The 57671-nt window shown below is 36.9% G+C and carries 55 protein-coding genes and 1 other annotated feature (1 of these 56 running past the window's edge); of the genes, 42 read left to right on the top strand and 13 right to left on the bottom strand.

From position 1 onward, the window contains the following. A protein-coding gene (locus tag UGRO018_RS10495) for a DNA topoisomerase (protein WP_416326438.1) crosses the window boundary here: on the top strand, positions 1–1238 show its 3' portion. Its footprint begins 904 nt before the window's first position; the window shows 1238 of its 2142 coding nt (coding positions 905–2142); the start codon falls outside the window, past its left edge; its stop codon occupies positions 1236–1238. Positions 1239–1294: 56 nt separating this feature from the next. Here the strand turns inward: UGRO018_RS10495 and UGRO018_RS10490 are convergent, their stop codons facing one another. Next, complete coding sequence (locus UGRO018_RS10490; RefSeq protein WP_416326437.1) at positions 1295–1456, bottom strand: hypothetical protein; 162 nt, start codon at positions 1454–1456, stop codon at positions 1295–1297. A gap of 107 nt (positions 1457–1563) precedes the next feature. Here UGRO018_RS10490 and UGRO018_RS10485 point away from each other — a divergent pair, with 107 nt between their 5' ends. The 10 genes from UGRO018_RS10485 (at position 1564) to UGRO018_RS10440 (ending at position 13224) form a co-directional block, all read left to right on the top strand. Beyond that, positions 1564–2325 (top strand): HAD-IIB family hydrolase, encoded by a 762-nt coding sequence (locus tag UGRO018_RS10485; RefSeq protein WP_416326436.1) that lies wholly within the window; start codon positions 1564–1566, stop codon positions 2323–2325. Between the two features lie 93 nt (positions 2326–2418). Then, positions 2419–3789, top strand: a complete 1371-nt coding sequence (cdaA, locus tag UGRO018_RS10480; RefSeq protein WP_416326435.1) for a diadenylate cyclase CdaA — start codon at positions 2419–2421, stop codon at positions 3787–3789. Positions 3790–3791: 2 nt separating this feature from the next. After that, positions 3792–5183 (top strand): CdaR family protein, encoded by a 1392-nt coding sequence (locus UGRO018_RS10475; RefSeq protein ID WP_416326434.1) that lies wholly within the window; start codon positions 3792–3794, stop codon positions 5181–5183. Between the two features lie 22 nt (positions 5184–5205). Further along, complete coding sequence (gene glmM / locus UGRO018_RS10470) at positions 5206–6540, top strand: phosphoglucosamine mutase (RefSeq protein ID WP_416326433.1); 1335 nt, start codon at positions 5206–5208, stop codon at positions 6538–6540. Between the two features lie 189 nt (positions 6541–6729). Continuing rightward, positions 6730–7389, top strand: coding sequence for a response regulator transcription factor (locus UGRO018_RS10465; protein WP_416326432.1), 660 nt, complete (start codon positions 6730–6732; stop codon positions 7387–7389). A 1-nt stretch (position 7390) separates the two neighbouring features. After that, a complete protein-coding gene (locus tag UGRO018_RS10460) occupies positions 7391–8758 on the top strand; it encodes a HAMP domain-containing sensor histidine kinase (protein ID WP_416326431.1) in 1368 nt (455 codons plus the stop codon). A 96-nt stretch (positions 8759–8854) separates the two neighbouring features. Next, a complete protein-coding gene (locus UGRO018_RS10455; protein ID WP_416326430.1) occupies positions 8855–9652 on the top strand; it encodes a class I SAM-dependent methyltransferase in 798 nt (265 codons plus the stop codon). 101 nt (positions 9653–9753) lie between these two features. Next, positions 9754–10461, top strand: a complete 708-nt coding sequence (locus tag UGRO018_RS10450) for an alpha/beta fold hydrolase (RefSeq protein ID WP_416326429.1) — start codon at positions 9754–9756, stop codon at positions 10459–10461. After that, positions 10454–12019, top strand: coding sequence for a UDP-N-acetylmuramoyl-tripeptide--D-alanyl-D-alanine ligase (locus UGRO018_RS10445; RefSeq protein ID WP_416326428.1), 1566 nt, complete (start codon positions 10454–10456; stop codon positions 12017–12019). Before UGRO018_RS10450 ends, UGRO018_RS10445 begins: the two co-directional genes overlap by 8 nt. Positions 12020–12072: 53 nt before the next feature. Further along, positions 12073–13224, top strand: coding sequence for a D-alanine--D-alanine ligase family protein (locus UGRO018_RS10440; RefSeq protein ID WP_416326427.1), 1152 nt, complete (start codon positions 12073–12075; stop codon positions 13222–13224). A gap of 10 nt (positions 13225–13234) precedes the next feature. On the opposite strand, the gene UGRO018_RS10435 is transcribed toward UGRO018_RS10440, so the two are convergent. After that, positions 13235–14089, bottom strand: coding sequence for an AraC family transcriptional regulator (locus tag UGRO018_RS10435; RefSeq protein ID WP_416326426.1), 855 nt, complete (start codon positions 14087–14089; stop codon positions 13235–13237). Positions 14090–14338: 249 nt separating this feature from the next. Here UGRO018_RS10435 and gnpA (UGRO018_RS10430) point away from each other — a divergent pair, with 249 nt between their 5' ends. Further along, positions 14339–16495, top strand: a complete 2157-nt coding sequence (gnpA, locus tag UGRO018_RS10430) for a 1,3-beta-galactosyl-N-acetylhexosamine phosphorylase (protein WP_416326425.1) — start codon at positions 14339–14341, stop codon at positions 16493–16495. A gap of 39 nt (positions 16496–16534) precedes the next feature. Here the strand turns inward: gnpA (UGRO018_RS10430) and UGRO018_RS10425 are convergent, their stop codons facing one another. Beyond that, positions 16535–17989 (bottom strand): arylsulfatase, encoded by a 1455-nt coding sequence (locus UGRO018_RS10425; protein WP_416326424.1) that lies wholly within the window; start codon positions 17987–17989, stop codon positions 16535–16537. 302 nt (positions 17990–18291) lie between these two features. Between UGRO018_RS10425 and UGRO018_RS10420 the strand changes: the two genes are divergently transcribed. The 6 genes from UGRO018_RS10420 (at position 18292) to UGRO018_RS10395 (ending at position 24932) form a co-directional block, all read left to right on the top strand. Continuing rightward, positions 18292–19650, top strand: coding sequence for a carbohydrate ABC transporter substrate-binding protein (locus UGRO018_RS10420; RefSeq protein WP_416326423.1), 1359 nt, complete (start codon positions 18292–18294; stop codon positions 19648–19650). Between the two features lie 73 nt (positions 19651–19723). Then, entirely contained in the window at positions 19724–20605 is an 882-nt protein-coding gene (locus tag UGRO018_RS10415; protein WP_416326422.1) for a carbohydrate ABC transporter permease, read from the top strand. Positions 20606–20617: 12 nt separating this feature from the next. Further along, positions 20618–21484: a carbohydrate ABC transporter permease gene (locus UGRO018_RS10410; RefSeq protein ID WP_416326421.1), complete on the top strand. Its 867-nt coding sequence runs from the start codon at positions 20618–20620 to the stop codon at positions 21482–21484. Between the two features lie 10 nt (positions 21485–21494). Beyond that, positions 21495–23669: a 1,3-beta-galactosyl-N-acetylhexosamine phosphorylase gene (gene gnpA, locus UGRO018_RS10405; protein ID WP_416326420.1), complete on the top strand. Its 2175-nt coding sequence runs from the start codon at positions 21495–21497 to the stop codon at positions 23667–23669. Then, positions 23659–23829 (top strand): DUF6903 family protein, encoded by a 171-nt coding sequence (locus UGRO018_RS10400; protein ID WP_416326419.1) that lies wholly within the window; start codon positions 23659–23661, stop codon positions 23827–23829. The genes gnpA (UGRO018_RS10405) and UGRO018_RS10400 overlap by 11 nt, the downstream gene beginning before the upstream one ends. Before the next feature lie 11 nt (positions 23830–23840). Further along, positions 23841–24932: an ABC transporter ATP-binding protein gene (locus UGRO018_RS10395; protein ID WP_416326418.1), complete on the top strand. Its 1092-nt coding sequence runs from the start codon at positions 23841–23843 to the stop codon at positions 24930–24932. A 141-nt stretch (positions 24933–25073) separates the two neighbouring features. On the opposite strand, the gene UGRO018_RS10390 is transcribed toward UGRO018_RS10395, so the two are convergent. Further along, positions 25074–25865, bottom strand: coding sequence for a MerR family transcriptional regulator (locus UGRO018_RS10390; protein ID WP_416326417.1), 792 nt, complete (start codon positions 25863–25865; stop codon positions 25074–25076). A gap of 60 nt (positions 25866–25925) precedes the next feature. Here UGRO018_RS10390 and UGRO018_RS10385 point away from each other — a divergent pair, with 60 nt between their 5' ends. After that, positions 25926–27263, top strand: a complete 1338-nt coding sequence (locus tag UGRO018_RS10385) for an MATE family efflux transporter (RefSeq protein WP_416326416.1) — start codon at positions 25926–25928, stop codon at positions 27261–27263. 9 nt (positions 27264–27272) lie between these two features. Here UGRO018_RS10385 and UGRO018_RS10380 read toward each other — a convergent pair whose 3' ends face one another. Both UGRO018_RS10380 and UGRO018_RS10375 read right to left on the bottom strand, forming a co-directional pair. Next, entirely contained in the window at positions 27273–27767 is a 495-nt protein-coding gene (locus UGRO018_RS10380) for an HD domain-containing protein (RefSeq protein ID WP_416326415.1), read from the bottom strand. Between the two features lie 99 nt (positions 27768–27866). Continuing rightward, positions 27867–28070, bottom strand: a complete 204-nt coding sequence (locus tag UGRO018_RS10375) for a cold-shock protein (RefSeq protein WP_416326414.1) — start codon at positions 28068–28070, stop codon at positions 27867–27869. 298 nt (positions 28071–28368) lie between these two features. On the opposite strand from UGRO018_RS10375, the gene UGRO018_RS10370 reads away from it, so the two are divergent. Next, positions 28369–29814, top strand: a complete 1446-nt coding sequence (locus UGRO018_RS10370) for a leucine-rich repeat domain-containing protein (protein ID WP_416326413.1) — start codon at positions 28369–28371, stop codon at positions 29812–29814. A gap of 21 nt (positions 29815–29835) precedes the next feature. On the opposite strand, the gene pepF is transcribed toward UGRO018_RS10370, so the two are convergent. Both pepF and UGRO018_RS10360 read right to left on the bottom strand, forming a co-directional pair. After that, positions 29836–31602 carry an oligoendopeptidase F gene (pepF, locus tag UGRO018_RS10365; RefSeq protein WP_416326412.1) on the bottom strand — a complete coding sequence of 589 codons (1767 nt, stop codon included), beginning with the start codon at positions 31600–31602 and terminating at the stop codon, positions 29836–29838. Next, positions 31599–34385 carry a bacterial Ig-like domain-containing protein gene (locus tag UGRO018_RS10360; protein WP_416326411.1) on the bottom strand — a complete coding sequence of 929 codons (2787 nt, stop codon included), beginning with the start codon at positions 34383–34385 and terminating at the stop codon, positions 31599–31601. Before UGRO018_RS10360 ends, pepF begins: the two co-directional genes overlap by 4 nt. A gap of 186 nt (positions 34386–34571) precedes the next feature. On the opposite strand from UGRO018_RS10360, the gene UGRO018_RS10355 reads away from it, so the two are divergent. After that, complete coding sequence (locus tag UGRO018_RS10355) at positions 34572–35018, top strand: DUF2383 domain-containing protein (RefSeq protein WP_416326410.1); 447 nt, start codon at positions 34572–34574, stop codon at positions 35016–35018. Between the two features lie 69 nt (positions 35019–35087). Beyond that, positions 35088–36296, top strand: a complete 1209-nt coding sequence (gene pepT, locus UGRO018_RS10350; RefSeq protein WP_416326409.1) for a peptidase T — start codon at positions 35088–35090, stop codon at positions 36294–36296. Positions 36297–36331: 35 nt separating this feature from the next. On the opposite strand, the gene UGRO018_RS10345 is transcribed toward pepT, so the two are convergent. Further along, positions 36332–36982, bottom strand: coding sequence for a pentapeptide repeat-containing protein (locus tag UGRO018_RS10345; protein WP_416326408.1), 651 nt, complete (start codon positions 36980–36982; stop codon positions 36332–36334). A gap of 137 nt (positions 36983–37119) precedes the next feature. On the opposite strand from UGRO018_RS10345, the gene UGRO018_RS10340 reads away from it, so the two are divergent. The 17 genes from UGRO018_RS10340 (at position 37120) to hisE (ending at position 50411) form a co-directional block, all read left to right on the top strand. Beyond that, complete coding sequence (locus UGRO018_RS10340; protein WP_416326407.1) at positions 37120–37347, top strand: Smr/MutS family protein; 228 nt, start codon at positions 37120–37122, stop codon at positions 37345–37347. A 13-nt stretch (positions 37348–37360) separates the two neighbouring features. Beyond that, on the top strand, positions 37361–39505 hold the full coding sequence (locus UGRO018_RS10335) for a Tex family protein (protein ID WP_416326406.1): 2145 nt from the start codon (positions 37361–37363) through the stop codon (positions 39503–39505). A gap of 142 nt (positions 39506–39647) precedes the next feature. Next, positions 39648–40475, top strand: coding sequence for a transketolase (locus UGRO018_RS10330; protein WP_416326405.1), 828 nt, complete (start codon positions 39648–39650; stop codon positions 40473–40475). Then, entirely contained in the window at positions 40475–41401 is a 927-nt protein-coding gene (locus UGRO018_RS10325) for a transketolase family protein (RefSeq protein ID WP_416326404.1), read from the top strand. Before UGRO018_RS10330 ends, UGRO018_RS10325 begins: the two co-directional genes overlap by 1 nt. Before the next feature lie 193 nt (positions 41402–41594). Then, positions 41595–41945 carry a helix-turn-helix domain-containing protein gene (locus UGRO018_RS10320; protein WP_416326403.1) on the top strand — a complete coding sequence of 117 codons (351 nt, stop codon included), beginning with the start codon at positions 41595–41597 and terminating at the stop codon, positions 41943–41945. 112 nt (positions 41946–42057) lie between these two features. Beyond that, entirely contained in the window at positions 42058–42195 is a 138-nt protein-coding gene (locus tag UGRO018_RS10315) for a hypothetical protein (protein WP_416326402.1), read from the top strand. A 68-nt stretch (positions 42196–42263) separates the two neighbouring features. Then, positions 42264–42677: a DUF3795 domain-containing protein gene (locus tag UGRO018_RS10310; RefSeq protein ID WP_416326401.1), complete on the top strand. Its 414-nt coding sequence runs from the start codon at positions 42264–42266 to the stop codon at positions 42675–42677. 80 nt (positions 42678–42757) lie between these two features. Beyond that, positions 42758–42998, top strand: a binding site (T-box leader). A gap of 35 nt (positions 42999–43033) precedes the next feature. After that, complete coding sequence (hisZ, locus tag UGRO018_RS10305) at positions 43034–44158, top strand: ATP phosphoribosyltransferase regulatory subunit (RefSeq protein WP_416326400.1); 1125 nt, start codon at positions 43034–43036, stop codon at positions 44156–44158. After that, on the top strand, positions 44155–44793 hold the full coding sequence (gene hisG / locus UGRO018_RS10300) for an ATP phosphoribosyltransferase (RefSeq protein ID WP_416326399.1): 639 nt from the start codon (positions 44155–44157) through the stop codon (positions 44791–44793). Before hisZ ends, hisG begins: the two co-directional genes overlap by 4 nt. After that, positions 44787–46070: a histidinol dehydrogenase gene (gene hisD / locus UGRO018_RS10295; protein WP_416326398.1), complete on the top strand. Its 1284-nt coding sequence runs from the start codon at positions 44787–44789 to the stop codon at positions 46068–46070. The genes hisG and hisD overlap by 7 nt, the downstream gene beginning before the upstream one ends. Beyond that, positions 46067–47107 (top strand): histidinol-phosphate transaminase, encoded by a 1041-nt coding sequence (gene hisC, locus UGRO018_RS10290; RefSeq protein WP_416326397.1) that lies wholly within the window; start codon positions 46067–46069, stop codon positions 47105–47107. Before hisD ends, hisC begins: the two co-directional genes overlap by 4 nt. Then, a complete protein-coding gene (hisB, locus tag UGRO018_RS10285; RefSeq protein ID WP_416326396.1) occupies positions 47095–47676 on the top strand; it encodes an imidazoleglycerol-phosphate dehydratase HisB in 582 nt (193 codons plus the stop codon). Before hisC ends, hisB begins: the two co-directional genes overlap by 13 nt. Beyond that, positions 47673–48284 (top strand): imidazole glycerol phosphate synthase subunit HisH, encoded by a 612-nt coding sequence (gene hisH / locus UGRO018_RS10280; protein ID WP_416326395.1) that lies wholly within the window; start codon positions 47673–47675, stop codon positions 48282–48284. The genes hisB and hisH overlap by 4 nt, the downstream gene beginning before the upstream one ends. Beyond that, positions 48285–49004: a 1-(5-phosphoribosyl)-5-[(5-phosphoribosylamino)methylideneamino]imidazole-4-carboxamide isomerase gene (gene hisA, locus UGRO018_RS10275; RefSeq protein WP_416326394.1), complete on the top strand. Its 720-nt coding sequence runs from the start codon at positions 48285–48287 to the stop codon at positions 49002–49004. 2 nt (positions 49005–49006) lie between these two features. Further along, positions 49007–49768 (top strand): imidazole glycerol phosphate synthase subunit HisF, encoded by a 762-nt coding sequence (gene hisF, locus UGRO018_RS10270; RefSeq protein ID WP_416326393.1) that lies wholly within the window; start codon positions 49007–49009, stop codon positions 49766–49768. Continuing rightward, positions 49765–50091 (top strand): phosphoribosyl-AMP cyclohydrolase, encoded by a 327-nt coding sequence (hisI, locus tag UGRO018_RS10265; protein WP_416326392.1) that lies wholly within the window; start codon positions 49765–49767, stop codon positions 50089–50091. Before hisF ends, hisI begins: the two co-directional genes overlap by 4 nt. Continuing rightward, the gene (gene hisE, locus UGRO018_RS10260) at positions 50088–50411 is read left to right on the top strand and encodes a phosphoribosyl-ATP diphosphatase (protein WP_416326391.1); all 324 of its coding nucleotides are present in this window, start codon (positions 50088–50090) and stop codon (positions 50409–50411) included. Before hisI ends, hisE begins: the two co-directional genes overlap by 4 nt. A 43-nt stretch (positions 50412–50454) precedes the next feature. Here hisE and UGRO018_RS10255 read toward each other — a convergent pair whose 3' ends face one another. Then, positions 50455–50955: a nitroreductase family protein gene (locus UGRO018_RS10255; protein WP_416326390.1), complete on the bottom strand. Its 501-nt coding sequence runs from the start codon at positions 50953–50955 to the stop codon at positions 50455–50457. Between the two features lie 174 nt (positions 50956–51129). Between UGRO018_RS10255 and UGRO018_RS10250 the strand changes: the two genes are divergently transcribed. Then, positions 51130–51750: a DUF308 domain-containing protein gene (locus tag UGRO018_RS10250; protein ID WP_416326389.1), complete on the top strand. Its 621-nt coding sequence runs from the start codon at positions 51130–51132 to the stop codon at positions 51748–51750. A gap of 55 nt (positions 51751–51805) precedes the next feature. On the opposite strand, the gene UGRO018_RS10245 is transcribed toward UGRO018_RS10250, so the two are convergent. The 3 genes from UGRO018_RS10245 to UGRO018_RS10235 form a co-directional block, all read right to left on the bottom strand. Further along, complete coding sequence (locus UGRO018_RS10245) at positions 51806–52750, bottom strand: magnesium transporter CorA family protein (protein ID WP_416326388.1); 945 nt, start codon at positions 52748–52750, stop codon at positions 51806–51808. 173 nt (positions 52751–52923) lie between these two features. Further along, positions 52924–54441 (bottom strand): GGDEF domain-containing protein, encoded by a 1518-nt coding sequence (locus UGRO018_RS10240; RefSeq protein WP_416326387.1) that lies wholly within the window; start codon positions 54439–54441, stop codon positions 52924–52926. 74 nt (positions 54442–54515) lie between these two features. Beyond that, positions 54516–55055 (bottom strand): DJ-1 family glyoxalase III, encoded by a 540-nt coding sequence (locus tag UGRO018_RS10235; protein WP_416326386.1) that lies wholly within the window; start codon positions 55053–55055, stop codon positions 54516–54518. 140 nt (positions 55056–55195) lie between these two features. Here UGRO018_RS10235 and UGRO018_RS10230 point away from each other — a divergent pair, with 140 nt between their 5' ends. Together UGRO018_RS10230 and UGRO018_RS10225 are read left to right on the top strand one after the other, a co-directional pair. Next, entirely contained in the window at positions 55196–56539 is a 1344-nt protein-coding gene (locus UGRO018_RS10230) for an alanine/glycine:cation symporter family protein (RefSeq protein ID WP_416326385.1), read from the top strand. Next, positions 56540–57671 (top strand): glycerate kinase family protein (locus tag UGRO018_RS10225; protein WP_416326384.1); only part of this gene is annotated, 1132 nt, incomplete at its 3' end.

The following is a 57671-nucleotide window of genomic DNA, read 5'->3' as shown; positions in this document are numbered from 1 at the left end:
AAACAGATGCAATCACACAGACCTTACGTGATAAATATCAAGCAATTACTTATAATCGAAGTGATTCTCAATATTTAAAGGAAGAGCATTTTCAAGAGGCTGATAAAGTATTGCCTCATGTCATGCAAAAGCTAAATGAAACATATCCTGTAGATTATCAGATTCATTCCGAATGCTTTAATGATAAATTTGTTACAGCACATCATGCGATCATACCGACCATGTCAGATTTTCGTATAGAGGCATTGTTGCCTGATGAACGTAAAGTATATGAGGAAATATGTCATCGTTATCTGATGCAGTTTTTGCCACCAATCAAAAAACGTCAAGTAAGTGCTGTCATACCTTGTTCGTATGGGGATCTTAAAGCGACGAGCACCTTTGTATTAGAAGAAGGATATAAGCAATATTTCAAGCAAGAAAAGGAAGAAACAGAGGATCAGGATGCCGGTAAATTTGATCTTCCTAAGGGAGAGTATCCGATTACCTTGCATGATGCCAATGTGTTAGAAAAACAAACCAATCCTCCAAAGCGCTATACACAAGCATCTTTGATCAAAGATATGACGAGCATCGCCAAATATGTGGAAGATAAAGAAATTAAGGAAATCTTGAAGAAAAAGGATAAAGATAAAAAAGGGGAGAATGGTTCCATCGGAACCAGTGCAACAAGGAGTCAGATCGTAGAAACATTGATCAAACGTGGCTATGTGGAAATGAAAGGAAAAAATATCATTTCTACACAGCTTGGAAAAGATTTTTATCATCTATTGCCTGAGGAAATAAAAAAAGCTGATCTGACTGCTAAGTGGTGGGTGATACAAGAGGATATCAAGGAAGGAAATGCTGATGTATCTACCTTGGTACAAAGTGTATTAGATGCGTTTACGCCTCATTTAAAAGAAAATCTGTCTAATTTAAAGGCAGGAGGTGAGGTGCCGATCGATGATGATCGAGAAGCTATTGGAGTATGTCCTGTTTGTGGTAATAAAATCGTAGAACATAGCAAAGGCTTTGGTTGTGTGAATTATCGTAATGGGTGTAAGTTTGCGATTTGGAAGGATGATCGTTTTTTTAAGGATATCGGTAAAGAAGTCAGTAAGCCGATGGCTGAAAAATTATTAAAGGATAAATATTGTTTGGTCAAACTGATCCAACAGGATACAGAAATTGTGAAGATCTTACAAATGGGTGTAAGAAATGGTAGAGCAATCTATCGTCTTTTAGATAAAAAATAAAAAACCCTGCAGCACCATCATTGATAAGCAGGATTTTTTATTTTCTCTAAATTGGACTACTGTTCTTCGTAGTAGCAGCCTTCTTCTTGAGAAGGAGGGAAACGTCTGCCCTCTTCGACGTCAATGTCGTTATACATTTCTTTGCCGTCTGCGTCATAACAAGCATATTTACCAGTTTTTTCGCAGTTCATTCCTGGGCGGTATTTTTTACGTGCCATTTCTAACACCTCCTGACTCTAGTATGGGACAGGGAATAAAAAGTTATACATTTTCTTGTAATTTGTTTGAAAGTTGGTAAAATGAATGTAGTTGGAGGGTTTATGGTATGAAAGTATTGGCAAGTGATTATGATGGTACCTTGCGTACCTCAAAAACAGTGGATCGTAAAGATATAGAAGCGATTCATGCATTTCGTAAAGCAGGAAATATGTTTGGACTGGTAACAGGTAGAAGTATGGAGTCTATAAAAAAGGAAATAGAACTAAATCAATTTGAATTTGATTTTATCATAGCGAACAATGGCGGTGTTGTCTATGATGGAAAGCTAGAAAAGCTTCAATGTCTTTATATGGATTTCAATCGAGCTTTGGATATCATTGCTTATATCAAAACGTTGGATTGTGTTTCCTTTGTGATCAATGATGGATATCATCGTTATAAAGTTCGTGTAGATGAAAATCAAATCGATCATAAATATGGGGATATGCAAGAAGTCACCAATGAGGAAGAGGTATTGGATCGTGGTAAGATCGCACAGTTGGTCATTTCTTTGAATGATCAGATGTTAGCCCATGAAATTAGCACCTACATCAATTCTCAGTTTAAGGGGTATGTGGTTGCTTATCCAAATGTCAATTGCGTAGATATCGTGCCTGAAGGTGTTTCCAAGGCAGAGGGTCTTTATGTGATCGAAAGCTATTATGATCTTCAACATGATGATATTTATGCGATAGGGGATTCTTTTAATGATATTCCTATGCTAGAGGAATTTCATGGGTTGGCAGTAGCACATGCCCAACAAGATATCCTTGATGTAGCACAAAGTGTCTATCCGGATATTGCATCAGCAATTCAAGATTTTATGTGACATGTCTTTCATCAGCATGTCTTTTTGTATTGAAAAACTATAGGTATATAGCTACTGTTTATGGTATAATAATCTAGCGAGAGGAGTGTTTTTATGTTCAAGTATCTGACACTTAGCAACTTATTAACGATCCTGAAACAGCTGGTGGATATTGGCTGTGTGTGGATATTGCTTTATTATCTTTTAAAAATTGTGAAAAATAATTCTAGGACCATTCAGATTTTTAAGGGGATTTTGGTTATTGTTATTGTACAATGGCTGGCATCTTTCCTTGGTCTTCATACCATAGAAACCATAACTGGGGCAATCATGAACTGGGGTATCATTGCGATCATTATCATATTCCAACCGGAAATTCGAAATATATTGGAAAAGATAGGAAAGACGAATGTATTCTCCCGAATCTCAACATTAACATATAATGAAAGAGAAAACTTGGTGGAGGAGCTGGTAAAGGCTTGTACGGAAATGTCTAAGACAAAGACCGGAGCATTGATTTCTTTGGAACAAGGACATTCTTTAAGTGATTATATCAAAACCGGAACACCAATGAATTCTGTTGTTTCCAGTGAATTGTTGTGTTCAATATTTCAATATGGGACACCACTTCATGATGGTGCTGTCATCATACAGGGAGTAAAAATTGCTTGTGCGGCTGCTTATTTCCCACCGACGACAAGAGAGCTTCCTACAAGCTATGGTGCAAGACATCGAGCTGCTGTGGGAATCAGTGAAATAACGGACTCTGTGACCATCATCGTGAGTGAGGAAACAGGAAACATTTCAGTTGCACAGGGTGGAAAACTATCTGTCATATCTCCAAGTCATTTGCATGAATTCTTGATGATGATCGTTTGTCAAAAACAACCGGGCAAGGAAAAAGAAGATAAGCTAGATCTGGAGAAGGAAGCATTAAAAGAATCCATGGAAGCAAACAATGGTAAAAAGCCGGGTGTATTCTCCCATTATTTCAAAGGGAAAAAGCGTGCGAACAAAACCAAGGATATACAAGAGAATAAGTATTCCAAAACAAAGAAAGATGATCCTGTGGATGTCTTGCAAAGTGATGATGTCATTGTAGATAATGAAATCGAAAAGCTTGGCATTGAGGATCTGATGCAGACGCAAGAGGATGCACCTCTTGATCAATTATTCGAAACCATCGTTGTGGATGCTTTGAAGGATGATGATAAAAAAGAGGATAAACAAGTAGATACCAAGGAAGTTCAGGCAATAAGTGAGGAACCAAAAGAAATTGTGGAAGAAAAGCCTAAGAAACGTGGACGTCCAAAAAAGAAAAAAGAAGAACCTTCCAAAACAGAGGAAGAAAAGCCAAAGAAAAAGACCCGAAAAAAGAAACATACTGAAGAAATCATGGATGATGTGATTCAAGCCGAAGAAATCATCTATGATGATGAACGTGTGGAATCTTCCCCAAAAGATTCAAATGAAGGGAGGAAATAAGCATGGCTAAGAAAAAGAAAAAAACACAGCTAAGCTCAGAAGGAAAAACAGAGCTTGCGAAGGCGATTGCGGAAAAAAGTCAGAATTTTGCGAAAACGTATGCCAATGTAGAGAATCAGATAGCAAGATTTTTTCGTTGGTTAAGCGGTTGGTTGGATAAACTGTTATTCAATCAAAAGCATGGTAAGCTTGTAGCTCTTGTGCTTGCAATGTTCTTTTATATCGCAATGTCCGGTGGACAGGCTTTATTGGAAACGGATAAGATCAATAAAGATTTAGGTGATAATTTTCATGTAGAAGCAAGAACAAGTTCTCAATTATTTGAGGTAAGCGGTCTTCCTGAGAATGTTCAAGTGTCTGCAGTCGGTGATATCAGTGATATCAAAAATTTAAAGCAACAGCAAAATATCAAGGTAATCGCTGATTTGACCGGATTAACCGAAGGAACACATAATGTGACCCTTGAGGTAGAGAATGCGCCAAATAGAGTGGAAATCAAATTAAATCCTTCTACAGCTGTTGTTACCATAAAGAAAACCAGTATTCGACGTTTCTCACCCGGATATGATTTTGTGAATAAAAGCTCTATGGACAATACGTATGATTTAAGTGAACAGGTCTTAGAGAAAGGTGAAGTATTTGTTCGTGCTAGCAAGGATACTTTAGATAAGATTGCTTATGTAAAAGCATTGATCGTGGTGGATAAAGATACCACAGAGGATTTTGAACAAACTGCAAAGATTTTTGCATATGATGCCAACGGAGATAAAATAGAGAATGTGAATATCATGCCTAGTACGGTGAAGGCAAGTGTAAAAGTAACCAAACCTAGTAAGGATGTCAAAATAGAACTTGTTCCTACAGGTATCGTGCCAAATGATAAAGCGATTGAATCTTATACATTGGATCATGATACGGTAACTCTGTTTGGTAAGCAGGAGATCTTAGATATGATCGATTCCTTGCCGATTACAATACCGGCTAGTACATTGACTTCTAATCGAGAAATCAATATGCCGGTGCCATTGATGAATGGTGTTTCTAAAACAAGCTTTAGTGTAGTCAATATCAATATTAAGTTGGCAGATGCGAAAGAAAAGACAGTCAAGGATGTACCGATTACAGTGAAGAATGGTATTGACGGATTAACTTATAAAGTAGTTGCAGATGATACTTCGAATGCAACAAGTGAGGTAACCGTTAAGGGTGCTCAAAAGGTAATTGATGAAATTGGTAAAGATGATATCAGCATTTATGTTGATGTCAGCAAGATCGAGCAAGAAGGCACCTATAAGGATATCTCGTTGACAGTGGAAGGAAAGAATAAGCTGGCAACCTATGAATTGAAGCATGCAACGGTAACCGTTCAGGTTAGCGGTACTGCAAATAAATAGAGGAAAGGAATAGAATACACATATGGGAAAATATTTTGGTACAGATGGCGCAAGAGGACGTGCAAATGAAACATTAACATTAGCGATGGCAGTTAAAATCGGCCAGTATCTAGGATGGTATTATGGAAAAGAACGCCATGCGAAGATTTTGATCGGAAAGGATACTCGATTAAGTAGTGACATGTTTGAAATGGGATTGGCAGCCGGTGCAACGAGCACTGGAGCTGTTGTCTATCTATTAGGCGTTTGTCCTACACCAAGCGTATCTTATTTGATACAAAAGGAACAATTCGATTGTGGAATCATGGTAAGTGCAAGTCACAATCCATTCCATGATAATGGAATTAAGTTATTTAATGGTGATGGATGTAAAATGAATCCTGAAATTGAAGTACAAGTGGAAGCTTATATTGACGGAGAAGCTGAAATCGATATCGCAAAAGATGAAAAGATCGGTCATGTCATTGCTTGGGATGAAGGTTTAGAGCTTTATGAATCTTGGCTGAAATCTGTTGTAGATATCGATTTGAATGGAATGAACATCGCTTTGGATCTGGCAAATGGAAGTGCTACAAGTTGTGCAGCAGAAACACTTTCCGCATTGGGAGCAACCGTAGAGGTCATTCATTCCTCTCCAAATGGTATCAATATCAATACCAAATGCGGTTCTACGCATCCGGAAGAATTACAGCGTATGATGAGAGAAGGGGATTACCATGTTGGGTTTGCTTTTGATGGTGATGCCGATCGTTTGATTGCCGTAGATGAGGATGGAAATCTGATCGATGGAGATCATATCATGTACATTTGTGGTTGTTTCATGCATGATCAAGGCATTCTTCATGAAGATGTCGTTGTTACGACCGTAATGAGTAATCTTGGATTATATCATGCATTGACTGCAAAAGGAATCAAATTCGAACAAACTGCTGTCGGAGATAAATATGTCTTTGAATGTATGAAGGAGCATGATTACTCCATCGGTGGGGAGCAAAGCGGTCATATCATCTTCAATGAACATGAAAATACCGGAGATGGATTGATGACAGCCTTAAAGCTTTTGGAAATCATGGTAGCAACTAAGAAATCTTTAAAAGAGTTGAGTGAGGATCTATTTATCTATCCTCAGCTATTGATCAATACACCGGTACAAGATAAGCATAAGGCAATGGAAGATGCTGAATTAAAAGCAGCGATTGATTGCGTTGCAGATGAACTTGGTGATGAAGGAAGAATCTTAGTAAGACCAAGTGGTACAGAGCCATTGGTACGTGTCATGGTAGAAGCAAAGACAGATGAGCTATGTGAAACATACGTAAACCGTATCATTGATTTCATTCGTGAAAAGGGACTTTAGTAAATATAAGGCAGATAAAGGAAACATTTCATTTTATCTGCCTTTTCTTTGATTTAGCACCAGAATCATTACAATTATGTGAGAAGCATGGGTAAAGCAAAGGAAATTTCAGAAAAAACAACAGGATGTGGAAAAGTCCTTTTTTTTTCACATAATTTAGTCTAAAATAGTAAGTAAGAGGTGATTTCTGTGAAAAAAGTAATTTGTGTTGTAGAAGATGAAAAGGCAATCAATGATCTGGTAGCCCAATATTTGAAAAAGGAAGGCTATGAGGTAAGAAGTTATTATACATATGAAGAAGCAAGTGCACATGTGAGTGACGATGATGTGCATCTTTGGATCTTAGATATCATGTTAGATGATAAGAGTGGTTTTGACTTGATCGAAGAAATTCGATTACAAGGAAAAGATATTCCGGTTATCTTCATGTCAGCGAGAGATAAAGAATTTGATCGTATCATTGGTTTGGAAAAGGGTAGTGATGATTATATTACAAAACCGTTTTCGCCAAAAGAAATGGTGCTTCGTGTCAACAATGTAATGAAGCGAGTGTATAAGGAAGAAAATAATCGTATCATGGTAGACGGTTATGAATTAGATGAAGAACAACGTAAGGTGTTCGATCATGGAAATGAAATTGATTTGACCACAAAAGAGTTTGATTTATTAATGTTGTTTATCAAAAATAAAGGAATGGCATTTAATCGAGATAAAATCTTAACCAGTGTATGGGAAGAAAACTATTTCGGAAGTGATCGTGTCGTGGATGATACCCTACGTCGTTTACGTAAAAAACTACCGAATCTGAACATTCATACCATCTACGGCTTCGGCTACAGGTTAGGATGATATGAGAAGGTTTAATGAATTCATAAAACAGTTATCTTTAACTCAGCAGCTGTTTGCGTTAATTTTTTGTTTTGTTACATTCTTTGCGTTGTTTTTCTTCGTATATTTAAATGGTAATGTAGATAAGGTGTTCCGTGATATGGTCTTTGATACAGTGAAAACCAGTCAAGAGGCTAGTGCGGAATCAAGGGAAGTCATCAATGGTAAGATTCTATATCCTGAATTTAATGATGTAAAAACAACAATGCTAATTTATAGTGATGATAAACAAGCCTTTTATTATACATCAGATATCGGAGCCAGTGTAGATGAGTGGGCACAGATTCAAAAAAACATCATGATCATGGAAAAGAATAAGGAAGCAAGTATCATGGGGTTTTATCCCAAAGCATCGACATCCTATGATTCCTATTATTACATCAGTAAGGTAGATGATGATACTTATCTGGTATCAAGACGTGTAGATAAAAGTGTAGATAAATATAAAGACGCTTTGGTTAATAGTGTCATTTATATTACTGTGATCGTGGTAGGGTTCTTCTTCATCATTCTAATGATGTGGGTGATTACCTTGATTCATCCTTTAAATCAGATTAGAAATTATATCGAAAAGGTCAAACAAGGGAAAGATGCAGAATTGCATATGAACCGTAAGGATGAGATCGGAGAGCTTGCGGAAGCGTTGATCAGTATGCGAGAGGAATTGAGAAAGCAAGAAAAAACGAAAGAAGATATGATCCATAACATCTCACATGACCTGAAAACGCCAATTGCGACGATCAAGTCTTATGGAGAAAGTATCAAGGATGGTATTTATCCTTATGATACTCTGGAAAAAAGTGTGGATGTGATCATTGAAAATGCAGATCGTTTAGAAAGCAAGGTTCATTCTTTATTGTTTATGAATCGTGTAGAATATTTGATTTCTCAGGATGTTGAAGGAATTTCTTCAGATATGAAGGAAATTGTAGAGAAGGTCGTTCAAGCTAATAAAGTCATTAAGCCGGAAATTGAATTTGTGACTGATCTTGGAGAGGTTTGGTTTGATGGGCTTGCCGAACCATGGCGTGTTGCCGTAGAAAATATCGTGGAAAATGCGCTTCGTTACGCCAAAACAAAAATTGAAATCCATTTAAATGAAGAGGATGGATTGACCATTGCCAATGATGGACCTTGTATGGATGAGGATCGCATTAAGGTGTTATTTAAGCCATATGAGAAGGGCCAGGGTGGAAAATTCGGCTTAGGTTTATCGATCGTTGCTAAGGTCGTAGCGGCCAATCATTATGAGGTTTGCGGAGAAAATACCGCAGAAGGAGTCATCTTCCGTATCACCAAACCTATACAACAAACGAAAAAAGGTCGTTAAAAAGCAGACATCATTGTCTGTTTTTTTCAATGACAATATCATTTTTATATGATAAAATAACGAAAATAATAAAAGAAAAGAGAGGATGGTACTATTATGATAAAGAAACCACATATTGATCATGGCATAGGTTTTGATTGGGATAAGGCTTCTGTGGATTACGCAAAATATAGAGATATTTATCCTGATGAATTTTATCAGAAATTGATAGATCTTCATTTATGTGATAAGGATATGCATGTATTGGATATCGGTACGGGAACAGGAGTATTACCAAGAAATCTCTATGATACAAAAGCAAAGTTTATTGGCATTGATAACGCTAGCCAACAAATTGCATATGCGAAAGAATTGGCAAAAAAAGCAGGGATGGATATTCCGTTTTTCTGTATGCCTGCAGAAAAAATAGATTCCTTACATCATTCTTTTGATACGGTTTTAGCATGTCAATGTTTCACTTATTTTGATCATGATATCTTGGCTAAGATACTTTCTGAAGTATTAAATGAGAATGGTAGATTTGCAATCTTGTATATGGCATGGCTTCCTTTTGAGGATAAGATTGCGGGAATGAGCGAAGACTTGATTTTATCCTATCATCCTCAATGGACAGGCTGTAAGGAAGTTCGTCATGCAATTGAGATACCCCAAGTCTATGATCATTATTTTGAAAAGGAACACGAAGAAGTATTTGATTTGAGGGTTCCTTTTACGAAAGATCGTTGGAATGGCAGAATCAAATCCTGTCGAGGAGTAGATGCTTCCTTAAGTGAAGTAGATATCATACGTTTTGATGAAGAGCATAGAGCTATGCTGGATGCGATCGCACCGGAAAACTTCGATGTGCTTCATTATGTGGCAATTACTGTCTTGAAAAAGAAAACCAAATTCTAATAAGAAAATGTAAGCAGCAGCTCTAAAATAGACTGACTGCTTATTTTAGGTCTAAAAAAGGAAGATCCTGTCATATAGTAGTAAAGACAGGAGGGAATCAAATGGCAGTATATCATAATCAAATCATCAACTGTACCTTTTCAGGTGAAGGTCAAGGCATGATCCTTCTGCATGGGTGGGGTCAAAATGCTTATATGATGAAATTTATACAAGATCATTTCGCAAAACACTATCGTGTCATGAATCTGGATCTACCGGGTTTTGGAGAAAGCGAAGAACCATCACATGCTTGGACCTTACAAGAATATGCGGATTGTGTCCATACTTTGGCAAGTGATGCCGGTATACAAAAACCGATCCTTATTGCGCATTCTTTTGGCGCTCGTATCGCTTTTCGCTATGTACTAAGCTATCCGGTAGAAAAGATGATCTTAACCGGAGCGGCAGGTATACGTAAGCACTATACTTGGGATTATTATGTTAGGGTATATACGTATAAGCTTTTGAAAAAGATGAAGTTGAAGGCAAATCTAGGTAGTAGTGATTATCAAAGTGCTTCACCCATCATGCGTGGAGTGCTGGTACAAGCAGTCAATGAGGATATCAGTGATCAATTACATCTCATTGATGTTGAAACCTTATTGGTTTGGGGAGAAAAGGATACGCAAACACCATTATGGATGGGAAAAATGATGGAAAAGGAAATGAAGAATGCTGCATTAGTCGTTTTGGAAAAGGAGGATCACTTTGCGTATTTTCATCAAAGCTTTCGTTTCTTACGCATTGTGGATGCATTTTTAGATGCGTGAAATAGGTATTGATTGGTTCATTCTTCTTTGTTATTCCTTTGTCATGATAAAATACAGTACGATGATCTTGCAACAGAACCATTATCATATGGATCGTTATATCCACTGGTTAAAGATGAATTGGTTTCAGAAAAAAACGGTCGTGATTACCCTTCTTTTATGTTTGATGTATGTTACTTTGATATTAGATAAGGCATATCAAAAGGAAGTTATCCTTTTGGCAATGGCAGTGGTAGCTTATTTAGCTTATAAATTAGATAGAGAAATCCATTATCGATTGCCATTAAAGTTGACCCATAGAGTCAAACGCTTATTGCTGGTCCGTATCCTTTTGTATTTGATATTCGCCTGCATCATGTGTCGATTATCAGAAACGTTGTGGGTTTATCTAACACCTTGGTTTTTCTGGTTACCTTTTTTTGAATTGATCCTTAGTATGTTGCTTATATCACCGTTAGAAGAGATGATTCAACGCTACTATGTAGAAGATGCAAAGGAAATTTTGAAAAAAAGAAATGATCTTACCATCATTGGTATCACTGGAAGTTATGGAAAAACATCGGTAAAAACGATCTTATATACATTGTTATCGGATGAATTCGATACCTTGATGACACCGAAGAGCTTTAATAATAAAATGGGAATTACATTAACGATACGTAATTCGCTCAAGGGTCTTCATCAACTGTTTTTATGTGAAATGGGCGCAGATCATGTAGGAGAAATTCTTTCCCTTATGCATTTTGTTAAACCACAGATCGGTATCGTGACGGCCATTGGTCCACAACATTTATCGACCTTTCATTCCATGGATAACATAGTGAGAGAAAAGATGTATATGATCGAAGAATTACCGGCTGGTGGAATCGGCTTTTTGAATGCAGATAATTCCTATATTCGATCTCATCCTTTGGCTTGTTCGTGTCGTATGGTATGGTTTGGTAAGGATCCGATATCAGATTATCGTATTGTGAATATTCAGCCCAACGCAACAGGTACCAACTTCACGATACAATATAAAGAGCATCATTATGATTTCACTACTTGTTTACTAGGTGAACATAATGTCTATAATTTATGTGCCGCAATTGCTGTAACTCATGAACTTGGTGTATCGTTTGAGGTATTAAAGCAACGGATTCTTTTGGTGCCTTTTATCAAGCATCGTTTACAAATCGTTTCAACACAACCGTATACCTTGATCGATGATGCCTATAATGCAAACCCACAAGGTGCTCATTATGCATGTCAAGTTTTAAAACAAATGAAGGAACGTACCATTATCGTAACACCGGGAATGATTGAGCTTGGTGCCATTGAGGATCAAGCAAACAAAGATTTTGGTAAAGAAATGGCAGAGTGTGTGGATGATGTCATATTGGTTGGGATCAAGCAAACAAAGAAAATTAAGGAAGGGTTACTCGAACAAGGATTTGAGGAATCACATCTCTTTGTCTGCAAGGATTTTACCACTGCTTTGGATACATTGAAGCACATTGTCAAAAATGGAGATGTCGTATTGTTGGAAAACGATCTTCCTGATGCCTTTTCTCATTAACCAAAATGATCCTAGGCGCATATACTAACCTTGAGAGTGGAAAGGAAGGTCATATGAAACTAAACGTTGTAGTTGCATTTGGAGGAGAGTCTGTAGAACATGAAATCAGCATTCTATCAGCAATGCAAGTTATGGGGGCATTGGATCAGGATAAATATGAAATTATCCCCTTATATATTGCAAAGGATGGAAGAATGTATAGTGATGATTGTTTGAAAGACTTGGCAGTTTATCAAGATCTAGACGAACTGCAAGCAACATTTTCAGAGGTATCGATGATTCGTAGAGAAGAACGAATGTATTTGATACCATCTCATCATCATTTTTTTCGCAGAGAAATAGAATTTGATATGGTTTTTCCGGTATTACATGGCACTTATGGTGAGGACGGATGTTTTCAAGGATATTGTAAGACACTACGTGTTCCTTTTGTAGGAAGTGATGTACTTGCTGCCGGCATCGGTCAGGATAAGGTTATTATGAAACAGCTTTTACAGGAAGAGGGAATTCCTATCACACCTTGGTTTCAAGTGACTCTATATCAGAAACTTGATGAAGCATTTTTTGCGAAAGCCAAACGACTAGGATATCCATTGATCATTAAGCCTGCCAACCTTGGAAGTAGCGTTGGTATACAAACAGCTGAAGATGATACCCAACTTCATAAAGCCTTGATTGAGGCGTTCCAATATGATCATAAGGTGGTCGTAGAAAAGCTATTGACGCATATGAAAGAAATCAATTGTTCTGTACTTGGAGATGAGGAATCTTCCATTACCAGTGAATTAGAGGAAGTCAATAAAACAGATGCAATTCTTTCTTATCAAAACAAATATCAAGCCAGCAATGGAGCCAAAGGGATGGCATCGACTTCACGTATCTTACCGGCACCTGTGGATGATGAAACAAAGGAAGAAATCAAACGTTATGCGAAAATGACCTTTGATATCCTTCAGGCAAGAGGCGTTTCTAGAATTGACTTTTTAATCGATGAGGATACCAATGATATTTATGTGAATGAGATCAATACCATTCCAGGATCGCTATCCTTTTATTTATGGGAAGCCAGTGGCATCAGTTTTTCTTCCTTATGTGATCGATTGATTGGTCTTGCCAGAAAAAATGCCAGAAGAGAAAGTAAGCAGATCCACAGTTATGCAACCAATATTCTAAAGGAAACAGATAGTTTTAAATTAAACAAATAAAAAGAACCTGTTAAGAAGCAGGTTCTTTGTCTTCACGCATTTTGCGATATTCATTTGGCGACATATTAGTCGCTTTTTTAAATACTTGGGAGAAATAGGATTGCGAAGAAAAACCAGAGCAGTCCGCAATCTGCGCAATGGAATAATTGGTTGTTTCCAATAGCTCCTTAGCTGATTCGATTCGTTTACTAATGAGATAACTGATGGGTGAAACACCTTTATATTGTTTAAAGGCATGAACCAAATAATATTTATTCATATAGCTTTTTTCACTCAGAAGTTCCAATGTGATTTCTTCAGTAAAATGATGATTGATATATTGTTCGATAAACCTACATTCTTTTGTGATCTTTTGACTTGGAGCAACGATCATATTAGCTTTTGTTCTTCTTACCATGTTGATGATCAAAACCTCAAGTAGATTTTGACATACGATTTCATAATCCTCATCTTCTCGTTCCATCTCTTGAAGCAAAGTTTTCAGATAAAATAAGATCTCATGCTTATAATCATAATAATTATGCACACTGAAATCATCCATTTCTCCTTGTTTTCCCATCGTGGTAAACTGTAATCCTTCGATACCTAGTACGATATATTCTAAAGGTTCCTCATTTTTACTCATCTCTGTATGCATGACGTTAGGATTGACGATGATCAAATCATCTTCTTTGATATCAAAGGTTTGATCATTTGCCAAAAAACTTCCTTTCCCACGAAGTACATAAAATAACTCCGTACAATGATGTGCATGTGGTGTACTATGCCAATCTTTTTCATATAAAGAAGTCGATATATATAAAAGATGGAAATTCATTTTTTCTAATTCGTGTCGTTCTCTAAATTGATAGCGCTTTATGCTCATTGATATCACCTAAACTCATTATAACGAATTCATCTCTGAGATACAAGTATATTGTTAAAAAATAAAAGTTGGCAATATTTATAAAAATTGCGGTATTTTCTTTCTGAAAGTTGAAGTTTATCATTCTTTATCCTAATATTTTTTAGAAATCTTGCCAAAATAGCGGATTTTCTAGGATAAAACAAATTTGACAACGCTTTCACTTTTTCATAAAATGATGACATAAGGAAGGAAATAGGAGGAAAAAAGATGACGAAAGGAAGAGTCACCATACCAACAGATGTGGATGTCATTGAGGATACTTTAAGAATTATCGATACATGGGGGGCTGATGCAATCAGAGATTGTGATGGTACCAATATGCCAAAAGAATTTAGCGATTTGGATATCAAGCAATATGCTACCTATTATACAACACGAAAGGATAATGCTTGGGCAATGGCACATCCATCTCAGATCCAACAAATGTATCTGATGAGTGATCCAACTACCGCAAGAGAAAAGACCTTACATATTTCTATCATGAAGCATTATTATGATAAACAATTAAAAGTGAATACATTAGATGATTTGAAACGATGGTGGGAAGTCATTGATCGTACCAGTGGGGAAATCGTAGATTCAAAAAATTGGGAATATCAAGAAGATACAAAGGAAGTCATTGTATATAACTGCATACCTTTTCATGCATATACTGTTTCTTTTTTAGCTTTTGTGATTTGGGATCCAGTACATATGTACAATGCATTGACCAATGATTGGAAACAAGAAGAGCATCAGATGACTTATGATGTGCGACAGCCGGAAACACAAGCATATGTGATCGAAAAGCTAAAGCGTTGGCTGAAGGAACATCCGGAAGTAGATGTTGTACGTTTTACTACTTTTTTTCATCAATTTACTTTGATGTTTAATGAGCAAGCAAAAGAAAAGTTCGTGGATTGGTTTGGCTATAGTGCAAGTGTATCGCCTTATATCCTTGAACAATTTGAAAAAGAGGTTGGATATCCTTTCCGTCCTGAGTATATCATCGATCAAGGATATCATAATGCTACATTTCGTGTGCCATCCAAACAATACAAAGACTTTATGAATTTTCAAATGCGTGAGGTCGCAAAATTAGTGAAGAAGTTAGTGGATATCACACATGAAGCTGGGAAAGAAGCTATGATGTTCTTAGGAGATCATTGGATCGGTACAGAACCATTTGGCCCGTATTTCAAGGATCTGGGAATTGATGCTGTTGTAGGCTCTGTAGGAAATGGTACAACATTACGACTTATCAGTGATATCCCGGGTGTAACATATACAGAAGGTAGATTTTTACCTTACTTCTTTCCTGATGTATTTCATGAGGGAGGAAACCCTATCAAGGAAGCGAAGGAAAATTGGGTGACAGCAAGACGAGCTATCTTACGTTCTCCATTGGATCGTATCGGTTATGGAGGATATTTGAAGTTGGCATTAAAGTTTCCTGATTTTGTATCCTATATCACGTCGGTGTGTGAAGAATTTAGAGAATTATATGATCATGTTCATGGGGCAAAGCCTTATGTAGTGCCATTTAAGGTGACCATACTGAATAGCTGGGGAAAAGTAAGAAGCTGGGGTACTCACATGGTGGCACATGCCTTATGGTATAAAGAGATTTATAGTTATTCAGGAATCTTAGAGGCATTAAGCGGAATGCCATTTGAAGTACAATTCATCAGTTTCGATGATATCTTGGAAAATGAGCATTGTTTGGATGATGCCGGGGTCATCATCAATGCCGGAGATGCTTATACGTCATATAGTGGTGGAGCATATTGGGATGATCCACGAATTGTAGCTACGATTCGAAAATTTGTTTATGAAGGTGGCGGCTTTATTGGTGTAGGTGATCCTAGTGCATATCAAAAGGAAGGTCATTTTTATCAATTATATGATGTGCTAGGTGTTGATAAGGAACTGGGCTTTTCATTATCTAGCGATAAATACAATTGGAAAGAACAGCATCATTTCCTAAATGAGGAATTACATCATCCATTCTTTGGCGAACAGATAAAAAACGTATATGCATTAGATGATACGATCGTATTAAAGGATGATGATCATAATATCCAATTTGCGTGTCATTCTTATGGGCAAGGAAGAAGTATTTATTTAAGTGGACTCCCATTCAATTTTGAGAACGCAAGATTGTTGTATCGTTGTTTGTTTTATGCGGCAGGAAAAGAGAATGAAATGAAGCAATGGTATAGTGAAAATTGTAATGTAGAAGTCAATGTATATCCAAATACGCAAAGCTATTGTGTCGTAAACAATACCTATGAACCACAACATACGATCATTTATACAGATACTGAACGTTTTGAAGTAACGTTAGAGGAATCTGAAATCAAATGGTATACGATGAAATCATGATGAAGAAAAAGACTCAACTATGAAACGTTGAGTCTTTTTCTATTTAGGATGTTTGATCATTTGTTGCGGTGTTTTACCTATAATCAATTGTGTACCATCACTATAACCTTCTTCACGATCCTTTAATTCATCGATCAGATATTGACGTAATTCAGCAATACGCTGTTGGTATGCTTCCTCATGAATGGCATTATGTGTTTCTGTTGGATCTTTGACTAAATCAAAGTATTGTTGTTTCCCTGTTTCGCTATACCAGATATATTTATCTGTTTCGGTAACGATATAATGATTGGAAAGAGAGCTGTGAAAGCTATGTTCACCATGAAGATATGTTCTAATGGCTTGTTGATTCGTTAGGATATTTTCTTTTAAAGAAATCCCATCTACACTTTCCGGTATCGTAAGATCACATAAATCTAATAGTGAAGGCATGACATCTCTCAATTCGGCAATACCATTGACTTTATGTGGAAGAATATCCGCCACATGTTTACCGATATGCATGATAAATGGGATATGAGTACTACCTTCATATGGAAAGACCTTTCGCCATAAGCTATGATCAAATAACATTTCACCATGATCGGAAACAAAGACGATGATGGTATCATCATAGACGCCTTCTTCACGAAGCGTGGTTATGATCCTTCCAATCTGATGATCAACATGAGAGATAGAGCCATAATAACCTGCCATGGCATCATGACGCATTGTTTCATCACTACATCCATAGATAGAATCAGTTATTAAGCCATATTGTTTTGTTTTTTCTATATCATCCCAATCACCACTTACCGGTTTTCGAAGATCTTTATCTTTATACATATCATAGTAGCTTTGAGGCGGATCTAATGGTTGATGTGGTCTGACAAAGCTTGACATCAGGAAGAAAGGTTTTGTATGATCTCTTGTTTTTAAATAACGAATGCTTTGGTCTGCGACCCAATTGGTAGGATGCAGGCGTTCCTCATAAATCCAAGGATGGGTAACCCAAGAATTGCATTCTGCGCCGGTAGCATTAAAATCAGCAAATCGATCATAGGTATTTTGTAAATCAAATAAATAATCATCACTGACCTCTTGATGCATCCAATGTGGAATGTTTTGATCACGATAACAACCTAGGTATCCATCGTGAAGCTTTAGACCTTGAAACCCACATAGAAGACGAGGTGGATGGACATGCATCTTACCAATACATTGGGTATGATAATCTGCTTGATTAAATTCTTCAGCCATATAATGATCATAATCCCATGTGACATGATCCTCATATCCAACACGTCCATGGCCTCTTTGACTGCGACCGGTCAATAATGCTGCTCTTGCGGGTATACAGCTTGGCGTAGCACTATATGCATTTGTAAAACAAATTCCATCTGCCGCAAGGGAATCCAGATAAGGCGTTTTGACATCTGGATGACCTACAAAGGAAAGACAATCCCCACGAAATTGATCACACATTAATAATAATATATTTGGCTTCTGTTTCATCTTTATCCACTCCAATTCCTTTTTTTATATTTTTTACTTGAATTTGTAAACGTAATCATCTAAAATAAGAAGGCTGATTTATGACCAATCAGTGACATTCCTAAGTTTTATTATAACATGGAAAGACAAGGATATGTATAAATATGTCATACATATAGAATAAAATTTTAGTTTTATAAATTTTTTTGATTTTTTAGCAATATATATAAAATCCTAAACAATATTATGTATAGCAAAAGCGGTTACATTTTACTATAATGTAGACATGGAAAGCATAATCCACGAGGAGGAAATTTGAGATTATGAAAAAATTATTGAAAGTAGGATGCTCAGCATTAGTGCTGGCAACGCTAGTCGCAGGTTGCGGTAGCAAAGGTGGCGACGACGGAAAGAAAGAAGTTCCGACAAACGCTGATGGAAAACGTATCTTGAAATTTGACGCATTTAGTGGTGGTAATGGCGAAGAAGTTTGGAAAGACATGAAGGAAGCTTTTGAAAAAGCAAATTCAGATGTTGTTGTTGAACTTCGCTTTGAACAGGATCTTCCTGCAGTATTAAATAAAGAAAATGCTTCAGGTACGTATTCTGATGTTGTTTACTACAATCTTGGTCAAGCTACAGCATTTACAGAAACTCAATTGAATTCCGGTGAAGTTTTGGATATCAGTGATGTTATGAAAGAAGTAAGCGGTAACTTGGATACTCAATATGTTGACGCAGTTGCTCAATACTTCGGAGATGGAAAGAGCTATGTAGCACCAATCATGTATACTCCAGCTGGTTTGTACTATAATACAGAACTGATTGGTGAAGGAAAGAAATATGCAATGCCTACAACTTGGGATGACATGTTTGCATTAGGTGATAAGGCAAAAGAAAATGGTACGACATTGTTTACTTATCCAGTAAAAGGATACTTCGACATGACGATCATGGGAATGTTATATCAAGCAGGAAATGAAGAATACTTCACAAATGCATTGAAATATGCAGAAGGAACTTGGGATTCTGAAAATGGTAAGAAAATTACTGATACAATTGCTAAATTAGTCGATAAGAAAAACGGTTATCTATATGCTGATACTGTAGCAAACGCTAACGTTGACAAAGGATTTACAAAGAATCAACAAGCTATGATCGATGGTAAAGCATTGTTTATGCCTAACGGATCTTGGATCGTAAATGAAATGAAAGAAACTACACCAAAAGACTTCCACTGGGGAGTAATGCCTCTACCTGCATTTGAAAAAGATGGACAAAGAGTTGTTTCTACATTTACAGAACAAGTTTGGGTACCTGCAAAAGCTGCAAACCCTGATGATGCAAAAGCATTCATTAAATTCTTATATTCTGAAGAAGGCGCTAAGATTTTCGCTAAATACAACGTGGTATCTCCAGTCAAAGGTTCTCAAGATTTGATCGAAGACCAGCAGTTGAAGGATTTATTCAGCGTTTATAAAGACGAAACTGTAAAACCAGTTATCGGAAACTATGCTGCATATGATGCAACAAAACTTCCAGATTTAGACTTCAAGAAAACAATGTATGGACCAATCGATGATATCGCTTCTGGTAAAGATGGCGCTACTGCTGAGAAATGGAACAGTGAATTGGTTGAATTATGGAAGACTGTAGCAGCTAATCCTATCGCTACGAAATAAGTAATCTTAATCGTAATTTATCAGGCGGTGAGTAAAGCTTCTCACCGCTTTTTCAAAAAAAGGAGGAACACTTATGACAAAAAAGAAAGCACAGAGACGTTTTGTTTGGGCATGTCTTGCGCCAGCAGTCATTCTGGTTTGTCTATTTATCGTTTATCCTACGATTCAGGTATTTCGACTATCTCTGTTTCAAAAAGCAGGTTTTGTTAGTCCTGAAACTTTCGTAGGTCTTGATAATTTTAAAATTTTATTCTCAGATCAAACATTCATACAATCTATGCAGAATCAGATCCTCATTATCGTTGTTGTGATGATCTTGACCATTTTATTTGCTGTATTGTTTGCGACATTATTAACAAGAGAAAAATTCAAAGGTATGAATTTATTCAGAATCATTTTCTATATTCCTAATATTTTGAATATCGTTGTCATTGCGGGTATTTTCTCAGCTGTTTATGCTCCTGATAATGGATTGTTGAATAACTTTTTCTCTATGATTCATTTAGATGGTTTGCGTCAACAATGGATGGGTAATCCGGATATCGTTATTTATGCAATATGTGGTGCTTTAGTATGGCAAGCAATTGGTTATTATATGGTTATGTATATGGCAAGTATGACATCGATTCCGGAAAACTTATATGAAGCAGCCGGACTTGAAGGTGCCGGAAAATTCAAACAATTCTTTATGATTACGTTACCGTTGATTTGGGATAATATTCGTACGACATTGACGTTCTATGTTATTTCAACCATCAACCTAAGCTTTATGTTTATTCAGATCAATACAAATGGTGACCTTGGAACAGAGGTATTATTGAACTATATGTATAAGAAAGCATTTGCTGGAAACTATGGATATGGTATGGCAATCGGTGTATTGTCCTTCATCTTATCCTTTGCATTGGCAGGCATTCTGAATAAAGTAACGAATCGTGAAGTATTAGAATACTAGGAGGAACATGATATGAAAAAGAAAACATCAAGCCATGCCTGGTATAAAATATTTGTATATTTCGCAATGATTGTATTTGCGATTACTATTGTAGTGCCTCTTGCATGGGTTTTCCTAGCAAGTTTAAAGAGTCAATTAGAGTTAAACGGTGATCCTTGGACCTTACCAAGTGTCTTATTGTGGAGCAATTATGCGACTGCATTTACCAAGGCACATATGGGGGAATATTTATTAAATTCTGTATTTGTAACTGCATTGGCATTGGTTATTCTATTGGTTGTCGCATTGCCTGCATCCTATGTATTGGCAAGATTCAAATTTAAAGGTAAAAAAGTTTTAAATCTACTTTTTATGGCAGGCTTATTTGTCAATGTAAACTATATCGTATTACCAATTTATATGATGTTGTTTAATGCAGAAAAAATGATTGGTATTACCAATTTATTCGTCAATAATAAGATTGTTTTGGCTATCGTTTATGCAGCGACTTCACTTCCATTTACCGTTTATCTGTTGAGTGGATATTTTAAGACCCTACCTAAGGCATATGAAGAAGCGGCATTGATTGATGGATGTGGCTATTTCAAAACAATGACAAAAATTATGATACCTATGGCTAGACCTAGTATCATCACCGTCATTTTATTTCAATTCTTATCCTTCTGGAATGAGTATATCGTAGCATTTACCTTAATGGAAAAAGAAAATGCGACATTAGCGGTCGGATTGAAATTTTTGATGCAAGAACAGCGAAGTGCTGCTCAATATGGTGTTATGTACGCAGGTTTAGTTATCGTTATGGTACCAACTTTGATTCTGTATATTTTAGTACAGAAGAAACTAACACAAGGTATGAGCCTTGGTGGACTGAAAGATTAGGAGTCATATTATGGGAAAAACAAAAGGCAGAGTCACATTGCCAAGTGAATCAAATTTTCTTGAACAGACAAAAGATTTATTGAATCGCTGGGGAGCTGATGCGATTCGAGATAGTGATGGAACAAAATTAGATGATGATATCAAACATTTAGATGCTAAAATCTATACCACGTATTTTGTCGCAAGAGGACATAATGAATTCGCACAAGAACATATGGAGGAGTGTCAACAAATCTATTTGATGAGCAGTTATACACTCGCTACTGAGGATTCATTGACCATAGCCTTTGCAAAAGATTACTTCGATCAACAAATAACCCCTGATTATGACCATGATCCAAAAATCTGGTGGGAGGTTATAGATCGTACTAGCAATCGTGTAGTTGATTCAAAGGATTGGGACTATGATCGTAAAGAACATACGGTAAGTATTCATAAAGTCGAAAGTTACCATGAATATACAGTATCCTTTTTAGCCTATATCCTATGGGATCCTACCCAAATGTATAATCATATCACCAATGATTGGGGAGATAAGCCTCATGAAATCCCATTTGATGTCAGAAAACCGGCATCTAGGGTTTATGTGGTTGAATATTTAAAACAATGGTTAAAAGATAATCCTGATACAGATGTCGTACGCTTTACGACCTTCTTTTACCACTTTACCTTGATTTTCAATGCAATGGCAAAGGAAAAGTTCGTTGATTGGTGTGGATATGGAGCTAGTGTTTCTACAGAAGCCATGCTTGCTTTTGAAAAGGAATATGGCTATCGACTTCGTGCAGAAGACTTTGTTCAAAACGGATATTACAATTCTACCTTCTGTGTACCAACCAAAGCATATCAAGATTATATCGATATGCAACAGCGCTTTGTGAAAGATACGGCCAAAGAATTGGTAGAATTAACACATGCTGCCGGTAAAGAAGCCATGATGTTTCTTGGGGATAATTGGATCGGTACCGAACCTTATGGTGCTTATTTCCCGGAAATCGGATTGGATGCTGTGGTAGGTTCTGTTGGAAATGGAGCAACCCTTCGTTTGATTAGTGATATACCTGGAGTAACCTATCATGAAGGAAGATTCCTACCATATTTCTTCCCGGATACCTTCTATGAAGGAAATGATCCGATACCTGAAGCAGTTGATAACTGGCTATGTGCAAGACGTGCCATTATGCGTAAGCCAATCGATCGTATTGGATATGGTGGTTATCCAAGCCTTGCATATAAATTTCCTGCATTTGTAGATTATATTGAAAAGGTTTGTGATGAATTCCGATATATCTATGATCATGTTCATGAAAACGAGCCTTATTGTGGGTTAAAGGTCGCAATCCTAAATAGTTGGGGAGCATTACGTAGTTGGCATCCTTATATGGTTGCCCATGGTCTATATTGTAAACAGATCTATTCCTATAATGGTATGTTGGAAAGCTTATCCGGAGCAAGTGTCGATGTCTCTTTCATTAGTTTTGATGAGATATTGGCACATGGTATACCAAAGGATATCGATGTCATCATCAACGCAGGAGATGCCGGTACTGCCTTCAGTGGAGGTCATGTATGGGATAATGAACGTTTGGTCGCTATGCTTCGTGCATGGGTATATCAAGGTGGAGGTTTGGTAGGAATCGGAGAACCGACAGCTTTTGAAAAAGGTGGACATTTCTTCCAGCTTGCGGATGCCTTTGGGGTAGATAAAGAGTTAGGATTTACCCTACACAGTGATAAATACTTCCATACACCTGTAGATCATCATTTCATTACGGAAGATGTTGTTGAAGAATTAAACTTCGGTGAAGGAATGAAAAATATCTATGCAACAAAAGCAGATACCCAAATCATTTCCTACAGCAATGGGGAAGTACACTTGAGTAGTCATCAATATGGCGCAGGTCGATGTGTCTATATTGCAGGATTACCTTATAGTGAACAAAATACAAGAATATTGATGCGTGCGTTGTATTATGCAGCTGATAAAGAACAAGAATTCAAAACATGGTATGCGGACAACCTGTATTGTGAGGTTCATGCATATCCAAACAGTGGAACTTATGCCATTTTAAACAATACCAATCGTGTACAAACAACCAATGTATATGATGGAGAAGGAAATAGTACAAGTGTTACATTAGAAGCAGGCGAAATTCGATGGATGGTGATGAAGAATGGAAAGTAACATATTAAAAAATATAATCATGGCAGTTTTATTCTTCGTATTTTTAGGTATGATCATTATTGGTCAAAAAACAGTCTCTCTTGCGAATCTCGGTATGGAGCTGTTAGGCTTAGCCGGTTTGCTTGTGGAATTATACATCTACAATAAGAAATACAAATAGGAGGTAATGGTATGGCAGAATTATCATTAAAACATATAGATAAGGTATATGACAATAATGTACAGGCCGTCTTTGATTTTAACTTAGATATCAAGGATAAAGAGTTTATTGTCTTTGTAGGACCTTCCGGATGCGGTAAATCAACGACGCTTCGTATGATTGCCGGTCTAGAGGATATTACGGCAGGGGAGTTTTATATTGATGGGCAACTCATGAATGATGTTGAACCGAAAAATCGTGATATTGCGATGGTATTTCAATCCTATGCGTTGTATCCACATATGAGTGTATATGACAATATGGCATTTGGATTACAGTTACGTAAGACACCCAAAGAAGAGATTGATAAGCGTGTAAAGGAAGCCGCTAGAATTCTTGAAATCGAACCATATTTAGATCGTAAGCCTAAGGCTTTATCCGGTGGTCAGCGTCAGCGTGTTGCACTAGGTAGAGCAATTGTACGTAATGCAAAGGTATTCCTAATGGATGAGCCATTATCCAATTTGGATGCTAAGCTTCGTGTTCAAATGCGTAGTGAAATTATTAAGTTGCATGAACGTATCGGTGCTACCTCTATTTATGTCACTCATGATCAAACAGAGGCTATGACCATGGCCGATCGAATCGTTGTTATGAAGGGTGGTTATATTCAACAAATCGGATCACCAAAGGAAATTTATAACAATCCTGCAAATATGTTTGTTGCCGGATTCCTTGGAGCACCTGCGACAAACTTTATCAAAGGGAAGTATCAAAACGGAACATTCATTACCGAAGGTCAAGAAATTATTGTGCCGGATATGTTCTTGGAATGCATGAAACCATATGAAGGAAAAGATGTTGTCATGGGTGTTCGACCAGAGGATCTACATGGTGAAGGGATTGTAGCTGATACTTATCCTAGTGCACACTTTGATTTCCATGTAGATGTCAGTGAATTGTTAGGTCATGAATATATTCTTCATGGTAAATTCCATGATCAACCGATGAATGCGAAGGTTGCGGCTAGAATTGAAGCAAGACCTCATGAAACCATTCAATTAACGATGGATTTAAGTAAGATTCATTTCTTTGATCCTGAAACAGAAGTCACGATTATGTAATGGTTACTAAAGTACAAAAGACTTTTCCTTCTCAAAGTCTTAGTGCTTTCGTTACATAGGGGTGTATGAGGATATCCTGATACACCCTGTTTGAGCCAAATAATGAAATAAGGTACATAAAAAGGCGAGCAATTCGCCTTTTTACTTGGTTATTTTAATTTGTAATAGTGTGATATATTCATCCTCATATCTTGTTTCATGATCATCGATGATGAAAAATTCCATAACATAGCCATCGATATGATAATGCTGTTGTTTACAGTGCTTTAACATATCTTTGATATATTTGTTTTCAACATCACGCTTTCCTGTATAATAAAAAGAAAGATAATCACCCTCAGGTAATAGGAATTCATAACTTTCCAAATGATCTCCGCAAATGAATACACTACAAGGATGGATGTTTTGTTCATCTTGAACATCGAGAAAATATCCGGTGTTAAAATTTCCGATGAGAAACAGGTTTTTTTCATATTCTTTTGATAGTTTGATCAATTGATAATCAGTATCATCCTTGTCTAAATTACTTTTTAAAGCAACACATTTCCTTTCTGAAAGATGGGTGATTTCCATTTGATAGGGTTTCATATCTTTGCTGGCACGCAAGGATCTTTTTCGTATTTGTACACTTTTTTTGATGGATTGTAGCTCTTTGATTTTTTCATCAATGATGGTTTCTTCTTTTTCCATAAAAGCAAGGGAAGAGGCAATGCTTTGATGCTCAAGATATTCCTTGATCGATTGCATAGAGAAATCCAGACTACGTAAATCACGTATGATATTCAAACGATGAATATCTATGGTCGTATATTGACGATAGCCGTTCTTTGCTCGAAGTGGATGTAAAATCCCGATTTCTTCATAATATCGAATAGAATCTACACCAATATTGTACATTTTACTGATTTCATTAATTTTGTAGTAATTTTTCATAGGCACCTCTTGACTCTAGTATTATACCAGAGTTTATAATGGACAAGCAAGAGGTGACTTATGAGTAAAAAAAGACAGTTTTTAAAATTTGTGATACCAAGTGTAATCAGTATGCTGGTATTCAATCTTTATACGATGGTGGATGGTATTTATGTAGCACGCTTTGTTGGTGAACACGCATTATCTGCAGTGAATATCTCCATGCCTTACATCAATTTTATCTTTGCGTTCTCTATTTTGTTTTCGGTAGGGACATCGACCGTAGTGGCCATCTATCGAGGAGAACATGATATTCGTAAGGCGAATCAAGTGTTTACCACCAATACGATCGTATTAAGTATTTGTGCGTTGGGTATTACCATCTTTGCGCTATCTCAATTGAATGCACTCGCTACTTTCCTTGGCGCAAGTGAGGTAACCATGCCCTTTGTGTTAGATTATCTTGGAGTAATTGTTTGGTTTTCTTTCTTCTTTATCGTTTCGTATTCCATGGAAGTACTTGTGAAAACAGATGGCTTTCCTAAGTTATCTACTTTAGCCGTAACCATTGGAGCAATTACCAATATCGTGATGGACTATGTTTTGATTGTAATGTTTGGTATGGGAATCAAAGGTGCGGCAGTCGCAACAGGACTTTCTCAGGTATTGACCTTCTGTGTATTCTTTTATCATTTCTTTAAGAAGAAGGGGACGATTCATTGGTGTCGTTGTAAATTGGATCTATCCATTTATAAAAGAATCATACCTATTGGGACAAGTGATTTCATGAATGAGTTATCCGCAGGATTCATCGTATTTGTATTTAATCATGCTATCCTTCGCTATATCGGAGATGATGGTATCGTAACCTATACGATCATTACGTATATTTATAACATTGTCATGATGACATTCACAGGGATTTCTCAAGGAACACAACCATTGGTTAGCTTTTATCGAGGAAAGAAAGAACCCAAAACATGTGCATTGTTTTTACGATATGCGTTTGTATCAACGTTATTATGCTCCATTGTAGCGTTATTGATATGCTTGTTTTTCACAGATACCTTGGTATCTATCTTCTTAGATCGTAGCGTGGGGCAATTGTTTACGGATAGTGTACAAGCGTTTCGTAATTATTCGTTATGTTATGTCATCATTGGTTATAACATTGTATCGGCAGGGTATTTTGCGGCAATTGAAAAAAGTAGATATTCCTTTATCATATCTTTGCTTAGAGGCTTTTTGATGATTGCCTTGAGTGTGTATGTGATGGGTTATTTGTTTCAGGAAAACGGTATTTGGTATGCGACACTTGTATGTGAAGGATTGACCCTTTTGTTTACCATTTGGTTTCTATATCGTCATCGAAAAGGCAGTATGTATTCTGAGAATGAAAAAAATCTATCAGTGAGTTGATAGATTTTTTTATGTAGTTTGTTCATGACGCTGATGAAGTTTTTTTAAGTCTTCTAATAGATAGAAAAGTCGATATTTCTCACGATCTTGCATTGGCATATTTGGGTTATATAGATAATGCTGTAAGACATCTGCATCTTTTAACATTTCAGCAAAACGTGTATCTGTACGTGTGAGTTTATCAGAATGAAGGGCAATGGCATTGGTGATGGCGATGATTTCTTCTTCATTAAATGCCTTGGATTCCTCTAATATATCCTTTGCGATAACAGCACTTCGATTGGCGTGGACCTTGTGAGCACAATTCTCTGCATAAACTGCGATATCATGTAACATACCGGCAATTCCCGCCAACTCAATATCAAGCCCTCTAACAATAGAGAGATAGATGGCACATTGGGAAACTCCATAACTGTGTAAATAAGCAAATTTTCGTGTTTCTTCATTTGCAAGCTTTGAGATGATCTTATCTACCTTCATGCGAATCATTTCTAAGCGATCCATAACGTATCACCTTCTTTTCTTTATTCTATCATGTAGAAGGTTTTTTGTATAGAAAAAAGGCCAGGATAGCCTGACCTTTTCGGTATCGATTCGGTTTAATTAAGCGTTAACTGTAACGTTAGAAGCTTGCTGACCACGATCGCTGTCAACAACATCGAATGTAACACTCTGTCCTTCTTCTAAAGAACGGAATCCTTCTGAGTTGATGCTTGTGTAGTGAACGAAAATGTCCTTACCATCATCAGAAGTGATGAAACCATATCCTTTTTCTGCGTTAAACCATTTTACTTTACCTGTACTCATTTTTCGTACCTCCTATAAGTGTTGAATAAGAAGCCCTCAAATGTATAAAAAAATCACGAAATGGATTATTGTACATTGAGAATAAATACAATTCCAGAATCGTGAAATCATAGTTATTGCTTTTTATTACGTCTATACATTACCACGAATTCTATGGTCTGTCAATGTAAAACGCTTTCGAAAAACGATTTTTTTGTTTTCCATTGTTCGAAAAAGAAAAAAAGGAAAGCAGTTTCAGAATTTGACTTTTTGGGGTATAATAGAAGCAGACATATGAAATAGATTGGAGGAATCTGTTATGATCATAAAAGATGATATGCTTAGGGAGGCAATTGCCCGTACGTTGCAGATAAAAGAAGACGCAATTAACGAAGCGGCTATGGAAAAGTTAACGACATTATCAGCTCGTTCAGCAGGAATTGCATCATTAGAGGGATTACAATATGCAGTTAACCTGAACTATTTGGATCTGTGTGGTAACAGCATTGAGGATCTAGAACCTATCAAGGATCTAAGGGAAATCGAATATTTAAATCTATCCAAAAATATGCTGAGAGATATTCAGGCACTGCGTGAATATCGACAGCTGTTACGCCTTGATATATCACGCAATAATTTGTATACGATGGATATCTCGGCTTTGGCAGGTATGATCAATTTAGAAGAACTGAATTTGGAACGAAGTAAGGTCGATAATTTATCCTACTTGGAAACCGTAAAAAAATTGAAAAAGCTTTATGTTGGTATCGAAAATGGGCCATTCCCTTTATCTATCCTAGGTATGTTGAATGAATTGAAAGAATTACATATGAATAAGATGTGGCTTTATGATATTAGTGATCTTACCTATTTGAAACATATTGAAGTCTTGGATCTTTCCACAAATCTATTTTCTGATTTAAGTCCACTTCAATATTGTAAGGAATCACTACGTTCCTTGAATCTTACAAACAATGAATATTTGACAGATTGCAGTATTTTAGCGGAATTTCCTAATTTAGAGGTATTGGAATTATCGTTTGACCATATCAAAGACTTTTCCTTCTTAAAGAAGCTAAAGAACCTAAAAGATTTGCGTATCATTCAAGGTAATTTACATGATCTTCGATGTTTAAAGGGATTGACGAAGATGGAGAAATTGGATATTTCTGAAAATCGAGTCACACATACAGAAGTAATAGAGGAAATGAAAAATCTGAAATATTTTAAAGCAAGCTATTGTTTCTTAAAAGATATCGAATTTTTAAAACATGCGAAAAATTTGGTAGAGCTCAATGTTTACAATAATCAAATCAAACATATCGATGTATTGAAGGGCTTTGACAAAATGACAACATTGGATGTCGGAAATAATGATATACGTAACATTGAATCTTTAGAAGGCATGATCAATCTTGAATGCTTGGGATTAAGCAATAATGATATTCATGATCTAACACCATTAAAAGATTTAACCAATCTTGCATCTATCGATTTATATGGTAATGTGATAGAGGATTTGCATCCTTTGAAGAAATTATGTAATCTAACACGTCTTCGTTTAGATCATAACAGTGTCATGGATCTAAGTCCGTTAACAAGCTGTCAATACCTAAGTTCACTAACCTTGAAAGCAAACTATGTGACGGATGTGACACCACTTTCAAAGTTGAAAAACTTATATGAATTACGCTTAGATGAAAATCCTATTGAAGACATTACGGTGTTAGAGGACATGGAGTATTACGATAAGTTTTCCTATTAAAAAAGCGATGATATCGCTTTTTTATTTTTTTATCATCAATGATTTAAATTGATCCAGACTTTCTTTGAAAAAGGTAAATGCATCATCATAGACCTGATCTTCTCTAGGATCTACACCGGCATGCAATAATTCATCAAGACAAGATTCACTACATCCTTTGGTTAAGAAAGTGCGATAAGCTTCTACATCACCTTTTAATATACGTTTCATAAAAGAAATCGCAATAGACATACCTACTGTATACTTATAGACATAGAAATTAAAATAAAAATGAGGTATGTGATAACAACCATAACGTTGTAATTCATCTACTTCTACACCGGGACCATAATATGCCTTACTTAAATCAAGGTAATGTTGTGTGATCTTTTGGGAAGAAAGAGCTTCTTGATTTTCTATCCAGTGATAAAGATCCACTTCAAATTGAGCATACATCGGTTGACGATAAAGTGTTGTAATCAGTTGCGTCATTAAATTATCAAGGATATATGCTTTTTCATGATCGTCCTTGCTGTGTTTTAATAAATAATGATTCAATAATAGCTCATTGACCGTACTTGCGACTTCTGCGACAAAAATACGATAGCTTGCGTTCAAATAGCGATGATGTTTCCATGAAAAATAAGAATGCATGGAATGACCTAATTCATGAGCTAGCGTACTCAAGGAATCATAATCACCATTAAAATTGGTCAGGACATAAGGACGAGAATCATAGGTTCCCCAAGAATAAGCTCCTATTCTTTTCCCGGCACATGGCATAAAATCAATCCAACGCTCTTGTCTTGCTTGATGTAATAACGCAACATAATCTTCACCTAAAGGAGCCAGTGCTTGATCCATGATAGAAAAGCATTCATCGATGGTATAATGAATATCCAAAGACGTTATCAAACTTAATTGAATATCATATACATGCTGTGTATCCAACTGAAGAATTTCTTTACGTAATAGGAAGTATTCTTCTAGATAAGAATGATATTTCATATTGCTCATATCTAGTACCTTGTAGAATAAGGATTCATCTACTCCATCTTCATATAAACTAGCATGAAGTGCATGATCGAAATGACGTGTTTTTGCCATCAAAGTTTGTCCTTTGATATGACCGCTTAAGGTATTCATGAATACATTTTGATATTCTTGATATTCCTTCATATAATGTTCAAAGGCTTCTTTTCTAACCTTAACATCTTTATGTTTTAAGAAGGTGGAATAGGTTGCACCGTTTAAAAATGCTTCTTTACCATCCACCATGACCGGTTCAAAACGCAATTGAAAGCTTTTGAATGTATCTTCTGGGATTCTCGCTAGTTGATAAACCTGTGCAAGTAATTCTTCCCCGGCATCATCCAAACGATATGGGATGCTACGGAAAATTTCTGAAAGATAGAAACGAAGGTCACTTGCACTTTCATCTTCAAGGTAGGTTTCAATGATGGCTTTCTTCGCTATGAGCTCGTTTTCTAAAAAGCTCAAGGCTGATACTTGCGTATCATAGATACTTTCGGATTTGGAAAGATTTTCTTGTACTAGAGTATCTTCAGGGTCAACATCAGCACACATATTCGCATAAACTGAGAGGTTTTCTGTTATCTGAAGTAAATGTTCATATTCTTTGAAAAATTGTAGAAAGTGATCCCTTGTATCTGTTATGTGACCTTGATAAGATGTTACGATATGCAATTGTTGTTTTGCTTTTTCACAGGTGTCATCAAATGCTTGTTGATCTTCAAAGAACGCATGAAGATCCCAAGTTAATTCCGTAGCGATTTCATTTCTTCTCATATAGATTCCTTTCTATGTTTTTTGTGTTTTCTTTTGGGAATACGTATACGTATTCCTTTTTTCTTTAAATAATAGTGGATGCTGATCCATATGATCCCTATGATCAATAACAAAGATATAGGCAGAACAATAAAGCGGTGGATATAATTTATGCCATTGTCCTTTATGGTATTGTTTTCCACGATGTCTTTTCCATCCACTTGTGCGCTGTTGGAGGTAGAAACAATCGCAAAGCTACCGATTTTCTCAGTTTGAAATTGAATGCGGTGTTGGCTTTGAGTAGTAGGTAACTGATATACATCTTGTCCTTCTATATAGTATATCTGATAATCACGATCAGCATTCTGTTCAGGTTTTTGTATGGAAAATAATAGCTCACTGTTTGCTTGAAGTCCACCGAAATCATCTTTTCCCGAAATAGAAAAGGTATCTTCTAATCGCATATGGTTGGCATTGACCACTTTTTGTACCAGTTCTTTCTCTTGCTTGGATATCGCATCTTTGACTTGCAAGACGATGGTTTTTGGGAATATAGCATTCCATATGCTTTGATCTTGTATTGCCAAAGATAAACCGGATACGGATAGATCATAATGAGCATCTTTGATGATGATACTAAGCGGTGATACATTTTCTTGAAAAATGGTATCTAGTGCTCTGATTTGATTTGAAGAAAACGCATTCACGATCGTGCCTTTGATACGCTCTTTGAATTGAGTTAATTGATCGATGGATTCTTTGCTTAATTCCGTTTTTCCATAGTAATTGCGTATCAATTCATCTGCGGTTGCTGATAGAGAAGCCAATTGTTCTTGTTTGGCTTTACTGACTTCGATTTCATATGTCGTTGTACAACCTGCATAAGTGATGGTCAAGGTTTGTTTTCCTTCCTTTTTGGCATCATAGCCTGAAATCATATCACTTTGTAAGGGGATCGTTTCTTTCTCTTTATCTGCATATACAATGGTTAATTCGCCATCTTTCACATCTAACATATCACCATAAGCGTATTCGCTCATGGGCTTGTTGGATAACAGGATTTCGATCACCTCATCATATTCAGCCGTATAGGTAACAGGCTTTGTGGCCTTTGTTAGCTCTTGATTCCATCCTTTAAATAAAGCATGCTCTTTCGTAGGAGCAACAATACTTGGTAACATTCCGTTTTCAATTTGAATGGTTATGCTGTCTTGGTTAGGATAAAATTTACCACCTGCTGCCTCAAAGGTGATCGGGATATAGTTTTTTGCTTTTAGTTGATCCGGATGGATGATGGTTTCAATCGTATCTGCTTTAATATAACCATAGCTATCCACAAAAGAATATGTTCCATCTGAATTTATACTCTTCTTATGATCTAATGCAGGATCACTTTGTACACGATAGAAGGTTCCTTCTTTATTTTCGATACGTTCTAAAAGGATAAAGCTGAATACACTGCCTTTTTTGACACGATAGATCTCAGTACTTTTCGTGCTTGCTTCTTGATATACCACGGTTTCCTTTTGATTGGTGATTCCAAGACAATATTGATCTTGATCAAGGCCTTTCAAAGCTTCATCGATTTCAAAGGCATATTGTGCCGCTTTCTCTCCCCAATAAGGATCCGATGCGTATTTCACATTCATACCGGCATTCTTATCTCCAAGAAAGCCACCGTTCCATTGAAATGCTTCAGGATTTGCATAAGCATTAGATATATAATGTAGATCATGTGCATAAACACTTACCGAAGTAGATTGATATCTGCTTGCATTCTTTTCTACATCACTGTCATAAGCCGCATGTCCAAATACATTGTTTCTGGAAAAAGCAAGCGTACTTTTTCCAAGCGCACTTTCATTCATTGATAAGGATAATGACAACAAGGCATTGGCACCATACATATTCTGATATTGCAGAAACGCTGGGATAGCAGAAGGAAGCAATGACTGTGTTAAGATATCATGGATATGATTATCTTTGTCATAGAAGGAGGTAATCGTATCGTTGATGGCTAATTCGTCCTCAAAATAGGAAGCAAGCTGTGCTTCATCATACTTTGATGTGGATCGTTGTGAGATATATTGATAATATTGATAAAAAGGATCTTGCGCATTGATGGAAGAAGTATGTGATTGGCTACGATAATCTTGAATCATCGCTCTAAAATCTTCATAGAAATAATGACCATCATAACTGTAATATAATGTATCTTCCTTCATATAAGAAGGAGCTTTGAAAAGCTTTACATCGGTATCATAAGAATTTGCGAAAAGATCATTTGCAATGTGGTGATACAAATAACCATTTTGGATGGAATAGGCATTACTTTTTTTCACCTGTTCAATGGGATATAAGGTTACCTGTTCACCATCAATCCATCCAATCACCCCGCTTAACGCAAATTTTACCTTTCCGGCATTCACATTATTCTCTAAAAAAGCCGCATCCACACCATAACATCCGTTGGTATAGCCATCTTCTCCATTGGCATCGTTGGTAAAGGTGACATTTAGGCTACAATCTTTTGCTCGATCAAAAGCGATGACCCCATACTCTATGGTTAAAAATGTCGTTCCATAGGTGATGCCCAGATTATGATATCTGGATTTTAAAAGGGTATGGGCAACCTTTGCTTGAGCATAGGAATCAAAGGTCTCAATGATTTCATTGTCTCCTTTTTCATTTACATTGACAACATGATAGGCACCATCATCCTTCAGCTTTTCTTTTGCCATGATCGGATTGGTTAAGGTCAATGCCAGAATGAGACATAACAAACAATGTAGTATTTTTTTCATAAAAGGACTCCTTCCTTTTTTTCTAATATTATACCGTAATTTTAACATTCCTTCTTGTCAGAACGATGAAAACGATAGAAATTAAGAAAATGGTAAGGATTTCATTCATATCTTGTGGATTTTTTATTGAATTTAGGCGAAATACAGAAAAGGAAATCGGTCCATACTATAGTTGAGGTGATATTGATGGATAAAGAAAAATTATCTGAAGAATTGAATCAGTTATTGAAGGGTTGCCATATGGGTGCAGCTGTATTTGAAGATCTAGAAAAAAAGTTGAAAGCAGAAGAATTACAACTTGAGTTTACAAGGATCTTACGTATACTGAAGGTACATGAGCGAACATTGACTGCACAAATCAATGCGATCGGAAAAGATGCAACAGATGATGCGGGAATGATGGGAACGATGGCAGAGATGATGAATAAGTTTAAAAATCTTTCCCTGATGAATGATACCGAAGTAATTGCGGAAGCAGTCAAAAGTATAGAGATGGGCGAAAAAGCGATTCGTGATTTTGATGATTCTCATTTCACGCTAGATGAAGATATGCAGAAAACGATTCGTATCATGGAGGACGATTACAAAAGTATCTATTATAACCTTCATAAATATTTGATAGAATTGAAATAAGGGGAACGTTTTTATCATTGAAAACATGGTAGGGATACGATACAATAAGTAGGGAAAGAAGGACGATGTATGAATGTAGTAGAACGATTTTTAAAGTATGTAAGTTATGATACCCAATCAGATCCTATGTCTTCCACAACACCGAGTACCATGAAGCAATTAACGCTTGCCAATGCTTTGGTAGAAGAGATGAAGGTGATGGGGATCCAAGATGCAAGAGTGGATGAATTTGGCATTGTATATGGTAGTATTCCTGCAACGATACAAGGGAAAAAAACAGTGGGATTCATTGCCCATATGGATACCTCTTGTGATATGAGTGGAAAAGATATCAAGCCTAGGATCATTGAACATTATGATGGTGGTACCATTGTATTGAATGAAGAAAAAGGCATTACCATGGGTCCAGAAGATTTTGATTCTCTCCAAGATAAAAAAGGAAAAGGACTCATCGTCACAGATGGGACTACATTACTTGGTGCGGATGATAAAGCTGGTATTGCGGAAATCTTGACCATGGCAGAACAATTGTTGAAACAAGATCTACCTCATGGTGAAATCAAATTGGCATTTACACCGGATGAAGAGGTAGGCAGAGGCGCAGATCATTTTGATGTTTTGGGATTTGGTGCTGATTTTGCTTATACAGTAGATGGTGGAGAAATCAATAGCGTTGATTATGAAAATTTCAATGCCGCAAGTGCCGAAATTGAAATCCAAGGTTTGAGCATTCACCCAGGTGATGCAAAGGGTAAAATGATCAATGCGTTGTTGGTAGGAATGGAATTTCATTCTCTTTTACCGAAATTTGATGATCCTGCATGTACACAAGGATATGAAGGATTTCATCATTTAACCGATATGAGTGGCGAATGTGAGAAAGCACATATGTCTTATATCATTCGTCATCATGATGAGCGTTTATTTGAGAAACAAAAGCAACAATTTCAATTAGCGGCAGATTTTATCAATCAGAAATATCCGGCTCATACGATTTCCCTTGAGATAAAAGATAGCTATGCCAATATGCGTCAGATCATTGAACAAGACATGAGTATCATAGAACTAGTGAAAACCTCTATGAAGCAGGTAGGGATAGAGCCGACCTCTCATGCAATCAGAGGCGGAACCGATGGAGCAAGATTGACCTATGAAGGACTTCCTTGTCCAAACCTTGGTACCGGTGGATACAATTATCATGGTAAATATGAATATGCTTGTATTGATGAGATGGAGCTATCCGTAAAGCTTCTATTGAACATCGTCGAAACGATATAAAAACATATCTGTAAAGGATATGTTTTTATATGCGATCATTCATAGATTGTTTCAGGTTTGATGATGATACCAAGTAATTTTGCCAATTCCATTGCCTGCTGTTCATTGACCGTTACGCCCGCTAATTTATCTTGACTGACTCCGATTCCTTCGATATCACTGGTACTGAAATCAACTCCGGATAAAGCAGTGTTATAAAATTCACCCTCACTTAATTTACAGTTGTCAAATACAGTCTTATAAAATTCACATTGGATAAAGGAACTACTTGAAAAATCACTGTTCTTCAAAACGGTCTGTTTGAATTTATCTCCGGAAAGATTTGCATAGGTTGCTTTACATTCTTTAAAATAAACGTTTTTCATCGTACAATCCAATATTTCGATACCGGTCAAACGACAATGTAAAAACTGGGTGCGATGGATGGCGCCTTCTTCAAAATGCAAGTTGTTGACTTCACAATTTTCAAATATCACATCTACCATGTCGATCAAAGGGAAATGACAATCTTCAAAATAAACATTTTTAAAATAACAGCCATCCAGATGCAGACAATCGATATCCAATGAGCTTATGGTAATATCTTCAAACAGCTTGCCTTGTACATAGGGATCTTCTATGATACAAGCTTCCAGATCCTTTTCTTTATCTAGTGTTGAACTTATCTTAGGTTGTTCGATTTTCATATCAGGTACCTCGTTTCATTATTAGTATTGTATCGCATAATAGAAGAGATGGAAAGCATAATCGAATGCATTTGTATAGCCTTGTAATCAAAAGAAAAAATGACTATAATGAGAACGTTGAGAAAGTGGGGAATGATATGATCGATCGTTTGGATATTCATGGTTTTACCAAAGCGGAAGCTAAGTTGGCGTTGGATCGTTTTTTGAAACAGGTACCTACCAGTATCCATGAAGTTGTGATCATACATGGCTATCATGGTGGTACAAGGTTGAAAACCTTTGTGAGAAAAGGCTATCAACATCCAAGATTATTACGTACCATGGTTAATATGAATCCCGGAGAAACCATATTTGTATTAAAATAGAAAGGAAATGACAATGGACCATATTATTGAAGCAATTGCGGCTTCACTGAATATCAGTGTTAAGCAGATCAAAAATACGTTGAATTTGATTGAAGAAGGAAACACCGTCCCTTTTATTGCACGTTATCGTAAAGAAGTGACAGGTGGATTAGATGAAGAACAGATTCGTGTCATTCAAGAGAATTATGCGTATCAGATGAATCTAGAAAAAAGAAAAGAAGATGTATTGCGTTTAATTGAGCAACAAGGTAAGCTAAGTGATGAAATCGTTGCTCAGGTGATGAAAGCGGAAAAACTTTCTCAAGTAGAGGATATTTATCGTCCTTATCAACAGAAAAGAAAAACAAGAGCGACAGATGCGATCGGGAAAGGTTTAAAACCGCTTGCGGAATGGATATTGACCTTACCAAGGAATGGTGAGGTAGAAAAAGAAGCTTCCAACTATATCAATGATAAGGTGGAAAATGTGGAAGCAGCTTTACAAGGAGCCAGAGATATCATTGCGGAAATGGCAAGTGATGATGCTGATGTTCGTGCGAGAATTCGTAACAGCATGGAAAAATATGGTCGTTTGATCACAAAAGAAAAGAAAAAGCATGAGGATGATAAGAAAGTCTATAAAATGTACTATGATTATAGCGAACGTGTTTCCACTTTGGCGAGTCATCGTATCATGGCCATCGATCGTGGAGAAAAAGAAAAGGTATTGAGTGTTACGATCGATATCGATGAAGATTATATCATCAATTGGACCATTCATAAATTTACGAAAAAGCGATTAAGTCCTGTCAATGCGCAGATTGAAGAAGCTGTTAAGGATGGATTGAAACGTTTGGCTTTTCCAAGCGTGGAACGAGAAATTCGTAATGAATTGAGTGAAAAAGCTCATGAACAATCCATTGAGGTATTCTCTATGAACCTGGAACGTTTGTTGTTACAGGCACCAATGAAACATAAAATGGTCTTAGGTTTTGATCCTGCATTTCGTACCGGTTGTAAATTAGCAGTTATTGATCATACTGGTAAAATGTTGGATATCAGTGTCATCTATCCACATCAACCCAATGCAAAGGTGAAGGAATCTGAACGTATCATGTTAGAACTTTTGAAAAAATATCCGATCGATATTATCGCTATCGGTAATGGAACGGCTAGTAGAGAAAGTGAAGCATTTGTTGCGAAATTGATCAAGGATCACCAGTTGAAGGTATCTTATACGATCGTGAGTGAAGCAGGTGCCTCTGTATATTCTGCAAGTAAGCTAGCTCGTGAAGAGTTTCCGGATTTACATGTAGAACAAAGAAGTGCGATATCTATCGCTCGAAGAATACAAGATCCATTGAGCGAGCTCATTAAGATCGATCCGCAATCCATTGGGGTAGGTCAATATCAACATGATCTTCCACAAGCTCGTTTAAAAGAAAGACTTGATTTTGTTGTTAGTAAGGCAGTAAATCGTGTAGGCGTCAATGTAAATATGGCAAGTGCAGAGCTGTTAAAAAATATCTCAGGATTGAATGCAACCAGTGCAAAGAATATCGTATCGTATCGAGAAGAGCATGGAGAACTTCATAATCGTAAAGAATTGAAAAAAGTTCCTAAGATCGGCGCAAAAGCGTTTGAACAGGCTGCGGGTTTTTTACGCATCGAAGATGGCGATGAGTTGCTAGATCGCACCAGTATTCACCCGGAAAGCTATGATTTGGCAAGAAAGATCCTTGCAGCTTTGGATATCAAAGAAATCGAAATGGGTAGTGAAGCTACTGCCGATAAGGTGAAAAAGACTTCTGCGAAGGAACTTTGTACGATCTTACAAGCAGATGTTTATACCGTTCAAGATATCTTAGATAGTATTGCCGCACCATTACGTGATTATCGTGATCAATATGCTCAACCGATGCTGAGAAGCGATGTGTTAGAGTTAAGTGATCTTCATGTAGGGCAACAATTAGAAGGCGTGGTCCGCAACGTAGTAGATTTCGGTGCTTTTGTGGATATCGGACTTCATGAAGATGGATTGGTACATATTTCAAAAATGAGTAAAACTAGGATATCTCATCCAAGCGAAATGGTAGCGGTTGGTGATATCGTTAAAGTTTGGGTCTACCATATCGATGAAGAGAAACAAAAAGTACAATTAACACTGCTACAACCTTAATGTAAGCAAATGAAAAGCATATCAAGCAATGTGAAAATTGTGAAAGATACGCTTTTTTTCACTTTCTTTTGAATTTTCTTTGAACTATAAGGGTTTTTTTAGTATAATGTAGGCGGTCAGTTTAAAGGAGGACTATTACATAATGTCAGATTTAGAAAATTTGAGAGAACATGCGACGAATATTCGTAAAAATATTGTAAAAATGGTTTCAGCAGCAGGATCCGGTCATCCAGGTGGATCCCTTTCTTCTGTAGAAATCGTTACATCCATTTATTTTACTCAAATGGATATCAATGAAGATAATCTTACAAGCTGTGCTCGTGATCGTTTTGTATTAAGTAAGGGACATGCATCACCATTGCTTTATGCAGTATTGTGTGAAAAAGGATTTCTAAGTGAAGAAGAGTTGATGACGTTCCGTCAGATCGATTCACGTTTACAAGGGCATCCAAGCATGCGTAAATTGCCTGGTATCGATATGTCTACCGGTTCATTGGGACAGGGAATCTCAGCAGCAGTCGGTATGGCTCTTTCAAATCAATATCATGATCTTCCTTATCGTGTATATACTCTTTTAGGAGATGGAGAATGTGAAGAAGGGGAAGTTTGGGAAGCAGCAATGTCTGCGGCGCATTATAAGCTGGATAATCTGGTAGCATTCGTAGATGCCAATGGATTACAGATTGATGGTAAGGTACAGGATGTTATGAATCCAACACCATTAGATGAAAAGTTCAAAGCATTCGGATGGAATGTAATCGTACTTGAGGATGGAAATGATTTCTCTTCAGTGATCGATGCATTGGAACAAGCAAAGACAGTGAAAGGTAAACCAACCGCTGTTATCGCAAAAACAGTAAAGGGAAAAGGCGTTTCTTTCATGGAAAATAAAGCGAATTGGCATGGTGTTGCACCGGATGCTCAACAATGTGCAGATGCTTTAAAAGAACTTGAAGGAGGACAGGCATAATGGCAAAGATGGCAACAAGAGAAGCTTATGGGAATACCTTAGCAAAGCTGGCATCAGAAAATCCTAATATTCTGGTATTGGATGCGGATCTATCCGGATCTACGAAAAGTGGTATGGTAAAAAAGAATAATCCAAAACAACATTTTAATATGGGAATTGCGGAAGGCAATATGATGGGAGTAGCTGCCGGTCTGGCAACTAGTGGGAATATCGTATTTGCCAGTAGTTTTGCGATGTTTGCGACAGGACGTGCTTATGAGCAAATCAGAAACTCTATTGCATATCCGAAGCTGAATGTGAAGATTTGTGCAAGTCATGCGGGAATCACTGTCGGAGAGGATGGCGCAAGTCATCAAACATTTGAGGATATCGCTTTGATGAGAGGTATTCCGAATATGGTAGTAATATGTCCTGCAGATGGTGTAGAAGCTTCTAAAGCAATCGAAGCAGTTACGGCATATGAAGGACCATGTTATGTGCGTCTTGGAAGAAGTGCAGTAGAAACAGTGTATGAAGAAACGATGGAATTTACGATCGGTAAAGGGAATATCCTTCGTGAAGGTAAAAAAGTAGCGATCGTAGCATGTGGAATCATGGTAGAAGCAGCATTAAAGGCTTATGATACCTTGAAAGAACAAGGCTATGAACCAACTGTTGTGGATATGCACACCATCAAACCAATCGATGAAGAACTATTAACATCTTTGGCAGAAAATCATGATTTATTTGTAACATGTGAAGAACATAGTGTGATCGGTGGTTTAGGTAGTGCAGTTGCAGAGGTGTTGAGTAAGAAAGCACCACGCAAAGTCGTGATGGTAGGTATGCAGGATGTATTCGGCGAAAGCGGTAAGCCTGCACAATTACTTGAAAAATATGGATTAAGCGCTGACGATATCGTAAAAGCAGTAGTGGAAAACGCTTAAAAGAAGGAAGCTGTTATGATGTGATGTTACATGATAACAGTTTTTTTTTGGAATATTTATTTTATAGTATATACTTAAAAGGTATAAAATAAATATTTATGTAAATATTTCAGCATAATTAAAGCTAAAAGTGCGAAAACTGGGCTTGGTTCTTTTATAATGGATACGATTAGGAGAGGGAAGGGATTTCATTATGGAAAGAGCAACGATCAATAAGAAAGTCGGTAAGTCGATTCATCACGCTTTAAAAAGAAAAGGAATGACACAGGAACAGTTGGCTGCAGTGATAGGCACAACACAACGATCTATCTCGGCCTATGTAAGAGGCGAGCAACAACCATCCTTGGAAACCTTGGTGATGATTTGTCAGGCTTTGGAATTGAATTTAAATCAGATATTGCATTTGAATGATACCAATTATCCATATCGAATCCTTGTTCAGGAGGATGAACAGGAATTCATGCAAATACTGGATGATGTACCATCAGAAAAACGTGCAGGATTTACAGCAGTTGTGAAAGCTTTAAAGGATTTAGCGAAATAATACACGAAAATGTGTATTATTTTTATATTATCTGTGCAGATTATACATCAGGGTATCATAGACAAATCCTATAAATGAGTTATACTATATTTAGGTGAAAGGTGTGAATAAAATGCAACAGAAAAACGTAATGGAATTGGATGAGAATGAGAAAACGCTGATTGAAATCTATCGAGCATTGCCTGAGGAAAAAAAGCAAAAGTTTTATTTGATGATGCTTTCTATTGAAAAATTGCTTCTTGATCAATAAATTGCTTTTCTATTTCGAAGAATACTGTTACAATAAGAGTAATAGGAAAAGTGTAAGAGGTAGAGCATATGAATGAAAAAGATGTGATTGAAAACATTGGTAGGTGTGGAAACATTTGTGCTTTCTGTAAGGATGCTGCTTTTTGTAGAGGTTGTACTTCTGACAATCCAAGCTGTGCCAGACATGGAAAAAGAGAAGGTTGTTATCAGTATCGTTGTAGCAAGCAAAAGGGGATTGCCGGATGCTGGGAATGTGATGATGCGCCATGTGATATGGATGTATTCTCGAAAGAAAACAATATTCGACATCGAGCATTTATTCGTTTTGCGAAATATGAGGGAGAAGAAGAGCTGGGAAAATGTGTTTTTCAAAATATGATTCATGGTGTCCGTTATGGGGAAGGCAAAGACTATGATGGTTTTGATAGTGAAGAGGATGTTGTACGCTTATTAACAAGTCATTATTTATCTGATGATAAATGAAAAATGTTACATTGAAATTTTGAAAATATTTCATTTTTTGATTGACATTTCTCATAATTGCGTTTAGTATATAGATAAATAAAAATGCTTTGACAGGAAATAGTAAAGTAAGCGAACATGATAGAGAGTCTTTGGTTGGTGGAAAAAGATATGGATCACTGCTTGAACACATCCTTGAGCAGTAAGGATGAACATAGTAGTTCTTATCGGGGTCCCTGCATCCGTTATCATGCTAGAGTATGTTGGTACTCGAAGAGGTTGATATTGTGAGATATCAATAAAATAAGGTGGAATCACGTAAGTTTAACTTTCGTCCTTTGGATGGAAGTTTTTTTGTTTAGAAAGAGGTGCAAGATATGAAAAAGTTTAGTATACCTTCAGGTACAAGAGATTTGATCTTAAAGGAATGTGTGAATCGTCAAGAGTTAAAACAAGAAATCGAAGCAGTATTTGAAGCTTATGGTTATGAGGAAATCATTACACCATCCATTGAATATTATGAAACTTATCAAACTGGTTTTGAACAATTAAAGGATGAGGCAATGTATAAGTTTTTCGATCAAGAGGGAAAGATCTTAACACTTCGTATGGATATGACAGTGCCTATTGCTAGAGTATGTGCAACCAAATTTAAGGATCAAACACCACCATTTCGCTTTCGTTATACAGCAGATGTTTTTAAGGTGAAGCAATCCTTTGCGGGCAAGCGTAATGAAGTCACGGATTGTGGTGTAGAGCTGATCGGATTACGTGATCTGGAAAGTGATTTAGAAGTATTGATGTGTGCTTTAGAGGTCATGGAAGCTATGAAACAAGATTCCTATACCCTTGAAATCGGTAATGTCAATTTCTTCCATTGTGCATGTGAACAATTAAATCTAACAGAAGAACAGGTTGAAATACTAGCAGATCTCATTGATCGTAAAAGTATGATCGAGTTAAAGGAATACTTGAGCAACTTACAACTAGAAGAAGAAAAACAGGCATTCTTTCTTCAGTTGCCATGGCTTTGTGGCGATGAGAGCGTGTTAACGGAAGCACTTGATTATTGTTTTAATGATCAATTAAAACAAATCGTGTTGGCAATGCAGAAATTGATGAAAGATCTTGGTACGTTAGGATATGGAGATCATATTACGTTTGATTTAGGTAAGGTACCTCATTTGAATTACTATAGCGGGCTGTTATTTGAAGGCTTTGTAGGTGGCATAGGTACTAGTGTACTAAGTGGTGGTCGATATGATCATCTATTAGAGAAATTTGGAAATGCATTACCTGCGATTGGCTTCTCCGTTAAGCTGGATTATATCTTATCCATGTATGAAGCGAGGCAGAATACAAAACAAACATTGATTTTAACTTATCCGCTTCATCTTCAATTGACAGCATTGGATAAAGCAAAAGAGCTTCGTAAAAAATATCGAGTTGAATTGATTCCTGCGGATGTAAAGGAAATCGAAATCAAGGAGGCGGTAAAATGAGTATATCATTGGCATTGACCAAGGGGCGTTTGGAAAAAGAAACGGTAAAGTTGTTAGAGAAAAGCGGTTATGGAATAGAACCGTTAAAAAATAAAGGAAGAGCTTTGGTATTTCCTGATACCAAAAAGGATATCAATTATTTCTTAGTAAAAGCAAATGATTGTATCACCTATGTGCAACATGGGGTTGCGGATATCGGTGTTGTTGGTAAGGATACCTTATTAGAGGGAGATAAAGATTATTATGAAATGCTGGATCTAGGCATTGGTAAGTGTAAATTTATCGTTGCAGGATTACCGGAAAATAATTTGTTTGAGAAAATCGGACATGTAAAAATCGGAACCAAGTATCCAAGTATTGCGAAATCTTATTTTTTGAATCGGGGAATGGATGTCGAAATTATTAAAATTGATGGATCTGTGGAACTTGCGCCTATTTTAGGGTTATGTGATGGTATCGTAGATATCATGGAAACAGGAACCACACTGAAGGAAAATGGATTGGTGGTATTTGATACCGTTTGTGATATCAGTGCCAGAGTGATTGTAAATAAAGCTAGCTTTAAATTGAAACGGGATGAAGTATCCGCTATTTTGAAAGATTTGAAGCAAGCTATGGAGGATGTAGCATGTTAAGTGAGATCAGTATACAAAATAAAGCAGCATTAAAGGCTTATATGGAAAGTAGAACTGAGGAAATCAACAGTGATGTCATCATCAAGGTCACGAAGATCTTAGAGGATGTACGCAAGCGTAAAGATGAGGCTGTCAAAGCATATACAAAACAATTTGATGGAATTGAGCTAGATCAATTTCGTGTGAGTGAGGCTGAAATTGAAGAAGCAAGTGCAAAATGTGATCCTTTCTTTTGTGAAAGCATGCGAAAAGCAAAAGAAAACATTGCATATTTTCATAAAGCACAAAAACAAAATGGCTATCTCTTACAAAAAGAAATGGGAATTTATCTGGGACAGCGTGTATTACCATTAGATAGTGTTGGTATTTATGTTCCAGGAGGACGTGCACAATATCCAAGCAGTGTCTTAATGAATGCCATTCCTGCAAGTGTAGCAGGAGTAAAACGTATCGTGATGATCACACCTCCAAGTAAGGATGGTATGTTGCATCCTAATATCGCATTTGCGGCAAAGTTAGCCGGTGTCAAAGAAATTTATAAGGTTGGCGGAGCACAAGGGATTGCGGCTTTGGCATATGGTACAGAAAGCATTGCGCCAGTTGATAAAATCGTCGGACCTGGAAACATCTTTGTCGCAGCCGCAAAGAAATTGGTGTTTGGTAAGGTAGATATCGATATGATTGCCGGACCAAGTGAAATTCTGGTTGTGGCAGATGAAAAGGCAAATCCTGAATACGTGGCAGCGGATCTGTTGTCACAGGCAGAGCATGATCCTATGGCTAGTTCTGTGTTATTGACGACCAGTAAGGAATTGTTACAGAAGGTCAACTTGGAATTAAGGAAACAAACAGATCGTTTGCCTAAGAAAGCAATCATTGAAGAAAGTTTAAAAAATTACGGAAAAGCGATTGTATGTACTAGCCTAGAGGAATGTATAGAAATTGCCAATAGCATTGCACCGGAGCATTTAGAATTGATGGTGGAAGATCCTATGGCTTATCTTGGTAGTGTAAAACATGCAGGAAGCGTATTTATGGGATATTATACATGTGAAAGTATCGGTGACTATTATGGTGGTACCAATCATGTATTGCCTACCAGTGGAACCGCAAGATTTTCGAGCGCATTGTCTGTAGATAGCTTTATCAAAAAATCAAGCTTTTTACACTATACAAAAGAAGCTGTCAATGCTTATGGAGAAGCGATCATCACTATGGGCGAGGAAGAGGAACTACAGGCTCATGCGAATGCAGTGAGAGTGAGGTTGTCAAAATGAAAGAAATACAAGTGTATGAAACAAAGCGAGCAGATGGTCTGTTATTAAATGCCAATGAGCTCAGCCAAAATATCAATGAAAGAATCATGGAAGAAATCCAACAGGCAATACCGGAAATCATGTTTCATCGTTATCCTGATATTGAAAACAAGGAATTGATCGATGCATATGCCGAAGTCATCAATATGGCAGGAAATAAGATCTTGGCTGGCAATGGTAGTGATGAAATGTTGGGTTTGATGATCGGATATTTCCTGGGGAAAGGAAAAACGTTGTATACATTGAATCCTGATTTCTCTATGTATGATTATTATGCGACCATGCACGAAGCAACGATCTTAAAATATCCGTGTCAAAAGGATGGAAGCTTTGATATTGATGCATTCATTGAAATGGGAAGAAAACAAGGTGTGGATATGATCTTGTTTTCCAATCCCAATAATCCAACCGGACATGCATTGAAACGTAATGGTATTGATAAGATCATTCGCTCCTTTCCACATATTCCGGTCATCATTGATGAAGCATATGCGGAATTTGCCAATGAAAGCATGTTACAATGTGTAGATCAGTATCAAAATTTATATGTCACTAGAACCCTTTCCAAAGCTTATGGACTAGCAGGTGCACGTTTGGGGTTCTTGATCAGTAACCAACAAAACATCGAGGAATTAAGACCAAAGGTAGTACCTTATAATATATCCGCAATGTCACAAAAAGTAGGTGCTATTGTATTAAAACATGCGAAAGAATATCAACCGATCGTAAAGAAAACCATCGCCCAACGAGATTGGATGTATCAAAAAGTAAAAGACTTTACTAGTATCACTTTTTATCCATCTCAAGCAAATTATTTATATGGACGATGTGATCAAAAGGAAAAGCTATTACAAGCTTTCAACCGACAGAAGATCGTCATTCGTGATTATAAAGGTAATGATAGTTTTCGAATCACCATCGGTAGTGAAGCGGAAAATAAAAGAGTATTGGATGTGTTGAAAAAATTCGAGAAGGAGATGGCATCATGCGTATCGTAACGAAAGAACGAGAAACAAACGAGACAAACATTCGATGTTCTTTGAATTTGGATGGAAATAGAATCAGCGATATTCAAACCGGTATTGGATTCTTTGATCATATGTTGACGTTGTTTGCGTTTCATTCCGGGATAGATTTAACACTGCAAGCCAAGGGAGATCTTGACGTATGTGATCATCATACCGTTGAAGATTGTGGTATCCTATTAGGAACCTGTGTGAAGGAAGCCTTAGGAGAAAGGCGAGGAATCGCTCGTTATGGAAGTATGATGCTTCCTATGGATGAAACATTATGCAATGTCACTTTGGATATCAGCGGACGTCCTTTTCTAGTTTATCAATGTGAATTAAAAAGAGATACCATAGGAACATTTTCTTGTGAAATGGTGGAAGAATTCTTACGTGCCTTTGCATTTGCATCAGGGATGACCCTTCATGTCAATGTTATGTATGGAACCAACGATCACCATAAGGTAGAAGCAATCTTTAAGGCCTTGGGAAGAGCATTAAAAGAAGCTATAAAAGTAGAAGGCGATACATTGCCAAGTACGAAGGGGAAATTAGAATGATAGCGATCATAGATTATGGCATGGGGAACCTGCATAGTGTTGAAAATGCTTTGCGTAAATTAGATGTAGAATGTAAAGTTACAAGTGATCCACAGGATTTAATGCTTGCGGATAAATTGATCCTTCCGGGTGTCGGAGCTTTTCCGGATTGTATGAAAAATTTAGCGGCATCAGGCGTTTTGGATACGTTAAAGGAAGAGGTACTTGTAAAGAAAAAGCCGTTACTTGGAATTTGTTTGGGAATGCAGGCTTTATTTGAGGAAAGTGAGGAAGGAGGCTTAACAAAGGGGCTTGGCTTTTTAAAAGGTCGTATCGTTAAAATGGTGGATCCTAAGGTGAAGATCCCACATATTGGTTGGAACCTTTTAGAGAAACAACAAGACTTTGCTTTGTTTGAGCGCTTGTCTAAGCATCCTTTTGTGTATTATGTGCATTCCTATTATGCACAGGGTATCGAAGAATCTGACTTGATAGGATATTCCCGTTATGGAAAATTAAAGATACCGGGACTTGTATGTCATGAAAATGTATTAGGAGCGCAATTTCATCCGGAAAAAAGTGCAGAGGATGGCTTGGCAATTCTAACGTATTTTAAGGAGGAGTTTTAAATGATCATATTACCAGCCATTGATATTCTAGATCATGCCCCGGTACGTCTTTATCAGGGCGATTATGATAAAAAAGAAACCGTAGGAGAAAGTATTCTAGATATCGCAAAGACCTTTGCGTCCCTTGGCGCAGAGTATCTTCATATGGTAGATCTGAATGGCGCTAAAGAAGGAAAAAAATGTAATCAGCAGGCCATTTTGGAAGTTGCTCAAGCTTTGGATATCCCCGTGGAAGTAGGTGGCGGAATTCGTTCTATGAGTGATGTTGCTTTCTATTTGGAACAAGGCGTATCACGTGTGATCTTAGGAACAGCGGCATTAGAAGACGAAGCGTTTTTGAAAGAAGCAATTCGTAAATATCAAGAGAAGATTGCAGTGGGCATAGATTGTAAACATGGTTATGTATGTGGCAATGGATGGCTTTCCGATAGTACTTGGGGTTATCTTGCATTTGCGAAAAAGATGGAAGAATTAGGTGTAAAAACCATTATTGTAACAGATATCAGTAAGGATGGCACAATGATGGGACCGAATATTCAAATGTTGAAGGAATTGGCTGAGACACTATCCATACAAATCATCGCAAGTGGTGGAATCAAGGATCTATCTCATATTCAAGCATTAAAGGAATTGGGCATTTATGGCGCAATTACGGGAAAAGCGATGTATGCCAATACGTTATCGCTTCCTGAAGCAATCGCTTTATGTAAGGAGGGATAAACATGCATACCAAACGAATCATTCCTTGTTTAGATGTCAAGGATGGACGTGTTGTGAAGGGCATTAATTTTGTGGGTTTAAAAGAAGTCGGTGACCCTGTTGAGCTTGCGAAAAGCTATTATGAACAAGGGGCGGATGAACTGGTCTTTTTGGATATCACCGCAACACATGAACAGCGAGATACGATGGTACAAGTAGTAGAGCGTGTCGCAAGAGAAATATTTATCCCATTCACTGTTGGTGGTGGAATTCGCAGTGTGGAAGATATTCGTAAGCTATTGTTGGCAGGTGCGGATAAAGTTAGCTTAAATAGTGCGGCGGTAAAGAATCCTTCTTTGATCAAAGAAGGCGCAGAAATGTTTGGTGATCAATGTATCGTTTTGGCCGTTGATGGTCGTATGAGAGAGGATCAAAGCGGTTGGAATGTGGTCATTCAAGGTGGTAGAGTTGATACCGGCATGGATCTTTTAGCATGGGTCAAACAAGGTGTTGACTTAGGTGCCGGTGAAATCTTATTGACCAGTATGGACGCAGATGGTACCAAAAAAGGTTTTGATATTGCGCTATGTAAAGCGGTAAGAGATATCGTTGATGTACCTGTGATCGCAAGTGGTGGCTGTGGTTCTTTAGAACACTTTGCGCAGGTATTCGAAGAGGAAGCCAGTGATGCGGCACTTGCTGCAAGCATGTTTCATTATGGGGAAGTGAGCATTCCACAGGTCAAACGGTATTTGAAAGAGAAAGGAATTGCGGTACGTATATGATCTCAATAGATTTTGAAAAGGGCAATGGATTGATACCGGTTGTTGTTCAGGATGAGGAAAGCAAAGAAGTATTGATGCTAGCCTATATGAATGAAGAAAGCTTAAAGAAAACAATAGAAACGAAAAAAGCGACTTATTTTTCAAGAAGCCGTAATGAGCTATGGGTCAAAGGAGAAACCAGTGGACATTATCAATATGTATCAGATATTCGTGTTGATTGTGATGAGGATACCATCTTATTGCTGGTGAAACAAGTTGGCGCAGCATGTCATACAGGACATTACAGTTGTTTTTATCGCAATATAGAAGGAGAAGAGCTATGAAAGAATTAGAAGTATTATATGAAACGATTTTAAGTAGAAAAGAACAAGGGGAAGAAGGAAGTTATACTAGTTATTTATTTCAAAAAGGATTGGATAAAATATTAAAAAAAGTAGGGGAAGAATGTACAGAGGTTGTGATTGCTTCCTTATCTCAAACAAAAGAAGACCAAATCAATGAAATCGGAGATTTATTATATCATTTAATGGTTTTAATGGTTGAAAAAGGAATCACGTTAGAAGAAGTAAATGCGGAACTAGAAAAACGTAGTGAAAAAACACATAATCTGAAAGCGGAGAGAAAACCGATTGAAAATCTATAGAAAAGATGGCCACTTACGGTCATCTTTTCTAACATGATAAACTTTATTTATAATATGTGATCTTTGATTCATCAAAACGATCGACTTTTTCTTTATGCTCATCTCCATAACCTACTGCGACGATTGCTATAGGAATCAGATCTGGATCAATGTGGTAGTAAGAACGAAAACGATCAATGCGCTCTTGAGATGGACCGATGGCACACCAACACGTTCCCAATCCAAGATGAACTGCTTCAATCAAGATGTTTTCAATTGCCGCAGCTGCATCCACATAAAGATATTCATCCGGTTGACTGGCTTTCTTATCACCTAATACCATGATAGCACAAGGTGCTGTTTTCATCATTTGCGTATAAGGTTGTAGCTGGGTCATTGTGGATAATGCTTCCTTATTCGTGATGACCATGAACCTCCAGCTTTGAGAATTTCTTGCGGTTGGTGCATTCATTGCCGCATGTAATAATTCCATCAGTTTATCTTCTTCCACCTGTTGATCTAGATATTTTCGAATGCTTTGACGTTCATATAATTCTTTTAACATGTTATCACCTCAAGTACAGTATAACATGAAATAAATGGAAAGGATTTGAAAAACGCATCCATTTTACATGGAAGGTGGAACTAACATGAAGAAAATCAGGATAGAATACAAGAAAGTATGCATAAAGAAAGGAAAATATGGTATCATGAAGAAAAGAAACCAGGAGGTATGAGAATGAATTTGAAAATTGAGAATTGGAAGTTAATGATTTTATCGATATTTTATCTGATCATTGCGATCTTATCTTATACAATTGAAAGGGTAGAATTTTTAAATTTCTTTAAAATTGCCGGTATCATCATTGTTTTGGTGGGATTATTTCAAATCTTAGTGTATTTCTTTAAGAAAGAATATTTAAAGCCAAATGAGTTTAGCTTTGCTTTTGGATTGTTGTACTGTATGGCTGGGTTGATCGTGACCTTTAAGCCTAATGTAATCGTGGATAATTATCCTTTGGTATTGAGTGGTTTGGTTGTATTGGATAGTACGTTACGTACCCAATATTCAATGAATCTGTTTCGTTTACAGGATGGACAATGGGTTGCCAATCTGGTATTGGCGATTGTTCCTTTGATCTTGGGGATGGTATTAATTTTAGTGCCATTTGAAGAAAAATTTCTACATAATTTCTTCAGTTTCTTATTGATTCTGGATGCTATCGCTAATTTTTATACCATTCTTTATTACAAGAGAATTGTGAAAAAATATGGTAGTAGAGGAGAAAACATGTTGGACTTTGAAGGAAAACAAAAGGAAGCTGTCACATGTGATGAGGTTATCATAAAAGAAGAATAAAACAGGGAAACCTGTTTTTTTAATCTAAAAAAAACGTATGCATAGCGAGCATACGTTAATGAAACATGTCTTTCTTCATGAAGATAAAGGTTGCGATGATACATGCGATCACGGCAATCAGGGTAGGGAACCACCATTCCGGGAAAGGTAGACCACTGACGTTCATGCCATAGAAACTGAATATAATATTTGGTATGGCCATTACAATGGTAATTACCGTTAAAACTTTCATGACGATATTCAGGTTATTACTGATAACAGAGGCAAAGGCATCCATGGTACCGGATAAAATATTGCTGTAGATATTACACATTTCAATAGCCTGATGAATTTCAATCAATACATCTTCTAAAAGATCTTGATCATCTTCATATAGTTTGATTGCTTTTCCTCTCATGATTTTATTCAGTGTGACCTCATCTGTTTTGAGTGAGGTAGAAAAATACACAAGAGATTTTTCTAATCCAAGCATCTGGATCAATTCTTTATTTTTCATGGATTGATGTAAACTTGTTTCTGTTCTCGATGAAATACGATCGATTTGTTTTAGATACATTAGGAATCGTTGAGATATCCTTAGTAATAACAATAATAAGAATCTGGTTTTCATATCTGTATGAACACCTTTGATTCTTCCACCAGCCATATCTTCGATATTTAAATTTTCATGAAGGCATATGGTAACTACATATCCTTTCATAATGACAACCCCTAATGGTAATGTGGTATAAAGCAATGTGTTTTCTTTGATGTTTTCATCGTCCTCTGCACTTGGATAATCGACAATGACCAAAGTTTGATTTTCATCATCATCAAAGTCAATATGTGGACTTTCCTCTTCATCAAGACTCGCCTTGATGAATTCAGGTAATACACCGATCTTTGTTGTTAAATATTCAATTTCCTCCTGTGTCGGAGATATTGCGTTGATCCAACAACCTGCTTCCGGTTGTTCGATTCTTCTAGTGCCATTTTCAAACGTTTTGTAAAATTCTAACATGGTGACCTCCTTATGACAGGAGTACGATTATGCCTCCTGTATTTGTTTTGACGTTTTGATGATATGGACTTTCGGGCTCTGGAGACATAAACTTCACCTTCCTTTTCAGCTTATTCATTATAACATGACTTTTCTAGGAAAAGAAAGAAAAAAATATATAAAAAGAAGCACGATCATGCTTCTTGTTCTTGATATTGTACAAATTGATTTTTTCCTCTGTTCTTCGCTTGATACAATGCTTCGTCTGCACAGGCGATTAGATGATTCAAAGATGCAATCGTTTCTTTCTTTTGACAGATGAATCCTGCGGACAATTGTAAACGATCTTGTTGATGTTCAAGTTGACAGAAGATATCCGTAAGATAACAACTGATATCTGCTTCGGTTTTATCGATAAACAGACAAAGGAATTCATCTCCGCCAAAGCGATAGGGAATGATATGTTCATCTGCATGTTTTAAAAGAATATCTGCGACCTTTTTGATGATTTCATCTCCATAAAGATGACCGAAGTGATCATTGAATTCTTTGAAATTATCAATATCACACATCGCAATACCTATGGTCTTTATATCTTTACGCTCCATCCAGCCTTTGCTATCCATATGATAGCTATGACGATTTTTTAATTGGGTGACTTCATCATAGCCAACCTTTTGTTTCAAAATTAGGTTTTGTGCCATAAGATCATTTAATAACATTTTTTCATGATATGACTGTGCCTTTACTTTATCATTTTGTTCATTGGCCTTCTGCACCAATTGGAAATAATCTTGATAGAGCATGTTCTTGTCATAATCACATGGAAAACACTCGCATAAATCAATGAAATGTTTTTGTACGATGAGCATTTGATTCGCATTGGAGCTATTGCTAGTTTCGCAAAGGATCATCAATGCTTGCTTTGCTCTGCGTTGTTCTTGAAAATGAATTGCTACAGGAATGATTTCATCAAAAATCTCAAACAACTGATGTGAGGTATAGCATTGATCCTTATAAGAGGTAAACATGGCATCCATACCTTTGATGGCATCCGCTTTGTTTTGTTCACAATCTGCGGTTAATACGGTATTGGCAAGATATAAGATCAAACAAGTGTCTTTTAATTCTTCAGACAGCTCTAGATAGTATCTTGCTCGTTTTTTATTTTTCTGTTTATGTTCAATGGAAATCAAATTCGATAAAATGATAAAACGAACTCGCTTAGAAATATCATCTTCAAAAGAGTGGCACAAAGTAAGTGCTTTTTGATAATAGACCTGGGCATCTAAAAAATCATTACGGTTATGGAAAAGATTAGCGATATTGTTCAATATGCTTGCTTCTTTTCTTTTATCGTTTTGTTGTTTGCAAATAGAAAGCGTCTTACAATAATAATCCAAAGCACTGGGTTCATCATAGTGATAGTAATAATACAATCCACATAAATGATACGTCAATAAAAGTAGATTTTCATCTTGTAGATGTTCACAAAGATTTAAGGCATGTATCATATAATAACGTGCTTCAACGTTATCTTGTGTAGAAATACAGCTATCTAGTAAATAACTATAAGCATAGGCTTCTGCTATGGTGTCCTGTTGTTGTAAAGCTTCTTCTAGGAGCTGTAATGCGACAGTTTTTTCTTCGTGAAAATTATAAAAACGTAGCATTTCCAGACGCTCAATGTAATGTTGTAATATCACGTTCATAAAATCACTCCTATTCATAAGAAAAAGTATAACAGGATGATGCACTTATTTTGTCGAATTATCTGAATCTTATATTATATTTCATAATATATAGAATTTTTTACCTTTATTGCATCTTCTGTGCCCATGATTTTTTCAATGATCGCAAAAGCAAAATCAATCACGGCAGCAGCGCTTCGTCCTGTGATGATATTTCCATCTGTGACGGTATATTGATCTACATAGGTACCTTGGAAATCTTCGTTCATACTTGTAAAGCAGGTATATTTCTTATGCTTCAATAATCCATGACGTCCAAGGATCGTTGGTGCTGCGCAAATAGCTGCAATCAACTTATTTTTTTCCACAAAATCATCGATGATGGACATCACTTCTTTGCTAGCTTCTAGTTTTTGATAGTGAGGACCTCCCGGTAAAAATAACATGCCGTATTGATCTAAATTGGCATCTTTTAGATTTTTGATTTCACTGATACATACATCAAATCGACCGGTTGCCTGAGTTGCATCTAATGCAAAGACATCTACTTGGATGCCTGCTCTTCTTAATAAGGCAATGGTACCGACTGCTTCTAGTTCTTCAAAACCATCTGTTAGTATACACATAACGTTCATTTTACGTTTCCTCCTTCATAAATTCAAACGTATTATAACACTTTTTTTGATAATCAGACAGATTGCTTTCTATTTATAGAAGAAATCCAGACTAATTGATGAAAAAAGAGAATACAATGAAACAGAATGGGAGTGAGACAATGGAAAAGTTAATGCGGATGAATGAGGCATTGAATCATCTTGTATGGGGGAAATATATGATTTTGTTGTTGCTGTTTTGCGGGTTTTGGTTATTGATTAGAACGGGCTTTCTGCCGATTCGACATGCAAAGTTGATCATGAAAAAGACATTGGGATCTTTATTTCATACAGATAAACAACATGGAATCACCCCATTTCAAGCAGTTTCAACGGCTTTAGCAGGTACTTTGGGTGTTGGTAGTGTCATTGGGGTAACCACCGCATTGACCTTAGGCGGTCCTGGTGCAATTTTTTGGATGTGCATCAGTGCTTTTTTCGGTATGATGAGTAAATATGCTGAGGTAGTACTTGCCATCCATTATCGAGAACATAGAGAAGATGGCTATCTTGGGGGTCCGATGACAACATTAGAACATGGCTGTCATAGTAAATTTTTAGGAGTATTGTTTGCGGTATTATGTATTCTTGCATCTTTTGGAATCGGTAATGTGACGCCAGCCAATACCATTGCGGTGACCATCAATACGTATATATCCTTTCCTCCTTTATGGATCGGGGCATTTCTTGCCATTGGGGTAGGGATCATCTTGATGGGAAAGGCGCAAAGCATTATGAGATTCAATGAAATTATCGTACCACTTGTAAGTGTGTTGTATTTACTTGCATGTTGTTATCTCATCTTTTTGCATATGGATCAATTACCACATGCCATACGTTTGGTATTTGAAGATGCACTATCCTTAGACAGTGGTGTTGGCGGTGTCATTGGCTATTTAAGTTCAAGAGCAGTTCATTATGGCATATCTAGAGGTGTATTCAGCAACGAAGCAGGAATGGGAAGTTCTCCGATTTCGCATGCCAGTGTAGCACAGGTGAATGCAGTGGAACAAGGGTTTTGGGGTATTTTTGAAGTCTTTTTCGATACCATGATCGTTTGTGTATTGACGGCTTTGGTTGTGTTAAGCAGTGGATTGCTTCATGAAGGGATGGATGGTGCTTCGCTTACCATCGCTTGTTTTGAACAAGGGTTTGGTAAAGCAGGAGGTATGATATTCGCTTGTTCTATCATAGCATTTGCGATACCTTCTATTCTGGGTTGGTATTATTATGCAAGCGAATGTATTCGTTATTTGTTTCATTCTGCATGGGTAAAATACGTCTATAATATGATATTTATTGCTTTGTTGATCATTGGTTGTTGTATGGAGCTATCCTTTGTTTGGGAGGTTGCTGATACCTTGAATGGGTGTATGGCGATTCCAAATCTGATTTCTCTTTTAATTTTAACAAAAACTGTGGTAAAATTAACAAAAGAATATATAGATGAACATAGGAGTGATTAGATGAAGGTTGTAATTGCCTGTGACTCATACAAAGGATGTATGAGCTCCAGAGAGGTAGCAAACAGAATAGAACAAGGAATTCATCAAGCGAAAGCAGATGTAGAAACCATATCATATGTGATTGCGGATGGTGGTGAGGGAACCGTAGAGGCGTTTGATCAAACTTGTGGTGGAGTGAAACAGCAAGTTCATACCACTGATGCATATGGTAAAAAAATTGTAAGTGAGTATACGCTCATTGAAGATGGAACCACTGCAGTAATTGAAGTGGCGAATATCATTGGATTGAATATGCATGAACGAGAGAAACGGATGCCGTTTTTCGGAAGTAGCTTCGGCGTAGGAACCGTAATTCTAGATGCGGTAAATAAAGGATGTAAGAAAATCATTATTGGGCTTGGAGGAAGTGCAACCAATGATGGAGGTATGGGGCTATTACAATGTTTAGGCTGTCGATTTTACGATCATGAACATAAGTATTTATCGCCACAGGCAATGAATCTTGAGAAAATTCGATACATCGACTTTCACCGTTTGAATAAGCTTGAAGGTATTGAGTTGATTGCGGCATGCGATGTGAAAAATCATTTGCTTGGACAGCAAGGTGCAACCTTTGTATTCGGAAAACAAAAAGGTTTTTATCCGAATCAGTTAAAGAAAATAGATGCTGGAATGGAAAATTATAGAAATCATATACTGCGCTACACGCAAATAGATATCAATCAATTCGAAGGTGGTGGTGCAGCAGGTGGTATCGGTGCTGTTTTGATTGGTATTTTGAATGCACGTATGACACCTGGCATTGAATTGTTACTATCTTACAGTGATATGGAAGATATGGTCAAAGATTGTGATCTGGTAATTACAGGAGAGGGACAAAGTGATCGTCAAACCATGTTCGGAAAGGTTCCTGTGGGAATTCTTAATTTAGCAAATCGTTATCAAAAGCCAACCATTTGTATCAGTGGGGCGCTGGGTATCGGATATATGGATCTGTTTGAACTTGGGTTTATCGGTATTTATAGTATCTCAGATCGTGCGATGACCTTTCAACAAGCCTTGGAGAATGCTCCGGAAAAATTAAGTGCAGCAACCTATTCTATTATGAAGACCATCTTATATTTTATAGAAC

The sequence above is a fragment of the Hoskinsella mucinilytica genome, assembly GCF_045223415.1.
In the GTDB taxonomy this organism is placed as follows: Bacteria; Bacillota_I; Bacilli_A; order Erysipelotrichales; family Erysipelotrichaceae; genus Hoskinsella; species Hoskinsella mucinilytica.
This window is presented reverse-complemented; position numbering and strand designations above follow the sequence as displayed.

Coding starts and splice junctions, on each gene's coding strand:
- hisC (WP_416326397.1), top strand. CDS start 46,067: ATGAAAGAAATACAAGTGTATGAAACAAAGCGAGCAGATGGTCTGTTA.
- UGRO018_RS10375 (WP_416326414.1), bottom strand. CDS start 28,070: ATGAGTACAGGTAAAGTAAAATGGTTTAACGCAGAAAAAGGATATGGT.
- UGRO018_RS10420 (WP_416326423.1), top strand. CDS start 18,292: ATGAAAAAATTATTGAAAGTAGGATGCTCAGCATTAGTGCTGGCAACG.
- hisE (WP_416326391.1), top strand. CDS start 50,088: ATGAAAGAATTAGAAGTATTATATGAAACGATTTTAAGTAGAAAAGAA.
- UGRO018_RS10330 (WP_416326405.1), top strand. CDS start 39,648: ATGTCAGATTTAGAAAATTTGAGAGAACATGCGACGAATATTCGTAAA.
- UGRO018_RS10360 (WP_416326411.1), bottom strand. CDS start 34,385: ATGAAAAAAATACTACATTGTTTGTTATGTCTCATTCTGGCATTGACC.
- UGRO018_RS10425 (WP_416326424.1), bottom strand. CDS start 17,989: ATGAAACAGAAGCCAAATATATTATTATTAATGTGTGATCAATTTCGT.
- UGRO018_RS10455 (WP_416326430.1), top strand. CDS start 8,855: ATGATAAAGAAACCACATATTGATCATGGCATAGGTTTTGATTGGGAT.
- UGRO018_RS10230 (WP_416326385.1), top strand. CDS start 55,196: ATGGAAAAGTTAATGCGGATGAATGAGGCATTGAATCATCTTGTATGG.
- UGRO018_RS10335 (WP_416326406.1), top strand. CDS start 37,361: ATGGACCATATTATTGAAGCAATTGCGGCTTCACTGAATATCAGTGTT.
- hisG (WP_416326399.1), top strand. CDS start 44,155: ATGAGTATATCATTGGCATTGACCAAGGGGCGTTTGGAAAAAGAAACG.
- UGRO018_RS10325 (WP_416326404.1), top strand. CDS start 40,475: ATGGCAAAGATGGCAACAAGAGAAGCTTATGGGAATACCTTAGCAAAG.
- hisI (WP_416326392.1), top strand. CDS start 49,765: ATGATCTCAATAGATTTTGAAAAGGGCAATGGATTGATACCGGTTGTT.
- UGRO018_RS10385 (WP_416326416.1), top strand. CDS start 25,926: ATGAGTAAAAAAAGACAGTTTTTAAAATTTGTGATACCAAGTGTAATC.
- UGRO018_RS10320 (WP_416326403.1), top strand. CDS start 41,595: ATGGAAAGAGCAACGATCAATAAGAAAGTCGGTAAGTCGATTCATCAC.
- UGRO018_RS10355 (WP_416326410.1), top strand. CDS start 34,572: ATGGATAAAGAAAAATTATCTGAAGAATTGAATCAGTTATTGAAGGGT.
- gnpA (WP_416326425.1), top strand. CDS start 14,339: ATGACGAAAGGAAGAGTCACCATACCAACAGATGTGGATGTCATTGAG.
- hisZ (WP_416326400.1), top strand. CDS start 43,034: ATGAAAAAGTTTAGTATACCTTCAGGTACAAGAGATTTGATCTTAAAG.
- UGRO018_RS10475 (WP_416326434.1), top strand. CDS start 3,792: ATGGCTAAGAAAAAGAAAAAAACACAGCTAAGCTCAGAAGGAAAAACA.
- cdaA (WP_416326435.1), top strand. CDS start 2,419: ATGTTCAAGTATCTGACACTTAGCAACTTATTAACGATCCTGAAACAG.
- UGRO018_RS10390 (WP_416326417.1), bottom strand. CDS start 25,865: ATGAAAAATTACTACAAAATTAATGAAATCAGTAAAATGTACAATATT.
- glmM (WP_416326433.1), top strand. CDS start 5,206: ATGGGAAAATATTTTGGTACAGATGGCGCAAGAGGACGTGCAAATGAA.
- UGRO018_RS10490 (WP_416326437.1), bottom strand. CDS start 1,456: ATGGCACGTAAAAAATACCGCCCAGGAATGAACTGCGAAAAAACTGGT.
- pepT (WP_416326409.1), top strand. CDS start 35,088: ATGAATGTAGTAGAACGATTTTTAAAGTATGTAAGTTATGATACCCAA.
- gnpA (WP_416326420.1), top strand. CDS start 21,495: ATGGGAAAAACAAAAGGCAGAGTCACATTGCCAAGTGAATCAAATTTT.
- hisD (WP_416326398.1), top strand. CDS start 44,787: ATGTTAAGTGAGATCAGTATACAAAATAAAGCAGCATTAAAGGCTTAT.
- hisB (WP_416326396.1), top strand. CDS start 47,095: ATGCGTATCGTAACGAAAGAACGAGAAACAAACGAGACAAACATTCGA.
- UGRO018_RS10245 (WP_416326388.1), bottom strand. CDS start 52,750: ATGTTAGAATTTTACAAAACGTTTGAAAATGGCACTAGAAGAATCGAA.
- UGRO018_RS10370 (WP_416326413.1), top strand. CDS start 28,369: ATGATCATAAAAGATGATATGCTTAGGGAGGCAATTGCCCGTACGTTG.
- UGRO018_RS10250 (WP_416326389.1), top strand. CDS start 51,130: ATGAATTTGAAAATTGAGAATTGGAAGTTAATGATTTTATCGATATTT.
- UGRO018_RS10345 (WP_416326408.1), bottom strand. CDS start 36,982: ATGAAAATCGAACAACCTAAGATAAGTTCAACACTAGATAAAGAAAAG.
- hisA (WP_416326394.1), top strand. CDS start 48,285: ATGATCATATTACCAGCCATTGATATTCTAGATCATGCCCCGGTACGT.
- UGRO018_RS10485 (WP_416326436.1), top strand. CDS start 1,564: ATGAAAGTATTGGCAAGTGATTATGATGGTACCTTGCGTACCTCAAAA.
- UGRO018_RS10445 (WP_416326428.1), top strand. CDS start 10,454: ATGCGTGAAATAGGTATTGATTGGTTCATTCTTCTTTGTTATTCCTTT.
- UGRO018_RS10235 (WP_416326386.1), bottom strand. CDS start 55,055: ATGAACGTTATGTGTATACTAACAGATGGTTTTGAAGAACTAGAAGCA.
- UGRO018_RS10415 (WP_416326422.1), top strand. CDS start 19,724: ATGACAAAAAAGAAAGCACAGAGACGTTTTGTTTGGGCATGTCTTGCG.
- hisH (WP_416326395.1), top strand. CDS start 47,673: ATGATAGCGATCATAGATTATGGCATGGGGAACCTGCATAGTGTTGAA.
- UGRO018_RS10255 (WP_416326390.1), bottom strand. CDS start 50,955: ATGTTAAAAGAATTATATGAACGTCAAAGCATTCGAAAATATCTAGAT.
- UGRO018_RS10240 (WP_416326387.1), bottom strand. CDS start 54,441: ATGAACGTGATATTACAACATTACATTGAGCGTCTGGAAATGCTACGT.
- UGRO018_RS10395 (WP_416326418.1), top strand. CDS start 23,841: ATGGCAGAATTATCATTAAAACATATAGATAAGGTATATGACAATAAT.
- UGRO018_RS10380 (WP_416326415.1), bottom strand. CDS start 27,767: ATGGATCGCTTAGAAATGATTCGCATGAAGGTAGATAAGATCATCTCA.
- UGRO018_RS10315 (WP_416326402.1), top strand. CDS start 42,058: ATGCAACAGAAAAACGTAATGGAATTGGATGAGAATGAGAAAACGCTG.
- UGRO018_RS10410 (WP_416326421.1), top strand. CDS start 20,618: ATGAAAAAGAAAACATCAAGCCATGCCTGGTATAAAATATTTGTATAT.
- UGRO018_RS10460 (WP_416326431.1), top strand. CDS start 7,391: ATGAGAAGGTTTAATGAATTCATAAAACAGTTATCTTTAACTCAGCAG.
- UGRO018_RS10310 (WP_416326401.1), top strand. CDS start 42,264: ATGAATGAAAAAGATGTGATTGAAAACATTGGTAGGTGTGGAAACATT.
- UGRO018_RS10440 (WP_416326427.1), top strand. CDS start 12,073: ATGAAACTAAACGTTGTAGTTGCATTTGGAGGAGAGTCTGTAGAACAT.
- UGRO018_RS10450 (WP_416326429.1), top strand. CDS start 9,754: ATGGCAGTATATCATAATCAAATCATCAACTGTACCTTTTCAGGTGAA.
- UGRO018_RS10340 (WP_416326407.1), top strand. CDS start 37,120: ATGATCGATCGTTTGGATATTCATGGTTTTACCAAAGCGGAAGCTAAG.
- hisF (WP_416326393.1), top strand. CDS start 49,007: ATGCATACCAAACGAATCATTCCTTGTTTAGATGTCAAGGATGGACGT.
- UGRO018_RS10435 (WP_416326426.1), bottom strand. CDS start 14,089: ATGAGCATAAAGCGCTATCAATTTAGAGAACGACACGAATTAGAAAAA.
- UGRO018_RS10400 (WP_416326419.1), top strand. CDS start 23,659: ATGGAAAGTAACATATTAAAAAATATAATCATGGCAGTTTTATTCTTC.
- pepF (WP_416326412.1), bottom strand. CDS start 31,602: ATGAGAAGAAATGAAATCGCTACGGAATTAACTTGGGATCTTCATGCG.